The sequence below is a fragment of the Cryobacterium psychrophilum genome (assembly GCF_004365915.1).
Classification (GTDB): Bacteria; Actinomycetota; Actinomycetes; order Actinomycetales; family Microbacteriaceae; genus Cryobacterium; species Cryobacterium psychrophilum.
In genome coordinates this window covers 1-57329 of record NZ_SODI01000002.1, presented here as the reverse complement: position 1 = coordinate 57329, position 57329 = coordinate 1, and the positions used below count along the sequence as shown (strand labels likewise).

56 protein-coding genes and 1 pseudogene are annotated in these 57329 nt (G+C 61.4%); 25 read left to right on the top strand and 32 right to left on the bottom strand.

Going from position 1 to position 57329, the window contains the following annotated elements; translation table 11 throughout:
* Nucleotides 1–360 precede the first annotated feature (360 nt).
* A complete protein-coding gene (locus EDD25_RS17075) occupies nt 361–1626 on the top strand; it encodes an ATP-binding protein (protein WP_134175745.1) in 1266 nt (421 codons plus the stop codon).
* 52 nt (nt 1627–1678) lie between these two features.
* Here the strand turns inward: EDD25_RS17075 and EDD25_RS17070 are convergent, their stop codons facing one another.
* From EDD25_RS17070 to EDD25_RS17060, 3 genes are read right to left on the bottom strand one after another with little or no spacing between them, the layout of a single operon-like run.
* Complete coding sequence (locus tag EDD25_RS17070; RefSeq protein ID WP_134175743.1) at nt 1679–2524, bottom strand: hypothetical protein; 846 nt, start codon at nt 2522–2524, stop codon at nt 1679–1681.
* A 12-nt stretch (nt 2525–2536) separates the two neighbouring features.
* Nucleotides 2537–4180 carry a relaxase/mobilization nuclease domain-containing protein gene (locus EDD25_RS17065; protein ID WP_134175741.1) on the bottom strand — a complete coding sequence of 548 codons (1644 nt, stop codon included), beginning with the start codon at nt 4178–4180 and terminating at the stop codon, nt 2537–2539.
* Nucleotides 4177–4572 (bottom strand): plasmid mobilization protein, encoded by a 396-nt coding sequence (locus tag EDD25_RS17060; protein ID WP_422386810.1) that lies wholly within the window; start codon nt 4570–4572, stop codon nt 4177–4179. The genes EDD25_RS17065 and EDD25_RS17060 overlap by 4 nt, the downstream gene beginning before the upstream one ends.
* A gap of 231 nt (nt 4573–4803) precedes the next feature.
* On the opposite strand from EDD25_RS17060, the gene EDD25_RS17055 reads away from it, so the two are divergent.
* The 3 genes from EDD25_RS17055 (at nt 4804) to EDD25_RS17045 (ending at nt 5825) form a co-directional block, all read left to right on the top strand.
* Nucleotides 4804–5112 (top strand): hypothetical protein, encoded by a 309-nt coding sequence (locus EDD25_RS17055; protein WP_134175737.1) that lies wholly within the window; start codon nt 4804–4806, stop codon nt 5110–5112.
* A 244-nt stretch (nt 5113–5356) separates the two neighbouring features.
* Entirely contained in the window at nt 5357–5617 is a 261-nt protein-coding gene (locus EDD25_RS17050) for a glutaredoxin domain-containing protein (protein WP_134175735.1), read from the top strand.
* Between the two features lie 10 nt (nt 5618–5627).
* Complete coding sequence (locus EDD25_RS17045; RefSeq protein WP_134175733.1) at nt 5628–5825, top strand: hypothetical protein; 198 nt, start codon at nt 5628–5630, stop codon at nt 5823–5825.
* A 342-nt stretch (nt 5826–6167) separates the two neighbouring features.
* Here the strand turns inward: EDD25_RS17045 and EDD25_RS17040 are convergent, their stop codons facing one another.
* Nucleotides 6168–7001 carry a zeta toxin family protein gene (locus tag EDD25_RS17040; protein WP_277871707.1) on the bottom strand — a complete coding sequence of 278 codons (834 nt, stop codon included), beginning with the start codon at nt 6999–7001 and terminating at the stop codon, nt 6168–6170.
* A 191-nt stretch (nt 7002–7192) separates the two neighbouring features.
* Nucleotides 7193–7648: a hypothetical protein gene (locus EDD25_RS17035; protein ID WP_134175729.1), complete on the bottom strand. Its 456-nt coding sequence runs from the start codon at nt 7646–7648 to the stop codon at nt 7193–7195.
* A 230-nt stretch (nt 7649–7878) separates the two neighbouring features.
* Here EDD25_RS17035 and EDD25_RS17030 point away from each other — a divergent pair, with 230 nt between their 5' ends.
* The 3 genes from EDD25_RS17030 (at nt 7879) to EDD25_RS17020 (ending at nt 10089) form a co-directional block, all read left to right on the top strand.
* Nucleotides 7879–8517 (top strand): hypothetical protein, encoded by a 639-nt coding sequence (locus EDD25_RS17030; protein ID WP_134175727.1) that lies wholly within the window; start codon nt 7879–7881, stop codon nt 8515–8517.
* Nucleotides 8518–8773: 256 nt separating this feature from the next.
* Nucleotides 8774–9322, top strand: a complete 549-nt coding sequence (locus EDD25_RS17025) for an RNA polymerase sigma factor (RefSeq protein ID WP_241986614.1) — start codon at nt 8774–8776, stop codon at nt 9320–9322.
* On the top strand, nt 9319–10089 hold the full coding sequence (locus EDD25_RS17020) for a hypothetical protein (protein ID WP_134175723.1): 771 nt from the start codon (nt 9319–9321) through the stop codon (nt 10087–10089). Before EDD25_RS17025 ends, EDD25_RS17020 begins: the two co-directional genes overlap by 4 nt.
* Nucleotides 10090–10171: 82 nt before the next feature.
* Here the strand turns inward: EDD25_RS17020 and EDD25_RS18090 are convergent, their stop codons facing one another.
* A complete protein-coding gene (locus tag EDD25_RS18090) occupies nt 10172–10405 on the bottom strand; it encodes a S26 family signal peptidase (RefSeq protein WP_422386809.1) in 234 nt (77 codons plus the stop codon).
* Between the two features lie 167 nt (nt 10406–10572).
* On the opposite strand from EDD25_RS18090, the gene EDD25_RS17010 reads away from it, so the two are divergent.
* Nucleotides 10573–11514 (top strand): abortive infection family protein, encoded by a 942-nt coding sequence (locus tag EDD25_RS17010; protein WP_134175721.1) that lies wholly within the window; start codon nt 10573–10575, stop codon nt 11512–11514.
* Nucleotides 11515–11572: 58 nt separating this feature from the next.
* Nucleotides 11573–12709, top strand: coding sequence for an AbiH family protein (locus EDD25_RS17005; protein WP_134175719.1), 1137 nt, complete (start codon nt 11573–11575; stop codon nt 12707–12709).
* Between the two features lie 1532 nt (nt 12710–14241).
* Here EDD25_RS17005 and EDD25_RS17000 read toward each other — a convergent pair.
* Complete coding sequence (locus tag EDD25_RS17000; protein ID WP_134175717.1) at nt 14242–14769, bottom strand: NAD(P)H-dependent oxidoreductase; 528 nt, start codon at nt 14767–14769, stop codon at nt 14242–14244.
* A complete protein-coding gene (locus EDD25_RS16995) occupies nt 14766–15962 on the bottom strand; it encodes an MFS transporter (RefSeq protein WP_198418911.1) in 1197 nt (398 codons plus the stop codon). Before EDD25_RS16995 ends, EDD25_RS17000 begins: the two co-directional genes overlap by 4 nt.
* A 144-nt stretch (nt 15963–16106) precedes the next feature.
* On the opposite strand from EDD25_RS16995, the gene EDD25_RS16990 reads away from it, so the two are divergent.
* Complete coding sequence (locus EDD25_RS16990; protein ID WP_241986612.1) at nt 16107–16484, top strand: ArsR/SmtB family transcription factor; 378 nt, start codon at nt 16107–16109, stop codon at nt 16482–16484.
* A 277-nt stretch (nt 16485–16761) separates the two neighbouring features.
* Here the strand turns inward: EDD25_RS16990 and EDD25_RS16985 are convergent, their stop codons facing one another.
* A complete protein-coding gene (locus EDD25_RS16985) occupies nt 16762–17658 on the bottom strand; it encodes a LysR family transcriptional regulator (protein ID WP_134175713.1) in 897 nt (298 codons plus the stop codon).
* Between the two features lie 72 nt (nt 17659–17730).
* Between EDD25_RS16985 and EDD25_RS16980 the strand changes: the two genes are divergently transcribed.
* The 3 genes from EDD25_RS16980 to EDD25_RS16970 all read left to right on the top strand — a co-directional run bounded on the left by EDD25_RS16980 (nt 17731) and on the right by EDD25_RS16970 (nt 20612).
* Complete coding sequence (locus EDD25_RS16980) at nt 17731–18699, top strand: DMT family transporter (protein ID WP_198418910.1); 969 nt, start codon at nt 17731–17733, stop codon at nt 18697–18699.
* Nucleotides 18700–18926: 227 nt separating this feature from the next.
* Entirely contained in the window at nt 18927–19697 is a 771-nt protein-coding gene (locus EDD25_RS16975; RefSeq protein ID WP_241986610.1) for a recombinase family protein, read from the top strand.
* A 471-nt stretch (nt 19698–20168) separates the two neighbouring features.
* Complete coding sequence (locus EDD25_RS16970) at nt 20169–20612, top strand: alkaline phosphatase D family protein (RefSeq protein ID WP_175183028.1); 444 nt, start codon at nt 20169–20171, stop codon at nt 20610–20612.
* On the opposite strand, the gene EDD25_RS16965 is transcribed toward EDD25_RS16970, so the two are convergent.
* From EDD25_RS16965 to EDD25_RS16925, 9 genes are all read right to left on the bottom strand, one after another.
* Nucleotides 20579–20782 (bottom strand): IS3 family transposase, encoded by a 204-nt coding sequence (locus EDD25_RS16965; protein ID WP_134175711.1) that lies wholly within the window; start codon nt 20780–20782, stop codon nt 20579–20581. The genes EDD25_RS16970 and EDD25_RS16965 overlap by 34 nt on opposite strands.
* A 4-nt stretch (nt 20783–20786) precedes the next feature.
* Nucleotides 20787–21467 carry an IS3 family transposase gene (locus tag EDD25_RS16960; RefSeq protein ID WP_134175709.1) on the bottom strand — a complete coding sequence of 227 codons (681 nt, stop codon included), beginning with the start codon at nt 21465–21467 and terminating at the stop codon, nt 20787–20789.
* A 217-nt stretch (nt 21468–21684) separates the two neighbouring features.
* Nucleotides 21685–22233, bottom strand: a complete 549-nt coding sequence (locus EDD25_RS16955; RefSeq protein WP_166786275.1) for a formaldehyde-activating enzyme — start codon at nt 22231–22233, stop codon at nt 21685–21687.
* A 67-nt stretch (nt 22234–22300) separates the two neighbouring features.
* The gene (locus EDD25_RS16950; protein ID WP_134175705.1) at nt 22301–23797 is read right to left on the bottom strand and encodes an NAD-dependent succinate-semialdehyde dehydrogenase; all 1497 of its coding nucleotides are present in this window, start codon (nt 23795–23797) and stop codon (nt 22301–22303) included.
* A gap of 127 nt (nt 23798–23924) precedes the next feature.
* Nucleotides 23925–24851 (bottom strand): NAD(P)-dependent oxidoreductase, encoded by a 927-nt coding sequence (locus EDD25_RS16945; RefSeq protein ID WP_134175703.1) that lies wholly within the window; start codon nt 24849–24851, stop codon nt 23925–23927.
* A 291-nt stretch (nt 24852–25142) separates the two neighbouring features.
* Complete coding sequence (locus tag EDD25_RS16940) at nt 25143–26078, bottom strand: glycine betaine ABC transporter substrate-binding protein (RefSeq protein WP_134175701.1); 936 nt, start codon at nt 26076–26078, stop codon at nt 25143–25145.
* Nucleotides 26079–26164: 86 nt separating this feature from the next.
* Nucleotides 26165–26950: an ABC transporter permease gene (locus EDD25_RS16935; RefSeq protein WP_134175699.1), complete on the bottom strand. Its 786-nt coding sequence runs from the start codon at nt 26948–26950 to the stop codon at nt 26165–26167.
* The gene (locus tag EDD25_RS16930; protein WP_422386808.1) at nt 26947–28014 is read right to left on the bottom strand and encodes an ABC transporter ATP-binding protein; all 1068 of its coding nucleotides are present in this window, start codon (nt 28012–28014) and stop codon (nt 26947–26949) included. Before EDD25_RS16930 ends, EDD25_RS16935 begins: the two co-directional genes overlap by 4 nt.
* A complete protein-coding gene (locus EDD25_RS16925) occupies nt 28007–28672 on the bottom strand; it encodes an ABC transporter permease (RefSeq protein WP_198418909.1) in 666 nt (221 codons plus the stop codon). The genes EDD25_RS16930 and EDD25_RS16925 overlap by 8 nt, the downstream gene beginning before the upstream one ends.
* 150 nt (nt 28673–28822) lie before the next feature.
* Here EDD25_RS16925 and EDD25_RS16920 point away from each other — a divergent pair, with 150 nt between their 5' ends.
* From EDD25_RS16920 to EDD25_RS16885, 8 genes and pseudogenes are all read left to right on the top strand, one after another.
* Nucleotides 28823–29683 carry an IclR family transcriptional regulator gene (locus EDD25_RS16920; RefSeq protein ID WP_134175697.1) on the top strand — a complete coding sequence of 287 codons (861 nt, stop codon included), beginning with the start codon at nt 28823–28825 and terminating at the stop codon, nt 29681–29683.
* A 227-nt stretch (nt 29684–29910) separates the two neighbouring features.
* Nucleotides 29911–30216, top strand: a complete 306-nt coding sequence (locus tag EDD25_RS16915; RefSeq protein WP_134175696.1) for a hypothetical protein — start codon at nt 29911–29913, stop codon at nt 30214–30216.
* 184 nt (nt 30217–30400) lie between these two features.
* Nucleotides 30401–30790, top strand: a complete 390-nt coding sequence (locus EDD25_RS16910) for a hypothetical protein (protein WP_134175694.1) — start codon at nt 30401–30403, stop codon at nt 30788–30790.
* 233 nt (nt 30791–31023) lie between these two features.
* On the top strand, nt 31024–31512 hold the full coding sequence (locus EDD25_RS16905; protein ID WP_134175692.1) for a hypothetical protein: 489 nt from the start codon (nt 31024–31026) through the stop codon (nt 31510–31512).
* A 449-nt stretch (nt 31513–31961) separates the two neighbouring features.
* Nucleotides 31962–32348, top strand: a pseudogene (locus tag EDD25_RS16900) (IS110 family transposase); the annotation flags it as partial.
* 268 nt (nt 32349–32616) lie between these two features.
* The gene (locus EDD25_RS16895; protein WP_166671354.1) at nt 32617–33204 is read left to right on the top strand and encodes a DUF6431 domain-containing protein; all 588 of its coding nucleotides are present in this window, start codon (nt 32617–32619) and stop codon (nt 33202–33204) included.
* Between the two features lie 46 nt (nt 33205–33250).
* Nucleotides 33251–34234: an IS110 family RNA-guided transposase gene (locus EDD25_RS16890; protein WP_166671353.1), complete on the top strand. Its 984-nt coding sequence runs from the start codon at nt 33251–33253 to the stop codon at nt 34232–34234.
* Between the two features lie 143 nt (nt 34235–34377).
* Nucleotides 34378–35769, top strand: coding sequence for an IS1380 family transposase (locus tag EDD25_RS16885; RefSeq protein WP_134175684.1), 1392 nt, complete (start codon nt 34378–34380; stop codon nt 35767–35769).
* Between the two features lie 165 nt (nt 35770–35934).
* On the opposite strand, the gene EDD25_RS16880 is transcribed toward EDD25_RS16885, so the two are convergent.
* The 3 genes from EDD25_RS16880 to EDD25_RS16870 all read right to left on the bottom strand — a co-directional run bounded on the left by EDD25_RS16880 (nt 35935) and on the right by EDD25_RS16870 (nt 38758).
* Complete coding sequence (locus tag EDD25_RS16880; RefSeq protein WP_134175682.1) at nt 35935–36150, bottom strand: hypothetical protein; 216 nt, start codon at nt 36148–36150, stop codon at nt 35935–35937.
* Nucleotides 36151–36705: 555 nt separating this feature from the next.
* Nucleotides 36706–37947: a hypothetical protein gene (locus EDD25_RS17805; protein ID WP_175183027.1), complete on the bottom strand. Its 1242-nt coding sequence runs from the start codon at nt 37945–37947 to the stop codon at nt 36706–36708.
* A 295-nt stretch (nt 37948–38242) separates the two neighbouring features.
* On the bottom strand, nt 38243–38758 hold the full coding sequence (locus tag EDD25_RS16870) for a DUF1643 domain-containing protein (protein ID WP_134175680.1): 516 nt from the start codon (nt 38756–38758) through the stop codon (nt 38243–38245).
* Nucleotides 38759–38862: 104 nt separating this feature from the next.
* Here EDD25_RS16870 and EDD25_RS16865 point away from each other — a divergent pair, with 104 nt between their 5' ends.
* The gene (locus EDD25_RS16865; RefSeq protein ID WP_134175679.1) at nt 38863–39525 is read left to right on the top strand and encodes a DUF7255 family protein; all 663 of its coding nucleotides are present in this window, start codon (nt 38863–38865) and stop codon (nt 39523–39525) included.
* A gap of 354 nt (nt 39526–39879) precedes the next feature.
* Entirely contained in the window at nt 39880–40215 is a 336-nt protein-coding gene (locus tag EDD25_RS16860) for a hypothetical protein (protein ID WP_134175677.1), read from the top strand.
* 57 nt (nt 40216–40272) lie between these two features.
* Here the strand turns inward: EDD25_RS16860 and EDD25_RS16855 are convergent, their stop codons facing one another.
* The 10 genes from EDD25_RS16855 to EDD25_RS16820 form a co-directional block, all read right to left on the bottom strand.
* Nucleotides 40273–41286 carry a hypothetical protein gene (locus EDD25_RS16855; RefSeq protein WP_134175675.1) on the bottom strand — a complete coding sequence of 338 codons (1014 nt, stop codon included), beginning with the start codon at nt 41284–41286 and terminating at the stop codon, nt 40273–40275.
* A complete protein-coding gene (locus EDD25_RS16850; protein WP_134175673.1) occupies nt 41279–42943 on the bottom strand; it encodes an Eco57I restriction-modification methylase domain-containing protein in 1665 nt (554 codons plus the stop codon). Before EDD25_RS16850 ends, EDD25_RS16855 begins: the two co-directional genes overlap by 8 nt.
* A gap of 153 nt (nt 42944–43096) precedes the next feature.
* Nucleotides 43097–43243 carry a hypothetical protein gene (locus EDD25_RS17660; RefSeq protein ID WP_166671352.1) on the bottom strand — a complete coding sequence of 49 codons (147 nt, stop codon included), beginning with the start codon at nt 43241–43243 and terminating at the stop codon, nt 43097–43099.
* A gap of 227 nt (nt 43244–43470) precedes the next feature.
* Nucleotides 43471–44517 carry a coiled-coil domain-containing protein gene (locus tag EDD25_RS16845; RefSeq protein WP_134175671.1) on the bottom strand — a complete coding sequence of 349 codons (1047 nt, stop codon included), beginning with the start codon at nt 44515–44517 and terminating at the stop codon, nt 43471–43473.
* A 1475-nt stretch (nt 44518–45992) separates the two neighbouring features.
* Nucleotides 45993–46874 carry a ParA family protein gene (locus tag EDD25_RS16840; RefSeq protein ID WP_134175669.1) on the bottom strand — a complete coding sequence of 294 codons (882 nt, stop codon included), beginning with the start codon at nt 46872–46874 and terminating at the stop codon, nt 45993–45995.
* A 344-nt stretch (nt 46875–47218) separates the two neighbouring features.
* On the bottom strand, nt 47219–47638 hold the full coding sequence (locus EDD25_RS16835) for a DUF3846 domain-containing protein (RefSeq protein ID WP_134175667.1): 420 nt from the start codon (nt 47636–47638) through the stop codon (nt 47219–47221).
* Between the two features lie 368 nt (nt 47639–48006).
* Nucleotides 48007–48942: a DUF3560 domain-containing protein gene (locus EDD25_RS16830; protein ID WP_134175665.1), complete on the bottom strand. Its 936-nt coding sequence runs from the start codon at nt 48940–48942 to the stop codon at nt 48007–48009.
* Between the two features lie 16 nt (nt 48943–48958).
* On the bottom strand, nt 48959–49111 hold the full coding sequence (locus EDD25_RS17655) for a hypothetical protein (protein WP_166671351.1): 153 nt from the start codon (nt 49109–49111) through the stop codon (nt 48959–48961).
* A 336-nt stretch (nt 49112–49447) separates the two neighbouring features.
* Nucleotides 49448–50395, bottom strand: coding sequence for a DNA-processing protein DprA (gene dprA, locus EDD25_RS16825; protein ID WP_134175663.1), 948 nt, complete (start codon nt 50393–50395; stop codon nt 49448–49450).
* A 361-nt stretch (nt 50396–50756) separates the two neighbouring features.
* A complete protein-coding gene (locus EDD25_RS16820) occupies nt 50757–51044 on the bottom strand; it encodes a hypothetical protein (protein ID WP_134175661.1) in 288 nt (95 codons plus the stop codon).
* Between the two features lie 1010 nt (nt 51045–52054).
* Between EDD25_RS16820 and EDD25_RS16815 the strand changes: the two genes are divergently transcribed.
* Together EDD25_RS16815 and EDD25_RS16810 are read left to right on the top strand one after the other, a co-directional pair.
* Entirely contained in the window at nt 52055–52573 is a 519-nt protein-coding gene (locus EDD25_RS16815; RefSeq protein WP_134175659.1) for a hypothetical protein, read from the top strand.
* Between the two features lie 140 nt (nt 52574–52713).
* Complete coding sequence (locus EDD25_RS16810; RefSeq protein WP_134175651.1) at nt 52714–53724, top strand: COG1361 family protein; 1011 nt, start codon at nt 52714–52716, stop codon at nt 53722–53724.
* Between the two features lie 605 nt (nt 53725–54329).
* On the opposite strand, the gene EDD25_RS16805 is transcribed toward EDD25_RS16810, so the two are convergent.
* The gene (locus tag EDD25_RS16805; protein ID WP_241986608.1) at nt 54330–57134 is read right to left on the bottom strand and encodes a cation-translocating P-type ATPase; all 2805 of its coding nucleotides are present in this window, start codon (nt 57132–57134) and stop codon (nt 54330–54332) included.
* Nucleotides 57135–57329: the final 195 nt, after the last annotated feature.

Below are 57329 nucleotides of genomic sequence, written 5' to 3'. Positions count from 1 at the left end.
GCTGCCAAGACTGACACAAAGGGCCTAGTCACCAGTCCTTTCTCGCGGATCATTCGCACGGGCCTCGCGTCGACATTGACGTTCAGGATCAGCTGAAACGGCAATGCATCGGAAATTGCTCGCTATCAAACCAAACGGCAGGAAACAGGCTGGTCTTTTACTTGAGTGAACCGACTCGAAGTGCGCTTCCTCCACGACAAATAACGTCGTGTCACCGCCTCATGTGCCAGTCGTTACTGGCTCCAAAGCCACGGACTCAGCGAGTGCCGCAACTCCTCACCCTCGAAATCCGCAGTCCAACCAGTGCGGAATCCGCAGCTCAAGTGCCTCGAAATCCGTAGAACGCACTAAGATTGCGGGATGACATCAGCTTCGCCACATCACGTAGAACGCCGGGCCATCAGCGTAATTCGCGACCGGATGACCGAAGAGCCCGTGGTTCTGTTGGAAGGCCCACGCTCCGTAGGCAAGTCCACCCTGCTGAAATCCTTGGCTGATGCCCACAACGCAGAGGTCATCGACCTGGATGATTTAGCAACCCGAGATGCCGTCCTGGCGGACCCGAGGCTATTCATGGCGGGCACGCCCCCGGTGTGTGTGGACGAATACCAGAAAGCACCCTTAGTTTTGGATGCGATCAAAGCCCAGCTCAACAAGAACACACGTCCGGGCCGTTTCCTTCTGGCCGGGTCAACCCGACATGACGCGTTGCCCAAAGCGGCGCAATCGCTGACCGGACGGCTGAACCGGATGACCATCTATCCCCTGACACAGGCAGAGATCGGAGGACACGCAAGCCACCTTGTCGACACGCTCTTCTCGTCCCCTGCCACTGCAATACAAGCATCCGCCTCGAAGACGACCCGCGATGACTACATCCAACGCATTACCCGGGGCGGGTTCCCGATCGCGATCGAACGAACAACCGCGGCATCAAGAAATCGTTGGTTCGACGACTACATCCGGTTGACCCTCGAACGCGACGCCCGGGAACTCTCCAACATCAGACAATCCGCCATGCTGCCCCGCCTATTAGGAAGGCTCGCCAGCCAAACAGCCCAAGTACTCAACATTGCCCGCGCGGCAACTGACATCACACTCGACGACCGAACAGCCGACAGCTACACGAAACTCCTAGAAGCCGTCTTCCTCGTGCAGCGGCTTCCCGCATGGCACTCGACCTTGACCGCACGAACCGCTGCCACCCCCAAACTCCACATCATCGACTCCGGCGTCGCAGCGCGACTGCTACGTCTCACCCCCGAGAAACTGGCACGCCGCGACGCAACATCGCTGACTGAATTCGGGCATCTCCTCGAAACCTTCGTCGTCGGAGAAATACAGCGAGAGGCGTCCTGGATTGACGGAATAGCCGGGATCGGCCATTGGCGAACCCACGACCACGATGAGGTCGACCTTGTTATCGAACGCGACGACGGCGCAATCATCGCGTTCGAAATCAAAGCAGGAAGCAGAGTCCCCGGTGAAAGCTTTGCCCCCATGCGCAAATTACGCGACACGGTAGGAGACGCGTTCATCGCCGGAGTCGCCCTCTACCTGGGAGAACGGTCATACACATTTGACGACCGTTTACACGTCATGCCCGTAGACCGCCTCTGGTCTTAATGACGCAGTTCAGCCTTATTCCCACCCGCCGTGTTCATCACACGGTGCTTTCTCAGCGGGACAGCCCGCCTCGGTCACGCTGCTGAACGGTACTCCGGCTGTTTCGGCGCGACTTGGCGCCTGTACCCGTCTGTGCCATGACGGCCTCACGGGGGTGCTTGGCGTTCTCGCCATCTGCGAGAATTCGGGCGTTAATCGTTTTCTGATCGGCGGTGCCTTCGAGGCTGGCCGCAAAGCGTTTGCGCCGCTCGGAACTGTCATAAGCCAGCTCGCCCGAATCGGCCTCGGTACGTGCCTGATCGGTCCCCGTCGCGCCGTCCCCGTCGCGGCTGCTGAACTCGTCCAGGTCAGCGATATTCCATTCCCGTTCTGCGCCGTCCTGAGCGTCCCGGTCGAGGCGGTCGGCGTTGGCAAACACGAGTTGGCTAATCGTGAGGTCCTCGCCCGCGCGCTGCCGCTCGGCCGCAGCGTCAGCACGGTCGCGCTCGGCGTCACGGAGTGCCGCAGCAACCGCAGCGGGATCCGCTCCGGGTGCGTCAACGTCGATCCCATACCGGTCCTGGACCTCGCGCTTGATCGTGTCGCCGGCGCCCTGGGCAACGTCGTCGAAGTCGCGCCACGCCGTCGCCGTTTCGTGCATGCCAGCTATGTCGTCGGGACTGGCCTGATCCCACCACTCCGCCTGCTGGATAGGCGCGAGGCTGGCGCGGGCTGCTCCGCGTTCGGCGTCGAAGCGTGCTTGGAGCTCGCGCGTTTCCTGAACGGCGCCGGCTTCACGCTGGCGGGCCAGTTGTTCGCGCAATCGGGCAATGCGTTCGCCGAACTGCGCTGCGATGGTCAGTGCGATGCGTAGCGAATCGTCGAACGTCTCGCCGACACCGTCGGTGTCTTCAGCCATGATCTGTCGCCCCTATTCTCTTCCGTGTCCGTCACGCTCGTGCGGCGTGGCTGGTGTCTTACGTCTGGTGGGATTCAACGTGGTCGGAACCGGTGAACCGGTCCCGGGCGTGGCAAGACCCTCGGTCGCACGTCGCATCACGTCGGGTACCACGACCGACTGTGTGCGGGAGTCCGATTGTGTACTCTTGCTGGGTATGGCCGGGAGGCGATCGGTGACCGCTGCGAATTGGGTGCGCAGCGTTGCCGTGATCTGTTCGGCGCGGCGGGCGTCTCCGACCGCGCTGTGCATGTCGAGGATGGCGACGGATACACGGCCCAACTGGCGGAGCATGATCGCTTCCGCCATGGTCCCTGTACCTCCGCTGGCGGCTTGCATGAGGATCATGGCGGCGTTCGACGCCGACCCCAGTTGAACAGGCTTCGGCTTGGACTCGTGCGCCCGCAGGTGTGCCGACCGTGCCAAGTCGCGAGACGTCTGAGCCAACGGCCCCGGCGTCGCCTCCACCCGCTGCGACCATGCCGCGAACGCGCCAGCTGTCTCGCGGGCGACATGCGCCCAGGTGGCACGGTCGGTCACGGGCACCTCGCGCAGCTGCTTGCGGAGCTGGCCGATTTCGTCGCTGTACTGCTTCCACATTTCCGGTGCCGGCGTGCTCTCTTCTCGGCCCGGCGCAACGGGTCGGTACTGCCACGGGTTCTTCGCCGTCGCACGCCACTCCTCCACGGCGCCCTGCGCCGCCTGCGGGCTATCCGGCCAGCCCTCACGAAGCCTCGGCAACGTAAGGTCCCGGGCCAGACGACCACCCCCGAACCAGATCGGTTGAGTCCCGCCTGCGGGGCGAAGGGCTACCGAGTAGCCTGCGACGACGTCGTCCCGGCCGGCCGCGTATCGGGGGCGGATCAGTGCTCCGCCACGGCGCAGCCTGCGCACGAATTCCCCCTCGTCGACGGATGCCGTTGCTGCAGCTCGAACAGTGCGCTCGAGCTTGTGTGAGTCGATCTCCGACGCTCCCATACGTGCGGCACGCTCCCGCTCAGCAGGCTTCACACCACGCTCCCCCAAACCGAGGCCGCGGCTCTCCAGCTGCTCCAGACCATGATCGCGTTCCAGATCACGGCATGCTTCCTGGGCCCGTGTGAAGTCGTTATGCGTGCTGGCTTTCGTACCGTCCTCGCGGACCAACGACACGGCGAGGTGTACGTGATCATTCCCATTCAACGACACACCGTGCCGCACAGCAACCCACCGGCACGCCGCCTTCCCAGACGCCTCAGTGAAACCCATCCGATCAACGAAATCCTGCGCGATGACGCCCCACTTCTCATCCGACAGTGCGCCCTCTTCGGCCCTCAACGACAACGAGCAATGCCACACGTCAGCCCCGACACGTTTCGTCGTCACCGTCCCCGTGGCCGGGTCCGTCTCCCGTGCCATCCGAGTGATCTCCGTGCCGAACGCCCGGCGCGGCCCATCCAAGCTCTTCGCGATCGCTAACGCCGTATTGCGGTCCAACACGCTGTAGCCGTGCTGCGCCATGATCGCCGCGTCCCCCGCGACCAGGTGCTGCTCCTCATGCTCGTTCGACCGGCCTCCACCAGCTAGGTAGACCATCAGTCCGCCCATCTGATCGCCCCGCCGAATGTTGGGCATCATGACTGCGCCAACCGCTCAATAACATCCTCAACCTGACCGGCCAACACCTGGTACTCCGCCACAACCCCCGCCGCCTCGGCCGGGAACTGCCCCTCACTATTGGCGTACTTCGCCAACTGGTTGACATTGTTCGACACGTTCGCCATCAACCGTGTCACCCGAAACAACTCAGCAATCACTTCCTGACGCTCCGTACTCGTCTCAATATGCGCATTCATCGCCGACTCAAACAGGAACCGGGGCACGGTCACCTTCCGCACCACCGCACGAGCCTGCAACTTCGCATCCTCATCCGGGCTCACGTACACGCTGTAAAACTTCTTCCGCGCCACCACGGAATTTGCCCGCCGCGCACGACCAAACAACCGGCGTTCACTAGGTTCTGCCCTCATCCCGCCCCTCCCGGCCCAGCGCAGCGACCCCGACAACCCGGGGACCATACGCCCAGTATGCCAAATCGGGCGCACCGCGACCAAATTTGAAAGCCATTTACCCTTGGTAAATGTATAGCTTGCTCCAAATCGGCACTGCCGGTATGGCACGTTTCCGCTCTCGGTGCTTCGGTGAAAGGAGGCTGACACACACTCGGCTGAGACGTGTGCCTTGCCTGTAGCCTGATGATCATGAGCGATGCGAATGTGAAACCAGAGGATGCAGCCGCCCGCGCGCGGGCAATCATTGAAGCGAATGTGGACGCGCGTGTGGAAGCGGTACGAGTGCTCGCCGATGCCGGCAACGAGTACGACGCCGCAGACCAGCAACTGAAGTTGGCGACCCACGCTCACGAACACGCGTGGACTGCCGCCCTGGCCTCCGGATGGAGCGAAAAAGACCTCCGTGCTACAGGCGTCAAAGCACCCGGCCAGTCCGCGCCGAAGGCACGCAAGCGACGCACCGCTGCCCCGGTCACGACCCCAAACACTGAGGCGTAGCCGCCGGCTCTTACCTGTAACGAACAAGCCCCGTCGAGCTGTGCTCGACGGGGCTTCTTCGTGCAACTCCGTTGCCTTTTCGGCTGTTTATCGTACGCATCATTCCTCTCTTGGCAAGGGCTTTCGCGGCATATCCTCACTCGCTGCGCTCCCTCCGGTATTCCACGGTCCCTGGCCAATTCACCCCTGACGCTGTAAATCGGCGTGCGCCAAAAGGCAATGGGGTTATAGAGAGGACCACACCATGAATGAACCGCTCACCGTGTACGCGCTGCCGAACTGCATGCAATGCACGATGACCACACGCGCACTCGACGCCGCCGACCTGCCGTACACCGTCATCGACCTCACAACCGATGCGCAGGCCACCGACCTGATGAAACAGTTCGGCTACACCACGGCACCCGTCGTCATCGCCCGCCTGGTGTCCTGGTCAGGCTTCCGACCCGACTGGATCGCGAAGATAGCCGCCCTGCGCGACCACCCCTCCCTCACCGGCGAGTAGGCGCCCTGCAATGGAATTCAGCACCCTGCAGACGACCCTGCCCGTCAGCGACCTGGAACACGCGGCGCGCGCACGAAAAGTTGCCGAACGCCTCGACGACCTTCGCGCCTACGGCCGCCACGGCTACACCCTCGCAAACACGCTCACCATCACCGGAACCAACGACGTGACCATCATCGACACGCTCACAAAGGACCAAGCCAAATGACCACAACAACCTGCACCTCACCGGCGTCGCCCCTGATGACACCGGACCAAGCCAGCGATGCGCTGGGCATATCCCTTACGGAGCTCCGGAAAATGAGACTTGGCATCGCCGGACCGAACTACCACGGCATCGGCCTTGGCCTCATCCGCTACAACACAGCAGACGTCATACGCTGGCGAACATCACGGGATGCAGCATAGGCGCGTCCGGCGCGGCTCCGTGGCATCGATCGCGACCTACTTCAACGCGCTTCGAAACGTCACCGAGCCGCCGCCGAGCTGCGCGTGAACGCGGCAACGACTGAGACAGCGTCAATCCGACCGCCAGGCGATGCTGATGACGCTACTCACGTCCGCGATCATCCCGACCACGGCCGTCCCGTGCCCTCGGCGCGGGACGCCGCGGGGAAGCAAGACCATCGGTCGCACGCGAGCGAACCGCCGCAACACTTGCGTCAACAAGCTTGCTCTGCGGCGTTAGTCGCACCTTGTCAACTTCCAGCACACGGTCGGCACCTTCAGCTGCAGTTCGGAACCGCCGGTAGTGATCGACCGCACCGCACTCCGCCGCCAAACGCTCGGCAACAAACTCCGGGAACGAACGACCCTCCGGGCCATCAAAAACAGCCCGTGCATATTCGCTCGGGACCCACCTGCCCCCGAGACCCTCGCCACTCTCAAGAGCAACTTCGTATGACTGTTGCCACCGCTTCGCAATGCGGGACTCAGAAAGCTCATACGGCACTTCCACATCCACCACGTCCACGCCGTAACCTGCCGCCTCGAGTTGCTTTCCCAGCCCCAAAGCCGAGACCTCGGACGACAGAACCGTGTCGATAACGATGTTCGCCCCGGCGCGTATCGCTTCTCCTCGGAGCCGCTTCGCGAGCTCAGACGATTCTTCATGAACGAGCGACGCCAACTCCAGCGGGAAGAACCTCTCCCCAGCCGCCTCATGATCCCTTACGACGGCAGGCTTCAGAAACGCTTCATAACTGCCATCATCGATCGCCACCTGAAGCAACGCATGCTTGAAATCATCTGCATCAATGGTCAGCCACCCGTTAGCTGTATCCCCCAGGATCTCGTCACGCAATACCGTGCTCTTGCCGGCACCAGGCGGCCCAGCAAGAACGATCGCACGACTCTCGAACCGAACCCCAGGACGACTCTCCACAACGTCTCGAATGAGCCGATCATGAAGCTCCGCCCGACCACTCCTCACAACGGCGCGACCGCCAACATAACGGAACCATTCAGGATTGCGCACCGTGGCATGAGGGCCATCCGGCGCGAGCGCCTGACCCGGCTTGGCCAGCGCACGCACACTCGCGCGATGGGCGTCAATCGCGCCCCGAGCGACAGCCACTACTGAGAGGAATCCGCAGCACGATCCAAGATCGCATCGTAAATCGCACCGTCAATGAGTCCCTCACTCAGTGCGCGCCCCACCTCATCGAATGACCCAGAAGCAGACACCAAGAGCGAATCAAAACCATCCGTCGGCGCCTCCGACGGGTAAACCCACCGGCCCAACTCATCAACGAGCTGAGCCCGGGTCAACTCCCCCGTGGCATACCGCTGCGCAATCTCATACGCAGACGCACCAGAAAACCCCGGCACCGGCTCCGCCACCTTTGCCGCCGTCCGCAACGCAGAATGAATCGTCGGCTGCTTCACCCCCAACTGCGACGCAAGCTCCGTCTGACTCATGATCGCAGCCAAACGCCGCAACTCCCGAAGGTAATCGAGACGGTCAAGATCAAGCCGCTGGCGCAACGTCCGCGCCCTCTGAACCTCAGGACGGTAACTAATCGTGGTCATACAAACCACCTCCTATAGACCATTCTATAACACGTGTATAGAACTATCTATAGGTACTTTCGAGCGGAGCCGCACTCCACAGCCACCCCCCGACTGACGCTGGCCGTATTAAACCGGCTGAGGCGGCAGATTCGCGTGCCTCGCCTATTTTCTGGTCTTGACCGAAGGCATGATCTACACGTTCGATACGGAGGACTGGCCTGTTTCGCACCAACGCATAGAGTCGGTTCATGACCTTCATCGAAATGACAGCGGCGGCCGGAGAATCGGGAACTTGGGCGGGTGTAGCCGTAGCGTTCATCGTCGGGGTGGGCGGACTCATCGTCGGCATTGTCGGCTTGGTTAAGGCGCATCAGGCCAAGCAGGAGGCCATGGAGGCCAATCGGATCGCGACGGCCGCCAATGCGATTTCCGTGGCCGCGAACTCGCTATCCGAAGAGGCGAATCAGATTTCCCGCCAGAGTGCAATGCGATCCACTGAGGAGCACGATGTCGATTGGGACTGTAACTGGCTAGAACCCGGTACTTACGTCGTGAGTAATTCTGGTCGGGATACCGCGACCCAGGTCCGGGTCCTGGTGACAGTCGACGACGAGACGGTAACGGCGGAGGCCGCAGAAGTTGGCCATCTCGGCGAAATCGTGCTGATGTTCCCGCGGGCGCTGACGGCATGGCGTGAGGAAGAGGCGGAACGCCTAGCGTCTGCCCAGCGCGGGAGAAGCGGACCTAGGATGACTGCACCATTGATGAACCTGTCTCCTCTCTTCGGGAATGACCACCAGATTCGTGATCGGATTCTATGGACGACGGAGCTTGGAACACCGCGATTACATGATGAGCACGCGAATCTTCAATCACTCGAACCGTAGAGTCCGAGTGGTGGGAAAGTATCACTCTTCAGAAGTAAATGGCGGCATAGTTACACAAGTTGCCGGCCGCGATGGTGTCAGATGAGGAACCCCTTACGGGAATCGAAAGATTGAGTTCGATTGAATGGTTGTGGGCCGCGTGGATGCGCGATTTTCGGATTGCAGCCATGCCGCTCCGATGCAAAGAGCTATCGGCCGCAGCCAACTGTAACGTTTTGAAGATGGGCGGACATTACAGGATATGGATACTGGTGTGGTGAGCGAAGTCGAAGTCTGGACGCGTGCGTGCGCCAATGATGGCCGCGCGTTCACGTCACTGTTCGACACTCATCGTGACCGGGTGTTTCGCCACGTTCTACGTCTGGTCGACAACGCCCATGATGCTGAAGAAGTCACGTCGGCGTCATTCTTGGAGTTGTGGCGCCGCCGCGCCAGCGTCATCCTCGTCAGCGATTCGGTCCTTCCCTGGCTGCTGGTAACGGCCGGCCACATCGCTCGCAACGTCAGCCGCGGAACTCGACGGTACCGCATACTTTTTGATTCGCTGCCGCGAGCGGATGCCACAGCTGACGCCGAGCAGATTGCTGTCGCCCACATCGAGGAAGGCGAGTCAGTCGGCTACATGAAAGCCGCCATGAAGATGCTCAAGCCTGCGGATGCTTCCCTCGTCGTCTTGGTTGTCCTGGAGAACTATGCGGTCACCGAGGCTGCGACTCTGCTGGGACTCTCCGACGGGGCAGCCCGCACTCGTCTGCATCGGGCCAAAGGAAAAATTCGAGAGCAACTGACGGAGGCGCGCGCATGACGCAGATCGATTTTGACCCGGTATTTTCGGCTGCAGTTCGCAACGAGCTGGACGCGCGCGTTTCCGCGCCATCGTCGACCGTCCCCTTCTGGCGCAGACACCTCCGTCTCGGAGCGGGCATCCTTGCCGGAGCGAGCATCCTGATCGGTGGTGCTGCTGCTGCCACAGGCCTGTTGACCATGCCCGGCACCCAAGACGTCACCGAACTTGGTGCATCCGTGGTGAAAACGGCGACGGGAACAGACACTGTCCAGCTGGGCGCTGTGCCTGACGGGGCAACAGGTGTTTTCGTTTCCCTGACCTGTCTGACTCCGGGAACGTTCACCTTTGAGGACGGCGCAAGCATCGGCTGCACCATGGACGACGTCGGTCAAGCCACCGGCGGTGGCCGCTACACGCTGACTCTCTCGCCGGGACAGCAGTCCATCACCATCACGACCCCACCAGAATCCAGCTGGACTATTGCCGCGACGTACGTCAGCGAGCGGACCACAGAGTGGGCCGTTAACGACAACGGCGAGACGTATGGCGCGCTGAACGAAGGCGGTGAGCCGGACTTGATTGCAGTCATCGCGACTAATGGAAATGACGGCTTTATTCATGCTGGGGAACTTGCCCAGGCAGACGGCAGCGAACAAGCAGCAACCTTCACGTCCCCGGAGCAAGCACTCGCGTGGCAAGACTCCATGGCGGGGAAAACCGTTTCGGTCCCCGTCTATCAAAACGATGGCGAAACTCGCGTTGGAGGGTTCACAATCCAATACTGAAATGAGGAAAGGGTCGACTAGCCATCGATGGCTGCTTTAATCACAGAACTGGGCCCGCAAACCGAACCTCTTGCGGGACACCTCAAGGTGTCGGCGAGGGCTCATCTCGCACGCCACTGAAAACGACTGGGTAGTCGTCGAGGAATGTCCATCGACTCGCCGGCCAATTGATGACAAAGGCCCGCCCGGTTACATCCGGTAACGGGACAAGCCCGTTACCGGGGTCATCCTGGTGGTAGCGAGAATCTTGAGAGTTGCCGCGGTTATCACCCATGACCCAGAGAGAGTCGGGCGGGACAACAACGTCGAAGTCCATCTCCGAGGCCGCAATCGAGCCCTTACACCGAGCAATAATATGATTACGCCCTTTCGAGAGACCGTCGATTCGGCGAACAGGTCAGCTCGCGGCTGGGACGATCACTCGGCCTCGAGTGATCGCATCGGCGCGAGGTTAGTCCGCGCAACGCACATAAGATCTGTCGTATGGCCACACCCCAGCATCGGATCTCACAGGTAACGCGTCGCAAGATCGCTGATTCGATCGCCCTGGCCCCGTTTTCTTGGTCCGGCACGCTCGACGAGCCGAATTTCCTCGCTCGAATATACGACCTTAGAACCATGCGGAGCACTGACACCCGGTACACCCACGCGTATGACGACATTTACCAGCACCAGGTTCGGAACGACGATTGGGGCGCGGGGTGGGTCTTCACTGATGCGCGCTTCAATCTGCTCCATGTAAACGACGCTGAATTTCTCAGGTTGCTCGCCGAGATGATTCATCCGATCGTGCGGCCCGACGAAGCGGAAGTTGCAGAGGTTCTCACCAGCCTAAACGGGATGTTGCGGGCCGATGGTTACGAGCTGCACCCGATCGATTGGATCAGTGGGCACGCCGTGTACGGCTGGCAGAGGGTCGATTCTTTTCACGGATCGTCACCGGAACTCAGGCTTCACGAGCGACCTCTGACAGATCCCGTTGTGCTTCAGGAGCATCTCACGCGCATAAGGAACGGATTGGTCGCAGACCCGGCTGCATCGATTTCTGCGTGCAAGAGTCTGCTGGAGAGCCTGCTCAGGATCGTCCTTAATCAGAGTTCTGTTGCTTATCCAAAGAGCGACGACGTACCGCAGCTCTACCGGAAGGTTGCGGACTTGCTCGCCCTAAATGCTGAATCGGTTCCCGCCTCAGCTCGCGGAAGCGAGTCATCGCAGAAAATCCTCCGAACCCTCGTGACGACTGTGGGAACGCTCGCTGAACTGCGCAATGAGCTAGGCATCGATCATGGCAAAAGCGAACGGAGCGCCGCGCTAGCGCGGCATGCCAGGCTGGCGCTTAACGCGACTGTGACCGTGGCCGAGTTCATCCTCGATACCTGGCAGACGAGGCTCGAGTCGGGTCAGTTGCCTGGCGCTACGCACTAGACCTTGCTGAAACGGGCCGGTACCTCCGCGCGCGTTGACACAGAGAGAAGAACTATCCTTGGCCTACGAAGACTTCACGAGTCGCTTTCAGGCGGTTCCGTCGCAGCACAACATCATGGCACTGGTGGGTAACGGGTTCGATATACAGGCATTGTCAGGACTTGGGTCATCCACTGACACGCGATACGAGTCTTTCTATCACTACCTCAAATACCGGAAGTTCGACGCAACGAACCTCATCCTCGAGCGCATGGAAGCGCTGCGGAATACTGGTGCCGAGAACTGGAGCGACGTAGAGAACGTGATTGAGTCGCTCCGCACGATCGATCGAGTTCGGCCCGACCGGATCTCCACAGACGTGAGGAAGATTCAGCGGGAGTTCGCAAACTTTCTTGACCAAGTTGCTACCCCTGACGTTCTTTCTCGTCTCGGTGAAAACGCCGCATTTCAGAACCAGACGATGGTCAGCTTCACGGAGTTCCTCGGTGATATCGAGGATCCTGATGAGTATCAGAAGCTGCGTCTGATTCAGAGGTTGGCGATTGGCGACGTCTTCAACTTCAAGTTCGTCAACTTCAACTACACGACGTTGCTCGATGACTTCGTCTACCTCGACCAGGAACAGTTCGATCCGCATCCGCACAAATGGTCAGATCGAAACATCGAGTTCCACCCGAACCCTCTCGGCCACGTAGGCGGACGCGAGCGTTCTAATTTCTACATGGTCGCGAACTTGGTGTCCGACGTGGTCCATCCTCACGGTATCCAATACACGCCGAGGTCGTTATTGTTCGGCATCGATGAGGCGGATGGTGAATCACGGAAGCTGTCGAAGCCCTACTGGGCGCAGAATCGCGTTAAGTACGCGGACCTGTTCTCCGCAACTGACTTGTTCATCGTCTTCGGATGCTCGCTGGGAGATACTGACCGGTGGTGGTGGCGTGCCATCATCGATGGGCTTCGGCACAATGATGATGCCGATTTGATCCTGTACTGGCGTCGTGGCGCTAACGAGCTGGATCTGACAGCGAAAGAGATGCGACAGCGGTTCGCCAGCGCTGCTGGGTACCCGGAAGATTCGAACGTCCTGGCACTCCTGAAGCAGAGGGCGCGCGTCGTTCTCTACGATGATGCGTCTGAGCGGGCGTGGTTGAACACGAACGCGACCGCTCCGCCAAACTGGGTGCGGCCGTGAGTAACTCGGCCGGTGAGCAACCCCGGAATTCCGTCACTGAGCATCGCGCCGCTCTTCGCGCACTACGGCCTAGGCCAGTCACGGCGGAATTCACCGCCCTCTCGCCGTCCATCCGCGTCTTGCGGAGTGGCCACCGCTCCCGTTCGTATGCGACCAGGTGTGCCATAACCTGCCCTGCTGTCCGCAAACCCTGTCAGAAACTCGCTACCTTGTAGCGTGGATGTATTTTGGAACGGCATGGGCAGGCTGCTCAGTACATTGCAGCTGGGGAACGTAGCTGAATGGGTCGGGGCCATTGCCACAGTAGGGGCCCTGTTCTGGGCGTTCCAAGTCTTCCGGGCAGATCGGATTCTATCTAAACGCGCTGAAGCGGAACGTTTCACTTCCTACATCGTGAGTACGACGCACATGGGTAGCTACTCGACCGCCAAATACGAATTCTTCAACGCAGGTGACACACCCGTCCCTCTTGCCTACTTGATCGTCCGTCAACCAACTGGTGGTGATCGCATCCCCCTAAAGTTCAACGGGAGCTATGTGCTACTCCCAGGTGCGCACGTGGGCTTCCGACTCCGCATGGAACGACCCTCTTCAGAGACGTACTCCTACGTCTATTTCCGAGACTCACACAACCGGGAATGGCTGCGGGACATCATTACTGGAAAATACGCGTCGGTTGGACGCGGGATGAAAGGACCGTGGCTTCGATACCACGGGAGTCCTATGGCTCGATGGAGACAATTTCTTCAGAACCGGAATAGCCCTCCACCTTCACTAAGGCACCAATAGCGGCGTCTCCACAGCGCAGCGATTCTTTACTCTCGCTCTTCGAGGCAGACCCGAACGTGGGCGGATCTAGCTAGGACTGCTATCGATTTGGTTGACTCGTTTGACCGGTATTCGGCCGATGCTCCTAATATCGGTGCCCGCAAGCCGGACGATCTGCGGGCATTCCCCCGCCGTTACAGCGATCGAGCTCGCTGCTGGTCGGCGGAACGCCGTTTAGGTGTCCCGAGAAACTGCCCGATGACGGGGCGTGATACGGACGAGCTCGAGGGTGTCGTTTCGCTATCCGGGTGTCTCCTATCTCATGGGTGGCGAGTGAGTTGCGAGACACCCGAAGCCACTGGCTGGTGACGCTCAATGAGCTCATCGACCAGATGTCCGAAGAAGCTCGTAGTGAACGCGGAAAGCATCTCAGTAAAGGTTCCTTAAGCGGGACAGGCAACCAGTTCGTCGTCATGCCCCTCGCCGTTGATACTTCCGCTCTTTGGCGGCTCTCCGTGATCGCCTCCGGCTGGACGGCAGCAGACCTCTATGTCTTGCATCTCATGGGTTACGAGATGTCTCACAAAGAGTGTCAGGAGTGGCGTCGAGTGCGCGTTTCTTGCGGCGAAATCACGATTATTGCGTCGCGCGGAGCGCACTACCTCGCCAGTTTCCGGTTCGCAGAAGGATTGGAGGTATCTCGCAGAGCCGCAGCAGCAGCGGTTGCAGAGAGCGGCCTGACTTCGGCAGGCGGGCGGAGAGGCTCAGGTTGCCTGGACGGTCCAGGCGACGTACTCGTGCGTGTCGACCGTGAGCTGTTCGTCGGTGACGTGACCGACCCCAGTGAGGAAGTGGCCGCCGAGATAGGTCATGCCGACACGGATTGCGGTGACCTCGAAGGCTGCGGTGAGTTCGTCGAGAGTTCGGCGGTAGCGGCCGAGCGTGGAGTAGTCCTCTGCGCTGGACGAAGTGGAAACGGCGATGCCGAGTTCCTTGCCTTCCAATGCGCGTCCACCGGGCCCGTACGCCCAACCGCGCTCGAGAACTGCGTCGAGCCACGCGTGGAGCAGCGCCGGAGCGCTGTACCAGTGAATGGGAAACTGCAGGATGATCCGGTCGTGCGCGGACAACCTCTCTTGCTCAGTGGTTACGCACATCGGTGAATTCGAGATGGTGTCGCCAAGGATGTGGACGTCGGTATCGTTGCTGCTCCTCAGCGCTGTGAGCCACGCTTGGTTGACGCGAGAGTTCCGAAGGTCAGGATGGGCGACGATAACGAGCGGGCGGGTCATGCTGATTCTTCTTCGGTGACGGACTCGGCAGTGTGTCGCTTTACGCTGACGCCGGTTGCGATGAGCGCGACTATCGCCGCGGCTGTCAGGGTTGAGGCAAAAAGGGTGACTGAGATGGAGAGACCGAACGCGTCGGCTGCGTATCCCACCAGGACTGAAGCGATGCTTGCGGGGATGTAGCCCCAGATGTTCAGGGCAGCATTGGACTCTGCACGTTTTCCTGGGGTGATGTGCGTGGCAATCAGCGACAGGCCTGCGAGCTGGCCGAGACCTTGTGCGGCGCCAGCGAGGAGTGCCGCGATGACCGCGGCGGCAGCAAACGGTACGACTGTGACGGCCAGGACCATGAAGACCATCGCGGCTATTGCGGTGGTCGAGCTCAATGCGAGGTGAGCGCGAGTGGTCAGGCGGGCGAGCGCGAACTGAATACCGGTAGCCACCAGGAACATGGCACAGGCGACCACTCCGGTCACGAAGGCACCTGGCGCACCAACGTGGCCGAGCACGGTCGGGCCGAGGGAGAGCACGAAGGATGTGGCGGTGATGCCCGGCGCAAACGCGCCGATGCCCCATCGGAGTTCGCGGCGGTTTTCCCGCGGAGCCGATGGCCAGGCCAGCAGACGAACTTTGTTCTGTGTGACGGGTCGTTTCAGCGGAAGCGCGATCGCCACCAGCAGCGCTGCGACTTCGACGCACACTACGACTGTGAACACGAGCCGTTGGGTAGACGGTGATCCTCCCGCGGCCAGGCCGCCGGCCAAGAGCGGTCCAAGACCCGCGCCGAAAACCATCGAGACAGAAGCGATGAGCGAACTCGTGCGTTTGCGGTGTTCGGGTGCGAGGTCGACCACCGCGGCCATACCCGCGGTTACAGCCGTGCCGACGGCAACGCCGGCGAGTAGCCGGGCGGCCAGAAGCCACATCACATCTTGTGCAGCAAAAAACAACATTGACGCGATCACCGCCGCCGCCAAGCCCGGAACAAGAACCACCTTGCGACCGAACCGGTCTGCCAGACGTCCGGAGATAATCAATGCTGCCACCAGGCCGACGATGTACGTCGCGAAGATGACTGTCAGCAGGCCTGACTCGAACCCCCATTCGGCCTGCCAGTACCCGTACAAGGGGGTTGCTGAGTTAGAAAGCAGGAATACCGCCGTCACCGTTGCGGCTGCGGCGATGGACCAGCCCAAACCGCTATTGGGTCTGCCGAGCGGTCTCGGCTCGGTGCTGGTGCGTTGGCCATCCAAGGCTTGTCCGACTAAACTCGTACTAGTTCGCATGAAAACGAACTTACCGCCAAGTACGAGAAAAGTCGAACAACAATGTCTCCTCATGTGCTGAACCTTCTTACCCCGACGTACGTCACCCCGCCCACCGAACGGGAACGACCGCCGCGTCTTCCTGAGCCGACCTCCGATGAGATCCGGCTCGACAAGGTCTTCGCAGTCCTGTCCGAGCCATTGCGGCTCACGATCGTCCAGCGGTTGTTGACCTCATCCGATGAGTTCGACCACACCTGTGGCTGGTTCGGGTTTGATCGTCCTAAATCGACACTGACGCATCACTTCAAAGCACTGCGCGAGGCGGGGGTCCTCACTCAGCGGCAATACGGGTTGGAGCGGCGCAGCCGGGTTCGACTGGCTGACCTCAATGAGCGATTCCCCGGACTCGTTGACCTGGTCTTGGCTTGGGAGCTCGCACCGACGGAGTAGGGCCCGCCGAGAAGCCTTGGGCGAGAGCGTGGATTCTGCTCGAGGGTCCCTGACGAGCACGGTCATACCGAGAGTCGCGCCGACCACAAGGTGTTTGACGTTTCGGTGCCGATTGTTGCAAAACCATATAGATCCGGGCTGTCGCATCGGGGCCGCACTGCTCCCAGCGCCGGTTGACCCGTCCCGGCTGCGGACTTCGGGCGCCTCTCATCGGTGAAACGGATGGGAAGCGAGACGGAGGTTTCGAGACGCGCAACCTGCCGGTTTGATGCAAAGGCTAAAAATGCATTTGGGCGCCAGCGGCGATATCGCGCATTCGTTCAACACTCGGGTTCCACGGTCGATCTCGTGGACCAGAGAAGACGAGGGTACGTTCCAGACGTGGTTCGAGTTCAACCATGACGAGGTCCTTGGTCAGCATCGAGTCGGCGAGAGAGGGAAGGATCGCGACACCGAGATCCGCCTCCACCATACCTATCAATGTCGTGCACTCATGCACCCGCTGCGCAGGCTGGTAGGGCACGCCTGCCAGCTTGTGGAGTGCCGCGATTTTCGGCTCGCTACCGCTGGACGAAGACAGGAGCGGATCGTCTTGGAGGCTCGCCAACATGACGCGCTTAAGGCCAGCGAGGGGATGGTCGGACCGCATTACGACGCGGAAATCGTCCCGCGCGAGGACGACGGACCCTTCAGGGGACGGGTCAGGATCGATAAGGACGGCGGCGTCGACGATGCCGCTTTCTAGCCACAATTCGAGTTCGTCATCGTCGCCCTCGAACAGCCGAATGTCCAGCCCGGGCAGTTCGGCGCGCCACCGCCGCAAGAGTGCCGGCACCAGGCGACGTGAGGCCGTGGGAGCCGCGGCGAGGCGAACCGTGCCGGTCGCAGCGCCAGTGAGATGGAGGTCAACAGTAGCCTCCAACGCCCGGAGGCTGGCAAGCACACTGCGGGCATGTAGGAGCACAGCCTCACCCAGCGGAGTCGCTGCGATCTGCGGACCACGAATGATGAGGGGCAAACCCACGGATCGTTCCAAAGCGGCGAGGGCGTGTGAGACCGCGGATTGGCTCATGTGCAGGTGATCGGCTGCCGCGCCGAAACCGGATTGATCGATGACGGCTACGAAAACAGTGAGTTGGCGCAGGGTTATCGACAAACCATCGATTTTCGACATGACCGCATGTGATGAATGCATTTGATTCATGACATGAGTCTACTCAAGACTTGTGTGACGAAAGGAGTCATCATGTCGAACACAATGGCACCAGCGCCGCACGGCGCCTCCGGTGTGGCCCTAACCGCTCAGTACGTGGGTGCGGCTGCAGTCTGGGGAGCCAGCTTTCTCTTCATTAAGGTCGCCGTCGGCGGGCTGTCGCCAGCCCAGGTCGTGCTGGGCCGCCTGCTCTGCGGCGCCCTCGTCTTAGCGCTCATCATGGTGGTGACACGCAGACGGTGGCCGCGCGGACTACGCGTATGGGGTCACCTCGCCGCCATCGGGGCCGTCATGTGCGTCATTCCATTCCTCCTCTTCTCCTGGGCCGCGCAATATCTTCCCGCCGGACTTTCCAGCATCTACAACGCCACAACTCCGATCGCAACGATGTTGGTTGCCCTGGCAATCCTGCCGAGCGAAAGGCTAACGCGGGTCAAGATGCTCGGTCTCTTCATTGCGGCCGCTGGAGTGGTCCTCGTCGCCGCGCCGTGGAGCGCACGCGTCACTGATACCGGCAGCGAAACATTCCTCTGGGCTCAGCTGGCCTGCCTGGGCGGGACCACCTGCTACGGCATCGGATTCGTCTACACCCGAAGATTCGCCCGGGACCACGACTACGACGCAATCACAATCTCCGCATCACAAATTGGTGCCGGCGCCATTCTCATCCTGCTGCTCACCCCGTCAATCGGCACCGGCACGGTCACGCTGAGCCCAGAAATAGTTGCCAGTGTCGTCGTCCTGGGCGGTGTGGGAACAGGCCTTGCCTACATCTGGTACACCAACGTCATCAACGCCTGGGGTGCAACCGTCGCCTCTACAGTGACGTACCTCACCCCAATTGGCGGCGTCATCCTCGGCGTCCTGATCCTGGGAGAAACGATCCATTGGAACGAAATTGTCGGCGGAACCATCGTGATCATCGCCATCCTCATCGGTCAAGGTCACCCCCAGACAAGACGGCGAACGAAGACGCCGGTCCTGACGAAACAGACCGCCTAGAACTCGGACCATCCGCGGCGCAACCCGCGTCAGGACCTGACTCGGGTCCGCCTCATTAGAACTGATCACAGAGACCAGTGTCATCCACACGGAAGCGGACCGCACCCGCGGTTTCCGTGGCGGCGGCTCCGCCGGTAGTAAGACCTGTCGAACCTTCGGCCGCCCGTCGGGCCAAGTCGGGCAAACTCCCAGATGGAGAGGGCCCCACCCGTGTGCAACGATTCCCAGTGGGTATCTCGACAATGGTTCCTTTGATAGGACGGCTGACCGACGTGATGTCGCCCCTCCCGGAGAATCTCAGATCCCTGTCGTCCGCAGCATCTCCGCACCCCCGGATTCTCAACAACCTGTCTCACTCTGGTATTCTCAAGATCGCTTGTAGACCGCCTTTGCCGAGACAGTGGGAGCTGAAACTTATGACGAGTCTTGGGTATGCCCGGGTAAGCACGACGGATCAGAACACAGAACTGCAAATCCTGGAGCTTGAAGCGGCCGGCTGCGAACGTATCTACCGCGATCAGGGCATCAGCGGGACTAAAACCAGTCGTCCCGAACTGGACAAAATGCTCGACCGCCTCAGCCGAGGCGACGAAGTTGTCGTGTGGAAACTGGACAGGTTGGGACGCAACACCCGCCACCTGTTGGAGCTGCTCGATAACTTCACCGATCGCGGCATTAAGTTCCGCTCCCTGCGCGACGGCATCGTCACCGACCCGGACAGCGAACTGGGCGGCGCCATCGCCCGGGCCATGGTCACCATCATCTCCGCCTTCGCTCAACTCGAACGCGACCAACTCTCCGAGCGGACCCGCGCCGGCATGGCCGTTGCGGCCTCACACGGACGCAAAGCAGGACGACGCGAAATCACCGCCGACCATGGCAACGTCAAGCGCGCTCACGACCTGAAGGCCCAAGGGCTCAAACCCGCCGATATTGGAGAAATCATCGGATCCAGCCGCGCTACCGTCTACCGATACCTCAGCATGGGTGCTGACTAACGAAGGCACGGGTGGGTCTTATCGAACCGGCTGGGGTTTTGTGAGTCTCGATGGGTGAATGAGGATCCAGCGTCAGGTGTGGCCTTCATAAGTAACGTATGAGCTACACGGAGTGCGCTGGTCATCCCGCGTAGCTCGGATCTCAGAATCGCGTTCTCGTGCTCGAGCTGGCTAATGCGGCTCTTATCCACGGACGATTGTGTACACATGGGATACCCCCTAGAGTATATGTGTACCACACGTTCTACGGGAACTCCCATGAGACCGTAAACGATTTAGCGAAAGCCCTCTGTATCGGCCTCATATAAGACACCGGGAACCCTAGACGGCCGCGCAGCTGAATGTGACGAGCAAATACACGCTATTGGACGCAACCCGGGGCCGTGGTCCTCGCGCCGAGACCACCCTGCCTTGCCTCAAAGTTCATGCCGGAGTCTCTGTGCGTTTACGCGGTGCGGCAATGGTCGTAACATGCCTGATTTCACTCGCCGATCCGTGTTTACCGTCGCTATCGCCGCTGCCGGACTCGCCTTCGCTGCACCCGGTCCCGCCCAGGCCGCGCGTCCCGTGGCCATCCCTCTGGTCCGGAACCGATTGACCTTGCCCAGCGGCATATCCACGGGCGACGTCACGACCAACTCCGGCGTGCTCTGGTCCCGCGCGTCCGGACAGGGTCGACTGGTCGCCACTCTGCGCGCGGTCGACAACGGCGGGTCCCGGCTGTCGGGTGGCCGCGTCTTCGAGCGCGTCTTGCGAGGCAGTCTGGCCACTGAAGCCACCGACTTCACTTCCAAGATCCAACCTCGGAACCTCCCGTCCGGAACGCGCTTTGCTCACAATGCGCTCGTCAAGTTTTTGAGACAGTTCGATGTGTTTTTCTTCTATGCCGCAGCCAGGTGGCGGCGGTCTTGGTAAGCGGCGAGAGCGGCGGCCGGTTGTAGTCCTCCGTTGTGGGAGTGGGGCCGTCGCCGGTTGTACCAGGATTCGATGTATTCCATCACCGCGGTGCGCGCGGCGAGGTGGTTGTCGAAGTGCTGCTGGTAATACATTTCCGTCTTCATATGGGAGAAAAATGACTCCGCCACGGCGTTATCCCAACACGCCCACGGCTCCCATCGACTGCGTCACCCCGTTCGCGAAGCACCACTTCTGGAAATCTCCAGAGGTGTATTGCGAGCCACGGTCGGAGTTGAAAATGGCCCCGTTCACGTCCAGGTGGCCGTGGTCGCGGGCCATCGCCAGGGCGTCGATGATCAGGCTGGTGCGCATGTGAGCGGCCATCGACCAGCCCACGACCATCCGGGTCGACAAGTCGATGACGGTCGCCAAATACAGCCACCCCGACCCGGTCCGCAGGTAAGTGATGTCGCCGCAGAGCCGGGTTCCTGGGACCTCGGAGGTGAAGTCTCGCTTCCCCTCGTTGTCGAGCATGTGGTTCTGGATGTGCTCGGTCCGGGCGTCGGGGTCAACGGTCGTGGTCTTCTTCCACGACCGCATCCTGATCGCCCGCAGGCCCCGCCCGCGCAGGATCGACCCGACTGTGCCCGTGGCGATGCTGACGCCTTCCTGGGCCAGGAGGATCGCGATCTGGTCCCTCCCGGCCTTACCTTTCTCGCGCTTGTAGACGCGGACAACGTGCGCGTCCAGTTCGTCATGGCGGACCTGCGTTTTAGTGGGTTCGGCGGGGCGCAGCCAACGGTAGAACGAGGCCCGGGAGACCTTCAGCTTGTGGCACATCCAGTCGATCGGGAAGATGGCCTCTGGACTCATTCGTGCAGACGGCTTGTGACCAAAAGTACGGATAGTGCAGCCGGCTCATGAGCAGAGTGCAGGTTGATGCAGTCGACTTCTGATAGCGGCCGCCAAGGTCACCGTGCGCGCACGAGAAAAACCCGCTCATTTTTCGGAGTGAGCGAGTCTTTCGTCGTTAACAACACTCTGCGCGCACGTCCCGCGCGCTTGGGTATGGTCGGCAAGAAGGGGTGACTTACTCCACGTCGGAGGGGCCGGATATTCCGTTGTAGAACGGGTGCGTGATGGTCTCCCGTTCATCGACCAGTGACTGTCGTTCTTGCTCAGTGCGGCCGGTCACTGCCTCGCCAATGGCCGAGATGGTGGCGGCACGAGCAGAACATTTCACCTCTGTCTCATTCTCCGCCGCTGGATCCACCCACAACGACACGAGAACGACGCTCTCCTGGTTAGCTTCCAATAGACCTCTCGCAACAGCGTCCAGAACACCTTGGGATATTCCCACCGATGCCGCTCCTGAGACTAGGGTCTGCTGGAAGTCGGTGACCGCCGCCGTCTTATTCAGGATCACAGTCGGTGGATTGAGGGTTACGTATGATGCTTGGCTTGGGCCGACGGAGGCAAGTATCGGGGTAAATCCTTCGGATGGTGAGGTAAATGCGGTCATGATTGTGGCCGCGGTCGGGCTGCCGCGTCGGGCCAACAGTACGTTGACATGCACTCCATTTGGGGCGTCCCCTCCCCAGCCTTGTGCAAGTCGTCCATCGATGTCTCGTGTTGTCATAATTTCCATGCCTTTTCGTGATTGTCGTGCATTTCACATCCTGTTTTTCTGGTTGAAGGCTTCTGATCTATACGGAGTCCTGCCCGTCGGCGAACGGGTCAGCGATCCCTACGTAGCGAATTTCGAGGTATTCTTCGATACCTTCGTGGCCACCCTCGCGACCTATGCCCGACTGTTTCACGCCACCGAATGGTGCGGCTGGATTCGACACGATTCCGGTGTTGAGGCCGAACATGCCGACCTCGAGTTCTTCGGCAAGGCGAAACCCTCGGTTGAGATCCCGAGTGTAAGCGTAGGCAACTAGCCCAAATTCAGTGTCGTTCGACAGCCGAATGGCTTCCGCTTCGGTTGCAAAGGTGATGATGGGCGCCACTGGTCCGAAAACTTCCTCTTGCAGGATGCGGGCATGTGCTGGCACGTTGGTAAGCACCGTTGGCTCGTAGAAGTAGCCGGGGCCATCGATGCGCTCCCCGCCGAGTGCGAGGGTTGCTCCCGCGCTCACTGCATCGCTGACGAGGTCGTGCACTTTCGTTCGGGTGCCCTCGTCGACCAGGGGGCCGATTTTCGACCCGGGTTCCGTGCCGCGGGCGACCGTGTGTGTGCGCATCCTCTCGATCAGTTTCGCGGTGAATTCTTCAGCCACCGTTTCCTGCACGAGGATGCGATTCGCGGCAGTGCAAGCTTCGCCTCCATTACGCATCTTGGCCTGCATCGCTCCGTCGACCGCTTTATCGAGGTCGGCGTCCTCGAACACGACGAAGGGAGCGTTACCCCCAAGCTCCATGGACACACGCAAGACCTGATCCGCAGCGGTCTTGATCAGACGGCGACCCACCTCGGTCGAACCGGTGAATGAGAGCTTTCGCAGGCGAGAGTCTGCGATAAGTGGTCCGGTGACTGCTCCAGCACTTGTGGTCTGCACTACGTTCAGAACCCCGGCGGGGAGACCTGCTTCCTGCATTACCTGGGCAAACATGAGTGCGGTGAGCGGGGTGAGTGCGGCTGGCTTGAGCACCATGGTGCAACCAGCTGCAATAGCCGGGGCGATTTTGCGTGTAGCCATGGCGAGGGGGAAGTTCCATGGAGTGATGAACAGGCACGGTCCCACAGGTCGTTTAGTCACCAACAAGCGACTGTTACCATCGGGGGACGTTGCAAAACGACCGGAAATTCGGGCGGTTTCCTCGGAGAACCAACGGAGGAACTCGGCGCCGTACGACACCTCGCCCTTGGCCTCGGCGAGGGGCTTCCCCATCTCCAGGGTCATTATTAGCGCGAAGTCGTCTGCACGCGCAGTGACCGCTTCAAACGCTGAACGCAGAATCTCAGCTCGCACGCGTGGTGGCGTCTTCGCCCAGCTCTTCTGTGCTGCTGCCGCGGCCGACAGGGCCGCTTCCCCGTCGGCTGGCGTCGCATCGGCGATGCTGAGCAATACCTGTCCTGTCGATGGGTCGTGCACGTCAAACGTGCCGCCGTCGCTAGCGTCCCGCCATTCGCCTCCGATCAGCAGTCCTGTAGGAACGCGGGCGAGGAGTGCCTGTTCGTCGGTGGCGGTAATGGTCAAAGCGACTCCTTTGAAAAGACACAAAGCGGTTTGCGTTGTGGGTGGCTGGACGTGCTAGAACTTGTAGCCGATTTCGCGACGTGAAATGCGGGCCTCGTGCGCAAGTGACGGGTCATGTCGACAGTGTTCACGTGAGAACTTTCTCCAATCGGAGGTCAACGCCGATCAGGTCTTCGTAGAGTTTGACCGGGGTCATTTCGCCAGCATGATCTCCGTATTGTGCGCGCGCCCTGCGGTAGATCTGTTCGACGAGGCTGCTGAGTTCTGCGGGCACGCCCACCGAACGGGCCAAGTCGATAGAGAGACCGAGATCCTTGCAAGCTAGCGCGATGGCAAAGCCCTCGTCGTAGTCTCCTTCGGTGAGGATCGACAAGACGTCGTGCTGCACGAAGTTGCTGTTCGCCGGGCTGGCAATCAGGGAGTTGCGCAGCACCCCAAGATCGACTCCCGCCTTCACCCCGATGCTGAGTACCTCCGCGGTGGCCACCAGGTGCGAGAACCAGAGCTGATTGATCATGAGTTTGACCGCGTAGCCGGAGCCGGCGGGACCAACATGCAGAATACGATCGGGATCCCCCATGGCCTCGAAAACAGGGCGCAGGCGCTCAACGTCGTCAGTCTCTCCCCCCACGAAAATCTGCAGCATCCCGTTGGCCGCACCGACTGCCATCCCGCTCACCGGTGCATCCAATATGTGCAGTCCCCGCGCGGCCTGTTCGACGCGAACGCGCTGCGCTACCTCGGGTACCGAGGTAGACATGTCTACCCAGGTACCGCCATCCGCGATGCCTGCCAGGATGCCGGTCTTTGAGTTCACCACTGTGTCGACGTGGCGTGGAGTTGGCAGCATGGTAATGACCACGTCGCTCTGTGCGGCTGTCTCGGCCGGGGTTTCCGCCCACACGGCGCCGCCGGCGATCAGTTCGGCGGCTGACTCCCGGCGAATGTCATGGACGACAAGGGCGAATCCGGCCTTCTGCAGGTTGCGGGACATGCCGGCACCCATATTGCCCAGGCCGATGAAGCCGACTCGTGTCGGTGATGTTGCGGTCATTGGTTACGCCTTCTCAATAGTTTCGATTGCTTGGATTTAGTCGTTTTTCACGCCCGTGCTGTCGGCAAATGCGCCGGCGATGTTCGCCGCGATGCCCGTCTGAGCCGGGAGATACATCAGGAGAACAAGTCGTCGCCCGCGGCCTTGGTCACAACAAGAATGAGCGGTCTAACGAAGCGACCGTCGGTATAGTCAGGACCTGCCTTCGAGGTGACCGAAGACGGTGTTGACCCGGGCTTCGTTGACGCAGTCGCCCACCACGTTCTCGCTGATGCGAAGGGTCTCGGACGATTAGATCAGCCCCTCTTCGGTCAGCCAATCGTCGGCGATGGCCTTGGGGTCCTCACCGTCGACGTCGGCCTTTGCGTTGAGTATCTGCATGACCTCGGTTGTGAGTTTCGGCGAGAGGAGTGCCATTACGTCGGCGATTCCCGGGTACTCGTCAAGCGTCGTCTGCTGGAGCGTGAATGCACCCTGGTAAACGGGGAAGAATGACTTATCGTCTTTCATTACCGTGAGGTCAAGGGCTTTGATACGCCCATCGGTTTGGAAGACCTCGCCAAAATTGCAGTCGTCGCCTTTTTGAGCAGCAGCATAGGTGAGCCCCAGCTGGAGGAGTGCGACGTTCGACTCGGGCACATCCATGCCGTAGGTTTTCTTCAGTCCGGGCCAGCCGTCATCACGTGTAGAAAATTCGCTATCGATGCAGAACGTCTGCTCAGCGATCGGCAGTTTGGCGACGTCACTGAGCGAGCTGACGCCAAGTTCCTTCGCCTTGTCGGAGCGGATGGCGAAGGCGTAGGTGTTATTGAGCGGTGCCGGGTCGAGCCAAGCGATCCCGGACTTCGCATCGGCCTCCTTGGTGGCGGTGAACTGGGCTTCTGCACCCTTCACCGGGACGGTGTTCTTGTTGTACGTGATCCAGGACGTGCCGGTGTACTCCCAGTAACCGAGGAAATCGCCGCTTTCCAGAGCCGTGCGAACGTTGCTTGATCCGGCGACCTGCGTGTTGGTATCAGTATTGGCGCCGTGCGCGTTCAGTAGCTGACTTGTCAGATTCGCGAGAATGTACTGCTCGGCGAACTCTTTCGCTCCGATCGTTCCAGTGAGCCCGGTTAACTCGTCGCCCTTCGCTCCGGTGTTGGAGTTGCTGCTGGAACAGCCGCTCAGAGCGAGGGCGCCGATAGCCGCAATGGCCAACAGCGATAGAGAGGTACGTTTCTTCATGGTGACTCCTTTTATAGACATGCGTGAGGCTTAATGCAGGACGGATGCGAAGTGTGGCGCCTGATGATCGAATCAGACCCTGACGGTTAGATTCCCTGTGGCCGCAACAAGTCTTCGGCCACCCCGGCGATCCAGTCGATCAGGACAGCGATACAGGCCACGAGGACAGCACCAGTGATCAGGACGGGGAATCGCTGTAACGTCAGGCCGTTGACGATCAGGTCGCCCAGGCCGCCCGCGTTGATGAATGTGGCCACAGTGGCGGCCCCAACAGCGAACACAATTGACGTGCGCAGGCCCGCCAGGATGACTGGCGTAGCAAGGGGTAGCTCGATGCGGCGTAGCACTTGGTTGGGAGTCATCCCCATACCAATCGCCGATTCGCGCACGCTCTCATCGACCTGCTGCAGCCCGATGAGGGTGTTACTTAATACCGGCAGGAACGTATAGATCACCAGAGCGACCAACGCTGTCGCATACCCCGTCTGCCAAAGGATCGCCAGCAGAATGATGACCCCGATGACCGGCGTAGCCTGGCCGATATTCGCGAGTCCAAGCGCAACGGACTGCACCGCGCGAGACTTGATGCGGCTGAGCGCGATTCCCGCCGGGATCGCGAGCACTGCAACCAAGGCAGATGTCGCAACAGTGAGTCCGAGGTGCTCACGGATGCGGGTCACAACGAAGTGCCAGTTGAGCGTGCGTTGCTCGATCGAGTCGAGACTCAGGCTCGAAACCCACAGGAGCAGTGCCGCGAGCACGAGCACGAGCACGAGCGGCGTAACGAAGCGTCTGGCAGTAAAAAACCGCCGCCGTGAGTTGGGCATTTGGCTAGAGACCGTCAGGATGGCTTCAGTTGCCTGGATCGTCATAGTCTGCGACCTTCGCCGGACGTGGCTTCAACTCTCGGGGTGCGGAGGGCGGGGATCTCGGAACCGAGTGCTGCAGAGATGCGTTCGACACTGATGGACCCGACAGCTTTGTTGCGGGCGTCGACGACTGTCAGTGCGGTGAGACCTGTGAGCACGAGCGAATCGAGAGCGTCTCGCAGAGTATCGGCGGTGCTGACCGATATTGGGCCGCCCGCTGAAGCGCTGACCGGACCGAGTCTCGCCTCCGTAACAGGGATCAGACCAAGTCGCTTAATCGCGGCGCCATGACCGATGAAAGAGGCAACGTAGTCGTTGGCCGGTGCGGCGAGAATATTCGCCGGGGTGTCAAACTGCTCGATCTGACTACGTTCGCTCAGGACTGCGATGCGGTCACCAAGACGCACGGCCTCGTCGAAGTCATGAGTAACGAAGATGATGGTCTTACCGAGCGTATTTTGCAGGCGCAGAAACTCGGCTTGCAGCTTTTCTCGCGTGATTGGGTCGGTCGCGCCGAACGGCTCGTCCATCAGCATCACTGGAGGATCCGCCGCCAGAGCGCGAGCAACGCCAACACGCTGTTGTTGGCCACCCGAAAGTTGCTTTGGGTATCGATGAGCGAACTCAGCCGGGTCGAGTTGCACAGTGGTGAGCAACTCCTCAACTCGCTCGACGGTTTTTGCTTTCGTCCAGCCGAGCAGTTTAGGGACGACCGCGATATTCTCCGCGATGGTCATGTGTGGGAACAAGCCGATCTGCTGAATCACGTAACCGATGTGACGGCGCAGCTCGTTGGGGTTGAGCGAGAGCACGTCGCGCCCGTTGATGGAGATAGATCCACCCGTGGGTTCAATGATGCGGTTGATCATTTTCATGGTCGTTGTCTTGCCGCAACCGCTAGGACCGACGAACATGATGAGCTCGCCCGGCTCCGCGACCATGGAAAAGTTCTCTACCGCAGATACCGGCTGGCCCGGGTAATTTTTAGTGACCCGATCAAGTACGATTCGGGCGCCGCTGGCGTTGCCGGCGATCTGCGTCATGGCGGTATCGGTTGTCTTAAGCACGGAGTCCCCTTGATGTAGTGGATCGACTGATAGAAACTAAAACGGCGTCAACAACGAGCGCCAGGACGATAACGCCGAGGGTTCCCGTGAGCGCAAGATTCAGTGCGTTCTTGGAACCCAGCGACGATAATCCCTTGAAGATGAGCTGACCGAGTCCGGGACCAGCCACGTAAGCAGCGATGGCCGCAGTACCGATCACAAACTGGGCTGAAACACGGATCCCAGTTACGATGATCGGCCAGGCCATCGGGAGTTGAACACTGATGAGCACCCTGGTGGGGCTCATCCCCATACCCTTGGCCGATTCCTTGATCGCCGGAGGCACCGCGCGAAGTCCGACGGCTGTGTTACGGACGATAGGTAGAAGCGAGTAGAGCACGAGAGCGATAAGTGTCGGTGCCCACCCGAGGCCGAAGACCGGGACTAGGACTGCCAGCAAGGCCAGCGAGGGGATGGTCAAGGCGATCCCGGCTGCCCCGATCACCAACGAATAGGGAACGGGTCGGTTCCATACCAGCATGCCGATACCCACGCCAATGACTACGGCAATCAGCAGGGACACGACAACGACGGCAAGGTGCCCGAGGGCAAGGCCGAGGATCTGATCCCATCGCTGCACCCAGAACGTCAGCAACCCGCTGAGATCAAACTGGTTCACGGAAGCTTCCTTTTCACTCTGCGTTGAGTTGACGCCGACACGAAAGTCGACGCCTGGTTCGAATGACACAACACTAAAGTGTGATTGTTATTTGCGCAATAGTAATTGTCCATATAACAATTTATGATCTATTCCAGTACTGTAAGTAGTATGACGAGCATCGAAGACAGTCCCCAAACGGTTGATCCACGTCGCAACTCGGCCGGCCTCCGGAGAGATCTTGAGCTGCTGGAGGTGCTCGCATCGGCGACAGCCGATGGGCTCGGCGTGCTCCAGGTCGCGGATTTGGTGGGCCGCGATAAAGGGATGGTGTCCCGTGCCCTCGCCACCCTCGCCGAGTCGGCACTGGTATCAAGGGATCCGATCACACGGAATTACCGACTCGGATACCGGCTCTATTCACTAGCGGCGCGTACTTTCGAATCACATCTAGTACATGTGGCGACGCCGTACTTGCGTCAATTAGAAATGGCCACACGTGAAACCACGCACTTGTGCGTACTGCGCGGCGGAAACGTCCTGACTCTCGCTAGCGAGGAGAGCGACCATGACATCCGCGGGCGGAGCTGGAAGGGCCTGACAACAGCAGCCTGGCAAACTCCGTCCGGACGCGTCTTGCTCAGCGATTGGGCCGAAGACGAACTACACCAATGGTACGAAATCCATGGTCATGATCCTGCCATCATCACACCCACGTCACCGAATATGGTGATGGCCGAATCTGCGCTCATGGATGAGAAGAACCGTGTGGTCACGGACTTCGACAGCCTGAAAACGGAGATAGATCGTATCCGGAAACAGGGCTACGCAACGATTGATGAAGAGTTCGAGTCGGGGGTGGTTGCTGTGTCCGCTCCGATCTATGATTCTCAACACAGAATCATCGCTGCGATCAACGTAAGTGCGCCGAAGCCGCGATTCGGCGCACGTCTCAACGGAGCTGGCACAATAACGGCCCGCATCGCGGCAGAGATCTCCGCCGCGATCGGCACCAATGCGCGAGATAGCTGAAAACAAAGCATCTCAACGGAGTTAGCAGTCCAGATCTCAAGTTATGGATTCCGGTGCTGCGCGGCGCCGTCCTGTCGTAGCTCGTTGTTGCTAGTGCCATGCCTTGAGATTGCCTCACATCACAAGGAAATGAAACGGCAGGCTCGCATAGTAATCGTGCCACCCCGAGCCCATCGAGACCATATCCAGACCACCGAATGTCAGAGGGCGGTGTCATTCTAAAGAGTATGACCAATATTCCTGAAGCTGGCCGTCAGGCCTCGTACATTCTCCTCGACGCTGTATCCGCGTGGGACGCAAGTTCAACAGACGACACCAACAGCGCGGCTATGAATCTGGCGCTCACCCGAATGAACGAGGTTGACGCCGTCACGGCAACCTTGGGCGACGATGACAGCCTCTCACTTGATGCCAGCAACCTGCTCGGCGGAACGATCGTCACTATGAACTGGCTCGTCGAACAACTCGCTCAAGAGCGCCATCAACCCAAGCACAACGTCATTACAGATCTGCGCGAATTTCTCGACGAGTAATGACGGTCTCATCTCCGCCCAGTCGGTCGCGCGGTCCAAGGCGAAGTCGACCTCATGCTCTCGGTCGACTTCGATGATCGGGTGTTTTTTGGGCAAGAATCACACCCTTAATCACAAGTGATTTGCCTGTGCAATTACAGGGGTTTTGTTTGCTATTCGTTAATAAATGGTGTGCAATGGATGCATGAGCCCTACGACTGCAAAGCCGGGTCTGCGGGGGTATGCGGACTCACTCCGACTGACACCGGCGGAAATCGTGGAGGGTCTGCGCGATACGCTCGGTGCGAAGCTGGTCGCTTACCTTGGGGACGTTCGCGAAACACGCGCAGTGCGAGAGTGGGCTGATAATGTTCGGACCCCGTCGGACGAGACCTTACAACGCCTGCGTGCCGCGTTCTATGTGATGGCATTGCTCCGTGACCGCGAGTCGGCGGCGACTGTAGCGAGCTGGTTTCAAGGCATGAACCCCGAGCTTGAGGATATGGCACCGGCACGGGTGCTGCGCGAGCAGGATCTCGCAACCGCAGGCCCTGCCGTTCTGGCCGCTGCGCGCTCATTCGTGGCCTTCGGCTAATCATCGGCGTGCCGGAGACAAGCCTCGTCCTCAGACTCGACCCAGGAACGGTCTGGCGGGTGGGCTTCTATCCCGAACCTTGGACATGGAGTGACTGGAAGCATGCAACAGACGCGGGTCGTTTTAACGGGCGATGGGATGACATCGACGGTCAGTTCAGGACCGTATACGCCGGCCAATCACTCTTCGCCTGCCTAATCGAGCTACTCGCCAAGTACCGTCGTGACACGCAATTGGTCGACAGCCTCGAGGACATCGTCGAGGAGCCGGCGGACGCCATCGAATTCCCCGCTCGAGCACCGGCCGCCGTGAGCTACCGCTGGTTGGAGGATCGGTCTGCGTCGAGCGCGACGCTGCAGGGCACCTTCTGCGTGGCTACTGCCGCAGACACTATCGCAGCGCTCTGGCCACGATTCGTCAACACCGCGCACCGATTTGGAGCCTCCGACTTCGATGCAGCGGCGCTGAAAGACTCCGGACCACGAGACCTCACACGCACAATCGCTTCCTGGCTCTACCAGCAGAACGAGCCCGTGGTCGACGGTATCGAATTCGCCTCCAGGCACGGCGACGACCTCAAACTCTGGGCCATCTTCGAACGCCCGCCAGACGACTCAGACATCTCGCCCCTGCTCACGCGGGTCACTCCGATGGACCTGTCCCCCGAGACTCCGGAACTCCTTGATGCGTTTAAGACCCTCGGCCTGACATGGACGGGCTGACATACGAAGCCACGAATACCAGGTGATCATCCTCAGAAGTCGGAGTGCCCCATGCCCTGCGCCGGTCGATGTGCCAGCTACCCACGCGACAACCAAAGACGGGCTGGACATGGTGATGATTCCTGATTCTCGCCCTACGTCAAACGGCGAACTTGCTGTTAGCAGGCCAGCGACGCTGTCGCTCCGTGGGATGGAAAATATTCGCACGGTCACCTTCTGAAGGCCTCTGGTGCGGCGCCTTCTGGCGGCGGATGATGGTGGGGTCTGTTTCGGTTGACGCCGGCCGTAACTTGGCGCGCATTTGAGCCTGCCAGTTAGCGTGGCGCGGAGGACCCCACGGGAACCGTGGAGTGTTGCCTTGAGCACGAGTGTTAGATTCCAGATTCATCCTGTCCTCCCCGCAGCAGACCCACCAAATATTGGGAACGGAACACGAGGAGGAGCAGGTTATGGATGTGGTGCACGACCGTGCGGTCGGTATCGATATCTCCAAACGGGACGCGAAAGTCTGCGTCCGACTACCCGGCCAACGCGCCGGAACTTTCACCACCACTGTCACGACGTGGGGGTCGACGACGAACCAGATTCTCGCTCTACGGGAATTCTTGGAGGCGCAGAAGGTGAGCGTGGTCGTGATGGAATCCACCAGCGACTATTGGAAACCGTTCTATTATCTTTTCGAAGAATCCTTGCCGGTGATGCTGGTGAATGCGAAGAACGCCCGGAACATCCCGGGACGTAAAACCGACGTGTCCGACGCGCAGTGGCTGGCGCAACTGGCCGCCCACGGGCTGCTGCGGGCCACCTTCGTACCGCCGGAGCCGATCCGGGTGTTGTACGTCTCCGTGGATGACGATGAGGCCGGGGTTGTGCGTCGCGGTGGGTGACGATGGGGTTGTCGATATCGGCGGCGTCATCGTGACGAGCAGCGATGGTCGCGGACGAACGCCTGGGCCGTGATCGTCATGAGGATCCTGGCCGGCCTGGTCGGCAGGGTGACGGCGACCGCCACACCCTCAACACGAGGTGGCCCCTTCCCCGGCCGGGTGTGGTAGTCAAGAGTTACTGGCATGACCTTGTGGCAGCAGAATGGAGCCGGACGCGATGATCGTCGTTGCCTCGCTGGAGCAGGCCGAGGCCCTGTTCGACGCGGGGCAGCTGGGCTGTCCCGGCTGTCCCGGCTGTCCCGGGGCGTTACGCCCGCACGGGTATGGCCGCATCCGCAGGGTGCGCAGCCTCGGCGAAGCACCGGTCACGGTGCGACCCCGCCGTGCCCGCTGCCCGGAGTGCGCAGCCACGCACATGCTGCTGCCCGCAGCGCTGGTTCTGCGGCGGGCGGACACGGCCCAGGTGATTGGCACGGCCCTGGCTTCGAAGGCCCGCGGCGATGGGCCCCGCACGATCGCGACCCAGCTGGGCCGCCCGGTCTCCACGGTGCGCCGCTGGCTGCGTCGGGCACGGGAACCACAGGCCGACTGGTTGCAGGAACAGGGCGTGCAGCACGCGTACCGTGCCGATCCTGACATCCTGAACCGCGACCTGGTCTGGCCGACTCCGCTCGGGGACGCACTGAACCTCCTCGCCGGCGCGGCGCTGGCCTGCCAGCAGCGTTGGGACTCCCCGCTGCCAGTGTGGACACTGATCGGCATGTTCACCCGCGGCCAGCTCCTGCCCCCACCCTTGCGCACCTGAGATCCCGCGCCGGGGCGCTCCCGCGTGCCCGAAAACCGCCGTCATCGTGACGACCACGACAATTCCCGCCGTCACCGCTGACGACCACCACGTCACCGTGCCGACCACACCCCCAAAACTCATCGTCAAACAGCATGACGCCTCATCGTCATTCAACGTGACGGACAACACCCGGGTGCTGCGGGATTTGACCCGAGCGCGAGCGTTGACGGTGCGGGACCGCACCCGCCAGATCCAGCGCCTGGAGAAGTTCCTGGAGTCCTCCGGCATCAAACTCTCCTCCGTGGTCTCGAATCTTCTCGGGGTGTCCTCCCGCATGATGCTCGATGCCCTTGTCGCCGGAGAGCGCGACCCGCAGGTGTTGTCCGCCCTGGCGCAGGGCAGGCTCAAAGCAAAGATCCCGGAACTGATCGAAGCCCTCAACGGGCGTTTCAGTGATCACCACGCGATGATGGTCCGCGCGCACCTGAAACAGATCGATACCTTCACCGAATGCATCGACGCCTTCACCCTCGAAATCGAGGCGGCGATGGAACCTTTTCAAGCAGCCCGGGACGCGCTGGAGACGATCCCGGGAATCTCCACCCGTATCGCTGAAGTCATCATCGCCGAAACCGGCGGCGATATGAGCGTGTTCCCCACCGCCGGCCATCTAGCGTCGTGGGCCGGCGTCTGCCCGGGGTCGAACGAGTCGGCCGGGCGGGTGAAATCCAGCCACATCCTGCCCGGCAACAAACACCTCAAGGCCGCCCTCGGGACCGCCGCGATGGCAGCAGCGCACAGCAAAACCAGCTATCTGGCCGTGAAATACCGCCGCATCGCGGCCCGTCGCGGCCCGATGAAAGCCGTCGTCGCCCTGGAGCACACCATCCTCACCGCGGTCTGGAACATGCTCACCACCGGCGAGATCTACCAAGATTTAGGACTCGACCACTACACATCCCTAAACCCAGACCGCCTCAAGAACAGAGCACTCAAGCAACTCCACAACCTCGGATACGAGGTAACGATCACCCACGCAGCAGCGTAAGTCACCCTGAAGTGTGAATTAGCCTCAATCCACCGGTTGGCTTTGATTCCGTGACGGCGAGTTAAACCGAGAATGCCTCTCTGATCAGGTAAAATAGTTGTTACTTAGACAAACTATTCACCAACCAGGGAGGCATCTCGTAGATGCAACTTTCTCACACTCACCGGTCCTTGTCCGCTTCCTTCGATGACCCGAATCTCGTGTCCTCTGCCGGGCTTGTTCCCGTGATGGCGTTGGCGGCGAAAACTGGCCTCAGTACCCTCGTCGATGAGTGGGTGAAACTACCCGGATACTTCGGCGCGAACGCGGGCATTAAAGTGATGGCGTTGGTCGCCGGAATGCTCACCGGGGGCGATTCCATCGACGACATGGCGGTCCTCAGACACGGGGCGCTGCGGAAACTGTTCACCGGAACCTACGCCCCTTCAACGCTGGGATCGTTCCTGCGGGCATTCCTGTTCGGCCATGTCCGCCAACTCGACGCCGCCGCGTCCCGGTGGCTGGGCAACCTCGCCGCCGTAACCCCGATCGTGGCCGGTATCGACGAGTACGCCCTGGTCGATATCGACGACACCATCAAAGAAGTGCACGGGCACCAGAAGCAGGGCGCCGGGTTTGGCTACTCCGGCGTCCGCGGCCTCAACGCCCTGTTCGCCATCATCAGCACCGGACTGTCCGCACCGATCATCGTCGCCTGCCGGCTGCGGAAAGGCCCCACCAACTCCGCCCGCGGAGCGGCGAAGTTCGTCTCCGACACCCTCGCCACCGTGAAACGCCTCCGCAACCCGACCGCGACAGGACTGCTGCTCCTGCGCGCCGACAGCGCCTACTACGTCAGCGCCGTCATCATGGCGGCCATCCGCGCCGGTGCGATGGTGTCGATCACAGCCCGACTGAATTCTTTGGTGAAAGCGGCCATCAGCGCGATCCCCGACACCGCGTGGATCCCGATCAAGTACACCAACGCGATCTTCGACGACACGACCGGGCAGTGGATCTCCGACGCGGAAGTCGCCGAGATTGCCTTCACCGCCTTCGGCTCAAAGAAGAAAAGCGAACAGGTCACCGGGCGCCTGGTCGTGCGGCGCATCCCGGAGCTGAACAAAACCGTTGCCGCCGGCCAAGGCACTCTCTTTGACCTGTTCCGCTTCCACGCGTTCTTCACCACCAGCACCCTGAACACCGTCGACGCCGACAAAACCCACCGCCAACATGCCGTCATAGAAAACCTCAACGCAGATATGAAAGCGTCGGCGCTGGCGCACCTCCCGTCCGTTTTCACGGCCAACGCGGCCTGGTTGGTGTTGGCCTGCATCGCGTTCAACCTCACCCGCGCTGCCGGAACCCTCGCCAGCCCCACCCTCGGCAAAGCCGTCACCGCGACCGTCCGACGCAAACTCATCAACGTCGCCGCGCGAGTCTCCACATCCGCACGCCGCATCACGCTGCACTTGCCCGAACACTGGCCCTGGGAAGCAGGCTGGACCACGCTTTTCACCAGCGCCTGCAGCCCGCCCGGCCGCGCCGCCACCTAACCACCCAGCCCCAAGCGGCGCAACCAGGAACCCCAGTGGAACACCAAGGCATCGAGGCCCAGCCCTCAACCGCGCCCGAAACCCAGAAACCCAATCAAACCCAATCAAACCCAAATCACGATTCCACCAGCGGTCGACCGGTGGATTCAGGATTAGGCACTGGCCTCACTCGACCTTGACACGTAGGGGGTCGACGACCACGGCCTCGATAACGATTGGCAGTTGAGTGTCGCAGCCAAAAAAATCCGCGTCTGTGAAGGTGACGTTGTAGCGAGAAGACAGGACCAAGCCCATGGCGTCGAGGACGGTCGTTTTCGTACTGTCGCCAGGACCGACGAGAGCGACGAAGGACGAGCTGAAGTCCCAATCTCCTTTCTTCACGCCGCGAAAATTCTGAACTGATAGCTTTCGAAGTCGCACTGGGCCCCTAGTCTTGGCCGCTAAATTGCAGCCCCAAAGCAAAGATATCTATCGGGAACCGAGCGCAGCGGCCCGTCGCGCTGAATAGACGCTATGCGATGACGAAGTCAAGACTTTGTGAGCTGACGCCATGAAGCTTTTTATGGCTCATATATTCCCGTGGCCTCTTGCAACCCCCTTGGGAAGAGTTCAACTTTCGACAGACCGGGAGTGTCGGTGGCATGTCATACGCTCCGAGTAACCAGAGGAGACTGAATATTCGCTTCCAATGGAGCCCACGTGCGGTGTGGGTGAGAGCCATCTCGCCAAGACACGATTCGCGTGGTTCAGAGCCACCGTTGGCGTCGATGAGCGCCACCTCGGATCTTCCGTCGAGCCATAGAGCTGCCCGAGGCGCCAGCAGCCGGGCGCTCGACGGGCCGAGCTTCGACCGCGAGGTGATCACCCGCCGCGCGACGACCCATTGTGGCGAACTCGTCGGAATGCGGGCCTGTAGAACACAAGCCCGCACTACAGCTATCCCTCAGCGGTGCCCTCAGGGATCGGCTCCAGCCGCCAACGGCTCACTGGGCGCCCGGGAACGAACCGCCACTCTGCGACGCACCGGTCGCAGATGATCCGCACATCGTGTTCGCGGAAGCCCGGGATGTTGTCGTGCTCTTCCACGATCCGGCCCTCGCCACACGGGCACTTGTACTCGTAGAGCTCGACGTCACCAGCGCCGGCGCCCCAACCGCGGTGTTCGCGCCTGCCTCCGTCGATCGGCTCGGTACGGATGCCCGTGGATTCGGGCGACGTCCGCGCCCAGTCGAGTACGGCGTCACGCGCCCCGTCGAGGAACGCTGCGTCGGCAGCGAGCTCACCGAGCATCCGCACCAGGTCCTCGGGCTCAACCGCGACGCCGTGGTCGCCATCGTTGATTCCGGCACGGTAGTCGTATGCGAGCAACTCCCGCGAACCGGGCTTGCCTCGCCCTGAGCGGGCGACCTGGGCGACCAACCACTCGTGGAACGGGCTCGTCAGCGGCTCTGCGTCGTCGTCGACGCCGTCCCAGCGAGCGGGAGCCACCCCGGTGTCGCGGAAGCGTTCGAGGGCACGCAGGAGGAACAGATACCCGGGCGGACGATGGTGATGCGCCCGGATCGTGGTTCCCGAGCCTCGCACGTTGCGGCGCATGCGGCGTGCGTACTCGACCTGCAACGACTCCAGGCCGAGGTAGGCGTTCCGGTTGTGCTCGCCGGGGGCGCTCTCCGCCATGGGGAGGTCGAGCGCCGCCGCCGCCCAGATCGCGGTGCCGTTGGCGACGTAGGAGAACTCTCCGAGATACTCGCCGAGGAACTCCTCGACGGTGTGCTTGAGGTTGTAGCTGTGCGCGTCCTCATGAGGCTGCGACGTCGGCGCGAACATCCGCAGTACCTCCGCGGTGAGCACCACGACCAGATAATCGTCTTCGCTCGTGCATTGCAGAGGACGCTCGTCTGCATCCCAGAGACCGGTTTCGCCGAGGTGGGTGACGCGCTCTTCGGTTTGGAAGTCGTCGCCGGAAGTGTCCGTGTCCCACACGGGCTCTGACAGCACCGGGTGCTCAGTGAGCACCGAGATCACAGCCCTGGAACTGATCCGCTCCCCGAGGATGCCCTGCGCCAGAGGATGCTGCATCAGTCGCAGAGCCGCGGTGTACTTCATGCCGGAGAACGTGCTCCATGCGCGCACATCGCGCTGAAACTCTCGATCCTGATCGTGATTCAGGTTGAACATTGTCATCTCTTTCCGGGCGCGAAGTCGGTCTACTGACCGACTCCCTTGCTCGACACCCCACGCCTGCCTCGCGCACGCCCTGAAAAGGAGAGAGAACGGAACAGGTACTATTGCTTCTGGATCGGCCACCGTTGTCCTTGGCATCGCAATCACGTGGGAATCACGACTTGGAGACGGGCAGTCCAGACCGCCCGAGAACACAGTACCGCAGGTCTCCAATTTGTCCAGCGAGGGAACGGAAAGTCTTCTGTTCTGCCGGGGGCAGAGAGAGCTGCTGCCAGATGACAGCAGTCGGCTACAGCCTGCGCAGATAGGCGTCGATGTTGAACGGCTGCAGATCCAGGTACGCGCCGCGTGACGGATGCCTCGGATGATCGCCCGTCAGGAGCCCTCCGATCGACTGCCAGTCGCACGACGACGCATCCGTGATCTCCACGATGCTCTCGAGCATCCCCCGCAGATACGGTCTCGTCGTGATCAGCCCACCCCAGGCTGCCAGCAGCGTGAGCTTGCGACCGCCGATGAACTCGGCGATGAATTGTTCATTCGCTGCTTTCAGCTCCGGAAGGTGCACGACGTGCATCCCCGTGGGGTCGGTCGACCGCTGCGGGTAGAGGTTTAGCATCGCCCAGCTGTCGTGGTCATTGAGCTCCGCGTATCGAGCGACCCGGGTAACCGTGCGGTCCAGCTTTTCCGGTGTCGCGGTGCTCGGGTTCACTCCCACGCACACCAGAGGATTCGTGCCAACGGTGCCCAGCAGGAACCGCGCGGAGTCGTCTGCGGTACTTTCGTAGAGCATCGTTACCGTCACTGCTGCACCCAGCGTCGCGTCTCGCGTGGTGACGTGCCTACTTCGACGATCATGCTCATATCGTCGCACGCGGCCGGAGTGCCTGCGCGCCGTAGGATGCCGGCATGGCTCGAGGAGAACAAGAAGCGGCACTGGGGACGATGCTCGCCCAACTGGGTTATGCCCGGTCACCGGAGTCGCGCACTGAGCACCTACCGCCCGTACCGCGGACGCCGCGGGTGCCAGGACTTCCGCAGCCGGCCGAGCGCTGGGTGCGGGACCTCTATGCGCAGCTCGGCGGCATCCAGAGCGAGCCACGGCTCGCTCCGCGCGGATGGGATCACCCGCTCGACGGGTTCATCGTCGAGCTCGATGAAGAGCAGCATTTCACCCGGTACCGAGCGCTGACGCTGACCCCGGACTGGACGACAGCCCTTCCGTGGAGGGAAAGCTACCTGCTGTACTGCGCGCAGTACGAGCGGATCGCACTGGACACGCGCAGCAGCCTCGGCTTCTGGACGAATCCGGGTGCCGAATCGCAGTTCGGTCCTTCCGCACCGCGGCGTGACCTGAGCGGCGGTGGCTCTGCGCGCTGGAAGCAGCGCGCCCTGTACGACGCGATGCGCGACGCGCTGGCCGCGATAGGCGGCGCGAACCTCGTCCGCGTCGCGGTCTGGGACCGGATGGGATCGCGGACGCTCAATGATGCGCTGCGAAGCCCAGCCACGGGTGACCTCGAGTTGCTCGAAGAGCTCATCGCGCAGCGCAAGCTCGCCCCGGGAGGCTGAGCGCTCGAAGAGCTTCATCGGCGCTTGCCCGTAATTCTCGACTTATGCCTCCGGCATCATGGCCAGTCCTGGCCGGAGAAGCACTTCGTGGACGCCCGCCGCCACTCCGAATTTCGTCTGGACATCAGCTCGATACCGAGCGGAGTCGAGGTCACCCAGGTGCGTGACGCCCTGAACTCTCTGCAAAGAGTGCCCCGTGAGGAGAGCACTTGCCCGCCTGCCAGAGCCATACGATGAGGCAGACAGCGCAAACGGCTCTGAGCCATACCGTCGCTGGCTCTCTCTCGCACAATCGGTGGCTCTGAACCGCACGATCGGGTGGCTCTCAAAGCATCGAATACTCAAGGAGACAGCATGATTGCTACAGACGGTGGTCGAGCGGAACGGCTGGCCAAGTGGATTCGGGAGATGTCGTTAGCAGATCAGGTTCTTATTACGGGATCGACGGTCGTTCTCGAAGAAATCAGCGAGCGTCGCCCCGACCTGCCCTACGCATTTGACGGGGCAGAGCTTCGGGAGGCCGCAACACCGGCAGAGGCAGTTACTAAAGCTCGACAGCTGGCACGCCTGTATGCGGATCAGCCGGAGCATATTGGTCCGGATGGAGTTGACGAGCACTGGCGTATCTCCAATTTGTCGCGCGTCATGGCGGACAGGATTGAAGCGCACTACCCCGTTCAAGAGGACTGACCGGAGGCCCCCTCCCGGACAGCTTGGTCGGCTTCACCGGTTGCCCGTTCCTAACGGTCAGCCGGTGGCGTTCTTTCGCATTGCGCGTGCCGCTTTGTGCAGGTTGATTGGCGTGCCATCGAGGGCGCGGTTGACGATGTTTGCGATAAATGTTGCTGCGCGGAGATGTGGCTCTACGAGCTCCTCCTGGATGACAACGCGAGGTAGCTCCGTTAGCGCTTTCTCGATCTCGTCAGGTGGCACTTCTTCTACGTCTTCGTCGGCCTCCGGATCAGGGCCAGCGGCCACAAGCGGGTTCTCTGGCTCCTCTTCGTCATCCTCGTCATCAATTACCAGGTCGTCCCCGTAGTCCATGAGTAGCAAGGATGTCGCGTGATAGGCGTCGTCTTCCTGACCCAGCTTGCCGACGAGGTCCGTGAGCCATTCGAAGATCAGTGGTTCTTTGACCAGGATGTCCGAGCGCAGAGCGATCAAAAATCCAAGAGCGGCCATGGGGTGGCGCAGCCTGAGGTTCTTTGCGTCTCCGTAGGATTCTTCGATGCGATTCGCCGCATTCTTGCCGTAGGACGAGTCCATGCGTTTGGTTGAGATCAGGATTTCCGGGCCCGTTGCCCAGTCGGTCATGATGACGTCTACCTGCTTGAGATAGTTCTTGCCCAGAATCGATGCACTCGACGATGTGACCCCGCTGATTGCACCCTTCTTGGTCAATCGCTGGAGGAGCTTCGTTCTTTCGGCCTTCGGTAAAGCGTCTAAGAGATTGGTGATCGGCACCGGCAGGATGCGGGGATGACTGGCTCGTGGCCAGACAGCATCCGGTTCGAATCCGGCTCTGCGCAGTTCATAGGCGAGCCACACGTCGAGGGCGAGTGCGCGCGCACCTGATCGCACGGTCGCTTTGAGGTATAGGGGAACGCCGAGAAGGCGCTCGAGTGTGCCGATATCCGGCATGTATTGTCGCTTGTCGTCCACGATGCGCCACGGGTTGGTGTGGACACCGTTAGGTGAAGCGTCAGCGATGATGCGGTCGAAAATGATCCATGCTTTGTCCTTGGCGGTTGGCTCAGCCACGCTTACCCCTAGTTGTGCGTCGGCGAGTGAGTTCGGTGTGGGCAACCCGAACGTGGTTAATCTCCTCGGTGGTCAGATGGCCTGCGTCGAGCAGAAGGGCGTGATCGACCAACTCGACGGCGTCAAGAAGCTGCCCACCCTGAAGTTTCCTGGCGACTTTGTCGCGGATTGCGCGGAGCGCGTCTGCGCGCGAACTAACCAACTCGGGTGAGGGCATCATCCACCGATCGGCTTCCTTGGGTTCCAGTTTGAGAATTCCGCCGCCGTAGGCCCGGCCAACCATTTCTGCGTTAAGCAACGTGATCGAGTTCAACGAGGCTAACGGAAGAAGCTCCCAGCCAAGCTCACGGACGTCATCGTTGAGGTAGACCCCATGGATTGAATTCAGATGGCGGACACCGGCAAGGTTCGTTGTGAGGCGCGGTGTATCCGCATTCATGCACGTCAAGAGTAGGTCGGCCGGAGCAACGAGAGGAACCCGGTACCAGGTCTTGCGGACCTGGCATTTGTAGGCCTGATCGACGCCGGCCGCGTGCCCGGCGTCAATGTACGCCTGTGCCTCCGCCGATGGCTGTGCGGCAGGGTAGAAAAGTCGCGTTGCTTTCCCCTCGCGTGCGAGCCGAGTGAGCATGTCATCAGAGAGAACGAGGCCGCGCAGGTGCGAACTGCCCGGCGGTGAGAGCCGAAGTAGCTCGTTACGGTGTATGCCCAGTTCCTTAATCCTCGCGGCAGAAAGAGCGAAGTATCGGTTATTGCCGGTGACCATGCCAAGCGTCGTATCGCCCCAAGATTCCAAATCAGTGAAAAAATTCTCTGCAGTGAGTCGTGCCAGGGGCATCGTCGCAGCGGGCGAGACGAGTCCAGCGCCGGTCCACTTACCGGCGGGGTCGACCGGCGCCCACTGCATACCAAGTTCGAGCTCGGCAAGCCCCGCTGCGTTCTTGGCCTGCCGGATCGTCGCATGGTCAGTGGGGCCTTGGTTGTAACCGTCAGCGAGCAGCAACACGACATCCGCCTCCGCCTCCGGAAAGATCTGCTCCTCGAAGAGCACGATCTCAAGGCTGCGGAAGTGATCAAAAAGAAACTGCCGAACCGGTGCCGCGTAATTGACCGATAAGAGTTCTGCAGGCAAGACGAGGCCCAGCCGTCCGCCATCGCGGAGGATCGACGAGCCCTGAATAACAAAGGCCGCCCAACTCGACGCGAGACCGGTGAGGGACACTCCAGATCGAAGTGCCGCTTCACGCGAGCGAAGTCGCGCGACCCCTGACCAATCCTGGTAGCGCACATAGGGCGGGTTGCCGATCACAGCCGCATACTTCCGAGCTGAATCGATCATGAAGAAGTCGTTTACGTGAATCCGGGGACGGCCGCCGGCTTCGCGGACTCGGCCGCGCCCCACCTGCGCACTATGTTTGTGGATCTCCACACCATGCACTGTGGGTTCGAATGCCGGGTCGTCGCTGAGGTTACGGAGTCGCCGGACGGATTCGACAAGAAACTCGGCGTCACCTGCGGACGGTTCAAAGACTGAATCCGTCGCGTCCCGAATCGCCCAATCAGCAAGGAACGCGACTATAGGTTGAGGCGTAAAGAACGCCCCCCGCGCCTTGCGCAGCTCAGGCGTGTCAGAAGGGTGAAAGGGGGCCAGAGTCACTTGACCATTGTCTCCTACGTCAGAGGTGTCCTCCCCCAGCCACGCTCATGACCGTCGAAGCGAACCAGCCCGAAAGCGAAAGCCCTGCGTGCATTTTCATGGGTGGCCCGCATTCTGTGACGAACCCGAGGATCAGTTTTCTTCTGGTCCTTCTTATTCCTCACTGAGCATGGACTCCAGAGGAGAGGCCCACAGGCAATCCAACTCGTCGCAGCCGAGGTACACCATGCCGTCTTCCACCGTGTGCACGTTGACCAATTCCCCGCATTTGGGGCATCGGCCCAGCCGGGACTTGTCCATGGTAAAAGGGTATCGGGGACCGCTCCCCGGATAGAAGGCCCCTGACGAAGTCTGTGCCGATTCGCATCTGACGCATGCAGCCCGGCGTCGGTTGCCGGGTCACAGGTTACAGAAACACTCTCGGCTGCGAGAGAGAATCAGCAGCCGAGGGCGTTGGCCTGTAGGACGCGGGTCCTGTTAGGAGTTCGCCTGGTCGTCATTCTGTGAGTCACCCGTTGCTTTTTACTTCACCGCGGGACCGCCGAGCCGTCGGCGCGCGGGTCGCTGCTCTCGGGGCCCTGCTCGTCGCGTTCGTAGGCGCGAAGGTCAGCGATGCGTTGATCCGCGTATTCACGTTCGCGTATGACTGCGGCCAGGGCATTGTCGCGTTCGATGGTCAGCACGGCGACCTGCGAGCTCGCAGCGCCGGCACGGTCACGCTCTGCAGATAGGTCCGTGCGGAGGACATCGACCTGGTCGCGCCCGGCCTGAACATGGGCCTCTGCCCGCTCGGCGCGTTCGGTGGCGGCGGCAGCCGTCGCCACGGCCGTCGTGGCCCGGCTCTCGGCTGTGGCCGCGGTAGCGGTCATGGTAACCAACCGCGCAGCGGTGGCAGCGTGGTCGCGCTGCTCCTCGGCCAGGCTCCCCCGCACCGTGGTGAGTTCTGTTTCAAGGCCCTCCACGGTGGTGCGGTTGCTCTCGCGGTCAGCTGCCGCACCGGCAACGGTGTCGGCGAGTTCTTCGACGAGCTGCAGGCACGCCGTCTCGGTGGCCGCAGCAGTCGCGTGTGCTTCGGCAAGTGTGCGCTCGAGGAGTTCGCTGCCCGCAATCGCTTCTGCGGTGAGCGCGTCAGCGTCCGTGCGTTCGGCTTCCGCACGGCGTTGTGCCTGTTCGGCTCTCGTGGCGCGTGCTGTCGCCGAGGCGACCGCTTCGGCCGCGTCGCTGGCGACGGACTCGGCTTGTGCTTCGGCGGCGTCGAGGTCCCCCACTGTGCCGAGCTCCTCGACCAAGACGCGCAGCTGTCCCTCGAGGTGTTCGATCATCCCGGAGACCTGCGAGCGGATCTCGCTCGCGCGCTGCCGGGCAGAGTCCACGGGCCGGCCGTCAACCTTGGACGGCACTGTGACGGTGCCGCGCTGCGCCTGGCGCGCACGCCACGCAGCAGCCCGGTTGTGGGCGGCGTCGTCGCAGTACTCGGGCGGCCGGCCCGAGCCGGACTCACCCGCCGCCGCGGGGCGGTCGCAGCCGGGGAAACGGCACGTGCGAACGTCGCTGGGAGTCTCGATGATATCCATAACGTTATTCTAACACGAAACGTAATAACGTAACGAAAACGAAATACGTTTTACGTTATTGACAACTGGGCAGCCGACTGGACGGCCGTGTCATTTTCCGTTCACGATTGCACAAATGTCCCTACACGCCTGCACAACTGGTTCGAAGATCGATTGCCGAGGTTTTTTCTGCTCAGTTGGCCTTCTGTAGCGGGCATGGCATTCAACTTGACCGGGCCGCCGCGACCACAGCACGGACGCATCGACGGCGGCCCTGCCTACGATCGCTTGTGCCGACAACGGCGCCACCACCGCCGACACTCTCTTCGTGCGATCCCATAGGGCATCCGGCATCGTCAACGTTGCCGAACTCGGCAATGTGCACCGATTCTGCGTCCAACCCGCCACCTACTTTGTGCAGAGGAGTAGTGAGCAAAAACCCTTTTAGTGCAGGGGTGAACGGAAAGAGCAGTGCTCAACACTCGCCTGCGCAACCCCGAAAACACGCGGGTCCTTGTGCAGACGTGAACGGAAAATGACATCCGGGCAGCCAGCTGGGCTTGAGAATGCTCATCTCGGCGTCAGTAATCCGCGGAACATACTCATTCTGATGTCGCTAATCTGCTTATCTCCATGTCAGTGGACCACCGGCTCGTCCGAGGTCAACGAGCATGCCCCCACGACCGTTGGAACGGTCGACGGCCCTTGCCCGAGGACACCGTCGCTAGTCCCTTCCACCTGATCCCCCGTCACATGGGGCGCCATCGCGCCCCATGACCGACATGGACACCTCGGGGCGTAGCGGGCTGCCCAGCTGCAGCCAGCTCACCTGCTACCTCGTGACCCGCCCTGGCGCCTCGCCTCGATGTCCTCAACAAAGCGGCACGCGACCATTTCATGGTCACGGATCTGCTGCGTGAACAGTTCGCATTTTGGCGTAGCAACATCTCTGCTGTAGACCGCGAGCTCGTCGAGGAGACCAAGAGCGCGGGGACGGCGCTGCGGTAAGCCGGCAGACCCTGCAGTGGGCCTCTGCCCAGTTGAGTTCGGCCCCTGTGACCGGGCCCTCTCACTGCACTGTAGTGCGCGACCGCACTTCTCCCCGTTCTGCTGTTAGCTTCCGAGGGGTCTACCTTGACGGAATCCACCTACATTTCGTGGGAAGGGCTCACCGTTGTTGAACTCAATAGCGAGCCGTGCAAGTTCACGCTCGAGCGCACCATCAACGAGGGCAGCCATTGAGTTGTAGCCGCCTTCGTAGCCTGCAGTTCGGAGCACTGCCGTTTCGGCGCGTTTCTTGAGGGAGGTGCGGAGCCCAAAAGTGACTGCTTTCTTCTCGTCACTCTCCACGGACTCAACCGTTGATGCTTTGGAGTCGGGGTTCGTTGATGGACCGTCCGGCCGACGTTCCATGGCGGGCGGCGTGCGGACTTCTTCGACCTCGGGCACCAGCCTGATTGGGCTTGCGCTTCCTGGCCGTCGACGAGTAGGAGCGGTCATGCTGCCATCCCCTTGGCGCCCAGGAAGCGGGCTAGGTAGGTTCGAGCGACGGCGTCGTACAGGGCGACAGTCTTGCGTCCGTTTCGGTCGCTCCAGTCGGACAGGGAAACGGCCGCTGCGTCGGCCTCTGCGAAGCGTGACCATTCGGGGATGTACGACGGGTTTAGTAGTTCTGAGCCATCTGACATCTTGACGACACCACCAAGGTTCCACACGAGATCTCCGAACTGACCGCGCAGCCCCTCGATTTGGTAGTCGTGTTCAATGGTGGCCTTTCGTCGCGTTACGACGATGCCACCGACGGTGAGGGTCGGGTTGGCGATGTCAATCGCGTGACGAGTGACAAAGTCGCTCACCCGGATCGCTGCCTCGACGGAATCGTAGTTGGGGTCGGTTGGAATGATGATGGTGTCTGCGGCCGCCATGGACATTTGGACTAGGTGGCCGAGGTCTGGCCGAGTGTCGATGAGGATGATGTCGTAGTCGTCTGTCCATCCTTCAAGAGCTTTCTGGAGTCTCCTCACGGCTCCGATGACCCCGGCTTCGGTTTCACGGTTGATGAGGTCAAACCGTGCCGGGAGGACGTCTATGTTTTCTGCTTCAGGTGTTGGCAAACCGTCGGGGCTGGTCCAGCCGCACGCGACCACAGCCCCCTCCCCCGCCCCTGGCTGGTCGGCCTTGATGACCTCAGACATGGTGGGGATGGGTTCGTTTGCGTCCCATTCGATACCGAGGCGACGTGTGGCGTTCGCTTGTGGGTCCATGTCCACGACGAGAATCCGTTGACCCGCTCGAGCGAGCGCAGCTGCGAGCTGTACGGTCAGCTCCGTCTTGGACACGCCGCCCTTGTTGTTCGATATGACTGCTGTGTGGGCCACGATTCTTGCCCTTCTGAGGTAAAGTTAATAAATACAATACTTGTTTGTATTTACAGGGTTGATTGTCTTCTAAGTATTGCTTTAATAGCGACCATTGCAAAGATCGACACGCCACGAAAGCAATAATTGTTTGCTATACAATAAATACAATACTTGTTTGTATTACAAGTATTGTTTTCGACAACGTAGTCGAACCAAAACGTCCTCAACGACAGAGCTTCAGAGGAGCTGCTCGAGATAGTGATCTCTCACATTCGCTGTTCCGGCCTCCGTGCCGGATCCCGGGGGAGTGTGAGGGGTCACCCCTCACCGGCTGGCCCGTGTGGGCCAGCCGGTTGTCGCGGTTAGATGTTGCGGAGCATGCCGACGACGGTGGGGAACGGGGACAGGCTGTCTACGAGTACGTCAATGGTGCCCTCGTCGGGTTTTTGCGCGAGTGCTTTCTGGATCCTCGCGAGCTGGTGGTCGGTGAGGCCGACTGTTTCGCCGTCGGCGGTGACGCTGACGCTGACGGCGGTTCCGAAGATGACGGTCGGGCTGCCGAGGAGGTGGCTGAGCACGGTTGCGGGCAGGTTCAGGGGTGAACCGTTGATGAGGCCTTCATCGTCGACGAAGAGGTCGATATCGTCGGCCAAACCGACGACGTCGAACGTTCTGCACCCGATCAAGGCACACATGTTGGTCCCGATGTTTCCCTCGTCCAGGGTGACGGTGGTGATGGTGTCGGTCGGGTTGATCTTGACGCTGCGGATAGTGGTGGTCATGGGCTTTCCCTCTCAAAGTGGTGAGGTGCACGGAGGTCCCGTGGTCTCGTGGGCAGTGGTTGTGTGCTCGTCCACCGTTTTTCTGCCCTGGGTGGCAAGAGAAATCGATTGAGAGCGGGAGGGCCGTAGTGCGCGCAGTCTCGGACGAAATAAGGGAGCCTGCGACCGCGTGCGAGGGTGTGGGTGACGAAGGCACGAAGCGAACTACGATGACCGGCCACCAAGGGAAGAAAAGTCTTGAATAAGGACAGCCCTGCGCAGCAGGCGCCATAGGGGCCGGCCTCCGTGCCGGGTTCACCTGGTGGGGGAGTGTGAGGGGGCGCCGCCACCTCACGGCCGGCCCCGTCGGGCCGGCCGCTGCAGCGGGGTTACTCGGGCCGCACGAGCTGCTGAATCTCCGCGTAGGGGGCGGTGTCAGTCCAGCTGTAGCCGGTGGTGACGCTGACCGTTTTCGCGTTGGCGCGGACGACCTCGCGCCACTGGCCGCGGATCTTGACCCGGTCGCCCTTTCGGACGGTGGCCCGGTCGTAGCCGGTGGCGGTGCCGCTGTGGATCTGAGCGGCCCGCACCGCCTCCCAGTAGGCGATCTGGTCGCGTTTCTCCTCGAGGTGCGGCGCAAGACGGGACGCGCGGGACTGCTTCTGCGCGTCGGTGGCGTCAACGTAGCCGCGGGCGTCGTCATACACCTGCGCGGTGATGCGCCGTTCCAGCTTCCGCAGCTCAGCCCCCAACGTTTCGATGCGATTTGCCACGGTCACTGGGGCGTAGCGGGCATCACTGGTGTGGGTAGCAGCGTCCGCGCGTGCCTGGGCGTGGGCGGCGTCTGCGCTGGCTTCTACTGATTTACGCATGGCGGTGTCGGCCTTGGTGATCGCGCCTCGGTGGCGGCTTTCGGAGTGGTGACCCACTTTGATCGGCTCGCCTCCTTCGGGGAGGCGGTCAAGAGCCGCGCGGGCGCGGGTCCACGCCGCCTCGTCGGCGTCGCTCTTACGCTCCGCTTTCGCGGCCAAGGTGTCGACCCGGTCGGTCTGTCGTTCGATCTTTCCGGCCTCGACCTCGGCTGTCGTGCGGTGGGTACTGTCGATGTCGGTGTCCACGTCGAACCCGGCCGCTTCCAGTGCTGCCTGGGTGCGGGTGATGGTGTGAAGCTTCGGGAGGCGGTCGCGGGACTGGGGCACAAACCACGCGCTGATGCTGCGCCCCCACCGCCAACCATTGGCTCTGAGGACATCGGCGGTGCCGTCGCCCCGGCTGGTGCCCTCGATCATGGTTCCGGCTTCGTGAGTGTGAGTGATGATGAGCATGATTTTTTCCTCTGGTTTAGGCGAAGCTGTCGGCGTAGCGGGTCGCGGTGCACGTTTCACCCGGCGGGGTATCTACCGCGCCTTCGGAACGGCATCCGCTGCAGGCGCACCCGCTGGCGTAGCGCTCCCGGGGGTAGGTGTTCTCGTACGGGTAATCCGACTCATCCATGCGTTCTCTCTCCCTTGTGAACAACTGTTTTTTTGCCCTGTCTGGCGAGAGAAATCGATAGCGACCGGCAGTGGCGTAGTGCACGGATTCTCGGGCGAAATAAGCCCGCAGGGCGCGTCTGAGAATCCGGGTGACGTAAGCACGGAGGGAGCTACGATGAGTGGCCAGATAGGACAAAAATGCTCCTCAGACAGGCCGCGGAGCGGCTCCGATCAGGGTGATTGTGCGGCGGCCGCGCCGCTGCTCCACGGTTGTGCTGGGGCTGTGCTTGCTTGGTGGGGGAGTGTGAGGGGGTCACCCCTCGCCGGCCAGCCCGACGGCTGACCGGCTCGCGCCCTACAGTGCGGCGGCGTCGGTCGCGGTGGTGACCAGGTGTGCTCCGGCACTGATCAGGCGGTGGCAGCCGGCACTGGTCGGTGAGGTGATGGGTCCGGGGACAGCGCCCACGGGTCGTCCGAGGGACGCGGCGTGTCCGGCGACGTTCAGCGACCCGGACCGATACCCGGCCTCAATCACGAGGGTGGCGTTACTTCCGGCGGCGATCAACCGGTTCCGCTGCAAGAAACGCCACGCGGTCGGGCTGCTCCCACAGGCCAGTTCCGATGCGACGACTCCGGCCTCGACAATGCGGGTGAGGAGGCCGTCGTGCCCGGACGGGTAGAACCGGTCGATACCTCCGGCGAGGTAAGCGACGGTGTGCCCGTAACTGGCCAGGGCAGCCCGGTGCGCCATCCCATCAATCCCATACGCGGCACCCGACACGATGGTGTGGCCCCGGTCGACGAGCCCGGCGACCATGTCCATGCACACGTGTTCCCCGTACCCGGTCGCCGCTCGAGCACCCACCACGGCGATGCTCGGCTGCGCGGCCAGCAACGCCGTGTTCCCTCGCGCCCAGAGGGCATGCGGGGCACCCACCCCGAGGTCCGTGAACCCGGCGGGCCAGTGCGGGTGCTCCGGGGTGATGATCACTGCGTTGACGGCAGCGGCAGCAGCGAAAGCACCCCGGACGGTACTCTCCGTGGCGCGGGGGAGAACCCGCTCGCGGATCCCGGCGACGTCGATTCCTCCGGCCTTGGTATCGCCGCCAACGCCAGCGGCAAGGACCGCATTGAGGGCGTCTTCCGCGCCGAGGGCGGTGACGAGCGCACCGACGTTGTGATTTCCAGGTTCCCCGATGATGCTCCACACCGCGCGCGCCAGAGTGTCGAGGGTCAGGTCCTGCGTGGGGCATCCGTCACGGGTGGCGGTGAGGTGGGCGGTGATGCTACCAAGTGTGGTCATGATGTTCTCTCTTCTCTCGGGACAACTTGTTTTTTTGCCTTCCGGCGAGAGAAATCGATGAGAGCGAAAGTGGCGTAGTGCAGGGTCGTGGAATACCGCAAGAGAGCGCAGCGAATGAGGATATGCCGCGAAAGCCCGGAATGTAGGCGCGAAAGCGATCTATGATGACCGACCGGAATGGTCAAAAAGCATCAGAAAAGCAGGCCGCAACGCGGCTCCGATGTCAGAGGACTGAGCGGCGCCCACGGCGACGCTTCCGCGTTGCACCTGGTCGTAGCTGGTGCCACCCATCGCTTCGGTGTCGGGGAGCGGACCACCCGGCGCGGCAGTGGGTACTGCCGCGCCGGGTAGTGAGCGGGGATTAGTCCTGGTTGGCTTTCATCGCAGCATTTTCGGCAATCGTGTCAATCACGATGCGCTCAACGTCGCTGAGGCCGTAGCCCCACGCGGCCAACTGCTCAAAATACCGGGCGCTGAGGGCGTCCGGGCGTCGCCACGTCTCTTTGCTGGTGCTCTCCTCGATGCCTGCCAAAACGATGGCCAGCGTGACGTGCTGCGCCTTGCTGGGGGAGTGCCCCACCAGCGCGGTGAGCTTGTCCGCTGCCCAGTAGTTCTCCCGCGTGAAGCCCAGCAGGGTGTGAGCAAGCACATTGCCGTTCTGGATCGCTTTGCCAACGATTCCATGGTGAGCCGTGAGGCCATAGGCGATAGGCGATAGGCGATAGGCGATAGGCGATAGTAGGGGTGGCTTGTGAAAAAGTGAAATATCCGACGTTAGCGCGACTTTTTCACCAGAAGCCAGCCGAAGGCCGCGGTGATCGGGTCCGTTCGTAGGCAAGAAGCGTTGCCCTCCGGGGGACGTCTCAGGTTCGTGTATCGCGAAGGCAGTAGGCATGAGTTGCGTTGGTGCGTACACGGCAACCGTTACACGGTGGGCCCTTGTATTCAGTGACCTTGATGAGATCTCAAACAGAGTCTTGCAAACGATCGTTACCGAACGCCACACGTCACAAAACCTTAGCGTCGGATATTCGACGAATTCACAAGCCACCCCCACCTAGTCTCGCTTGGCGTGTATCCGAACCAGACTGACGGCTTCGCGGCCCTCGCCCGATTCATGCCCCTGCTGATCAGTGGCGGATGGGACGAGGACATCCCATTCGCGCAGCTCCTTGGCAGAGGCACCGCCCGTCGCCGCTCCACTGATCGCACAGCGCTGCCAAACTAGCCGAACGAGGCCGCCGAGGACACGGACGACCAGATCGTCGACTAAACTCGAAAGCTGTTCCGGAGTAGTGGCCCCCCTCCAATCCGGACCAGCTCGACGGCTGACGTTGAGAGCGGTCCTGGAGTGGCGGTTCCCCCCCCCCCCCAATTTTCACTCCGGGACCTCATGCTGCACCGGCGGGCCGCAAACACACCGCAAACCGACATAAGCGCTGTTGCGAGATGCACAAGGCCACCACCATGCGCAACTACGCGGAAGCTGCGGTGCGGCCGATACACACGCATCTGAAAAATGAGCCGCTTCGATGCCTGCGTTCTGATGTTGTGCCCCGTTGTGGGGCTGGTGGTTTAGAAAAATGTCCTGATGGTAGGTTTAATTTCGGTAGATATTTTACCGACGATCTCATCTGTTCCCGTTCGAAAGGCTTTCCAATGCGCAAAATTGCTCTCTCAGCTGTAGCTCTTGTCGGTGCCGTCGCCATGGTCGGTGTCTCGGCTCTTCCGGCTTCCGCAGCCAGCACGACGACCACGACCACTGAAGTAACAGCTGGCGCTCTTACTATCAGCACACCCGCATCCCTGGCTCTTACAAACGTCGCACCGGGAGCCACGGCTACGGGAACGCTGACCGGAGTCGAAGTCTCTGACCTCACCGCTGACGCTATCGGCTGGACGGCTAGCATCAGCATTAGCGACTTCACCTCGACTTTGCAGCCCAGTTCTTCGATCCCGTCCACGGGCGTGAACTACGTACCAACCACCGCAGCCGTAACCGGTACGGTCACTGTTGCGAACACCACGGCCGATACTGGTGCCGGAGCTGTTCAGACCGCCAGTGCTGTAACCGGAAACAACACCGCCACCTGGGACGCGACCGTCAACGTTGCGATCCCGTCCGACGCTCTGGCCGCTACCGACTACACCGCAACGCTGACGCACTCGTTCAGCTAAACCGCTTATCGTGCGCGGGGGGACGACCGCAACAGCGGCTCGTCCCCCCGCACTTACCACCTGGAACAGCGCCGTTAGGCGGCATCGAAAATTACGAGGAGTCCCCCGTATTGCGCTCACTGACAATAGCGTTGGGTGTGATGATGTTCGTGGTCCTGTTGATCGCTCCGACGCCAGCACTGGCCCTGTCTGCAGTCGACATGAATACGCAGGAGTCGGCACCACCGCAGGCATCGGGCATAGGAATCCGCCTCGTTGACATCCCAACCGCTACTCAAAACGATCCCCGCGCGCGCTCATACATCATTGACCGCCTGTCGCCGGGGATGACGATCGAACGTCGTGTGGAAGTGCAAAACAACACGGACTCATCTCAATTAGTTCGCGTCTACGTTGGCGCCGCCGGCATCCAGGGGGGCTCGTTCGTCGGAGAAGATGGTGCGGCCGAGAACGAGTTGACATCATGGTCGTCCGTTGCCCAGCCCCAACTGCAGATGGCTGCGGGTGAGAGCACAGATGTGCGGATAACTATTGACGTTCCTCCGGATGCCGCCGAGAACGAACTGTACGCTGCGGTATGGGCAGAAGTTCGCTCTCCCGTTAACGCGGAAACGAACATTGTCAGTGCGAGCAGAGTCGGCATTCGCATCTATCTTTCCGTCGGACCCGGAAACGGGGCGCCGGCGAATTTTGAGATCATGTCCTTAACTGCGAAGCGAAACCAGTCAGGAAACCCCGCAGTCGTCGCCTCCGTGTCCAATACAGGAGGCCGGGCGCTGGACATCTCCGGCACCCTTTCCCTCACGAAGGGCCCCAGCGGGTTGTCTGCCGGGCCGTTCAGTTCAGATGCCGTCGTGACGGTCGCCCCCGGCGGCTCCGTCGAGCTCGGAGTGACTTTGGACCCCGGACTCCCTGACGGCCCGTGGCAAGCCGAACTCGATCTCAAGAGCGGACTCGTCAGTCACACCGCAACCGCGGAAATTACCTTCCCTGATACCGGCGAAAGCGAGCCTGTGAGAACCGAAGAAGGCCCGGACCCACTACTGATCGCAGGCGGAGCCGGCGCAATTGTAGTCATAGCGGTTGCACTGGGTATATGGCTGCGCCGTCGACGAATGTCGCTCGTCGCCCAGAACACGTCGCACCAATAAAGCAATTCTGACCAGAACGGGTGCACACGCAAACCGGATGGACCGGAAAATGTTCTGGACCTAGTTGTACTGAGCCGACAGGTTGGTGACAGTTCGGGGTTGAAAAGGGAGAACCTCCGGTTTCAGTGGTGATGTCAAAGTCGCCACGAAAACGGAGGTTCTCATGCCCCACATTAATACCTGTTTGACCCTTCATGGGAGGGCATTATTGATCGACAGAGTGATCACCGACGGCCGCCCGGCATACGGGGTCTGACCAGTAGCGGAACGGCCATTGGCGCTAAGCCCCAGATCACCCGCAACGGCGGCCTGTCCGGTGTCCAAAATCGGTGAATTCTGCGACGAACGCGGGGACGAACGACACGCCGAACCCAGCGTGTCCACAATTCGGCCGACATCCCTAGCGAGCTGGCCAACGTTTTGAGACGAGTTCTGAACGCGCGCTTGCTCGCTGCCTCGTATCCTCGCAGTCCGACCTCGCCGACCGACCGACCGCTCCAGCCGTTACCGCCATTCACCGTTCCAGTACTGCTCAGACCCCTTAACCAGGAGACGCGAACGCCGCAGCCGACTGAAGATCACCGTGATGTGCCGCACCGTAAGCCTCAGCGAAGAGCTGCCCGGCGCCCCGCGACGCGCACGACAGACTTCCGAATCTCTTCGACCCAGAGCACCGACGACCCGATCAGCACTGCGAGACCCCATTGGGTCGCCGAGAGTGAGGTGGTGTCGAAGAGTCCCTGCAAGACATCGATCTGCACCACGAAGATCTGAAGGATGATCACGGCGACGAGGGCCACCCAGATGCTGCGGTTTGTGAAAGTCTGGAGCGAGAAGACGGAGTGCGTGTCCGAGCGCACATTGAGCAGATTGAACACCTGGTAGAAGACGAAGGTGGTGAAGGCGAGGGTGGTGGCGAAGAGCGGGTTCCCCGCACTGTCCGGGAAGAGCGACGGTGCCTGGGTCAGCACGGTCAGTGTTCCCGCGGCCATCACGAGGCCGGACCCCAGTATCCGGAACAGCCGTTCCCGGGTGAGCAGCCGCTCGTCCGACGGGCGCGGGGGCCGGCTCATCGTTCCGGGTTCGGCCGGGTCCACGCCGAGCGCAAGCGCGGGCGGCCCGTCCATGATGATGTTGACCCAGAGAATCTGCAGGGCCGTGAACGGTGCACCGGCGGCCCACCCGGTGACGCCCGCGATCAGGAAGATGATCACGAAACCCCACGCCGTGGTCAGCTGGAACCTGACGAACTTCAGGATGTTGGCATAGATGCCGCGTCCCTCCCTCACCGCAGCGACAATCGTGGAGAAGTTGTCGTCGGTGAGGATCATGTTGGCGGCGCCTTTTGAGACATCCGTACCTGTGATACCCATGGCAATGCCGATGTCGGCCTGTTTCAGCGCCGGCGCGTCGTTGACGCCGTCGCCGGTCATGGCCACGACTTTGCCGCCGGACTGCAGCGCCCTGACTACCCGGATCTTGTGGGCCGGGGTGACCCGGGCAAGTACTCCGTAGTCCGCGGCACGGGCAGCGAGCTCGTGGTCGTCGAGGTCGTCCAGCGTGGGACCGGCAGCGGCCTCGCCCGGCAGACCCAGATTACGCGCGATGGCCGAGGCCGTCACGAGATGGTCTCCTGTGATCATGTGAACGCGGATGCCGGCGCCGAGCGCCACCGCGATGGCCTCGGCCGCCTCGACCCTGGGTGGGTCGACGATTCCGACGATGGCGTAGAGGGTCAGGCCCGTTACCAGCGACCGACCTGAGCCCTCGTCAGGAACCGTTCCGGGGTCAAGGGAACGTCCGGCAATCATGATCGTGCGGAGGCCCTCGCCGGCCAGCTCCTGAATCGAATCGTGGATCCGTTGCCGCAGCGAGTCATCGAGCGGGCGGATGCCGTCGATGCCCAGCACCGAGTCGGTCAGGGGCATCAGAGCGCCCGGTGCACCCTTGGCGAAGCAGCGCAGCCCGGGCAGGCGCTGCCCGGTCGCAGACTCCGCCATTCGGTGGAACGTGGCCATGAATTTGTAGTCGGAATCGAAGGGGACCTCGGCCACCCGCGGGTGGGACCGCCTCGCGCCGGCGACATCGATGCCGCCCTTCTCGGCCAGCACTACCAGTGCTCCTTCGGTGGGGTCACCCACCAGCACGCCGTCGTTCACTCCGGCATCGTTGCACAGAGCCATGGTCAGGAACGCCTCGGTGAGGTCGGGCAGCGGACGGTCGTCGCCGGTGAGGATCCTACCAGTGGTGGAGTAGCCCTCGCCGGTGATGCGAAAATCGCGGCCATGGGTGTGCAACCGGCGGGCCGTCATCTCGTTCATGGTCAGCGTGCCGGTCTTGTCGGTGGCGATGTGGCTGACGCTGCCGAGCGTTTCCACCGCCGAGAGCTGTTTAATGATGGCACCCTGGGCCGCCAGCCTCGAGGCACCCATCGCCAGCGTGAACGCGACGACCGCGGTGAGGCCCTCGGGGATGGTCGCAACGGCCAGCGACACGGCCGTGATCAAAAGCTCGGTCCAGGACTCCCCACGCACGAGGCCCAGCACGAAAACAATCGCAACCACGACCAGCGCCGCGATGGTGAGCACCTGGGCCAGCTGGTCGATCCTCCGCTGCAACGGCGTCTTGTCGTTCTTCACCTCGCTCAGCAACGCCGCGATACCGCCGACCGCCGTGCCCATGCCGATGTCAGTGACCACCATGGTTGCCCGTCCCCGGGTAACGATGGTGTTCATGAAGAGCATGTTGTGGCGGTCAGCGAGCGGCAATCCGGAATCATCCAGCGCCGGGGTCGTCTTGCCGACCGGCTCGGACTCCCCGGTCAGGGTCGCCTCCGCCACCTGCAAGCCGACGTTGTCGATGAGGCGGCCATCGGCAGGAACGGAGTCCCCGGCGTCAAGGAGCACGATGTCGCCCGGCACCAGCTCGGAACGCTGCACCTCGACTTCGGTGCCGTCGCGGCGCACGACGGTCCTGCCTTCCGACAGCTTCTGCAGCGCCTGCAGGCTGCTTTCAGCCCGCCGCTCCTGCACATAGTTCAGGACGGTGTTCAGGATGATCACGGCCAGGATCACGATCGGCGTCTCCAGCTCCCGGGAGACGACAGCGCTCACGATTGCGGCCACCAGCAGCACGATAGTCATCTTCTCGGTCAGAAGGTGCACGATCTTGCGCCAGGTCGGCACCCGGTTCGGCTCAGCCAGCAGATTCAATCCGTGGAGTCGCCTGCGGTCGGCGACGGCGGCTGCCGAAAGCCCGGTGCGGGAGTCGACGCCCTGCGCCGCCGTGGTTTCCGCGACCGAGAGTGTGTGCCAGGCGGCGTGCTCGGTGGCTGCCGTTGCCTGCGGGTCGGTAGACATCCGTACGGCCTCAGCCCGGAACTCGGCACTGAACTTTCGACGATTCGTCATGAAACAAATCCTCCTAACGCCTGTCTCAATTCACTGTACGGGCGCAGTGGGAAGTGGGGGGATCACCCCACCCCGAGACTGCTTCAACGCTAACGGCCCGGATGGTCGTCCGTGTCCTCCTCAGCGACCATTAGCGTACGATTCATTCCGTTTTCTGAAGCGACCCCATAAGAACCTAAAAGTGGCGAGCTCGGC

Coding starts and splice junctions, on each gene's coding strand:
- EDD25_RS17075 (WP_134175745.1), top strand. CDS start 361: ATGACATCAGCTTCGCCACATCACGTAGAACGCCGGGCCATCAGCGTA.
- EDD25_RS17070 (WP_134175743.1), bottom strand. CDS start 2,524: ATGGCTGAAGACACCGACGGTGTCGGCGAGACGTTCGACGATTCGCTA.
- EDD25_RS17065 (WP_134175741.1), bottom strand. CDS start 4,180: ATGATGCCCAACATTCGGCGGGGCGATCAGATGGGCGGACTGATGGTC.
- EDD25_RS17060 (WP_422386810.1), bottom strand. CDS start 4,572: ATGAGGGCAGAACCTAGTGAACGCCGGTTGTTTGGTCGTGCGCGGCGG.
- EDD25_RS17055 (WP_134175737.1), top strand. CDS start 4,804: ATGAGCGATGCGAATGTGAAACCAGAGGATGCAGCCGCCCGCGCGCGG.
- EDD25_RS17050 (WP_134175735.1), top strand. CDS start 5,357: ATGAATGAACCGCTCACCGTGTACGCGCTGCCGAACTGCATGCAATGC.
- EDD25_RS17045 (WP_134175733.1), top strand. CDS start 5,628: ATGGAATTCAGCACCCTGCAGACGACCCTGCCCGTCAGCGACCTGGAA.
- EDD25_RS17035 (WP_134175729.1), bottom strand. CDS start 7,648: ATGACCACGATTAGTTACCGTCCTGAGGTTCAGAGGGCGCGGACGTTG.
- EDD25_RS17030 (WP_134175727.1), top strand. CDS start 7,879: ATGACCTTCATCGAAATGACAGCGGCGGCCGGAGAATCGGGAACTTGG.
- EDD25_RS17020 (WP_134175723.1), top strand. CDS start 9,319: ATGACGCAGATCGATTTTGACCCGGTATTTTCGGCTGCAGTTCGCAAC.
- EDD25_RS18090 (WP_422386809.1), bottom strand. CDS start 10,405: ATGGACTTCGACGTTGTTGTCCCGCCCGACTCTCTCTGGGTCATGGGT.
- EDD25_RS17010 (WP_134175721.1), top strand. CDS start 10,573: ATGGCCACACCCCAGCATCGGATCTCACAGGTAACGCGTCGCAAGATC.
- EDD25_RS17000 (WP_134175717.1), bottom strand. CDS start 14,769: ATGACCCGCCCGCTCGTTATCGTCGCCCATCCTGACCTTCGGAACTCT.
- EDD25_RS16985 (WP_134175713.1), bottom strand. CDS start 17,658: ATGTCGAAAATCGATGGTTTGTCGATAACCCTGCGCCAACTCACTGTT.
- EDD25_RS16980 (WP_198418910.1), top strand. CDS start 17,731: ATGTCGAACACAATGGCACCAGCGCCGCACGGCGCCTCCGGTGTGGCC.
- EDD25_RS16970 (WP_175183028.1), top strand. CDS start 20,169: ATGCCTGATTTCACTCGCCGATCCGTGTTTACCGTCGCTATCGCCGCT.
- EDD25_RS16960 (WP_134175709.1), bottom strand. CDS start 21,467: ATGAGTCCAGAGGCCATCTTCCCGATCGACTGGATGTGCCACAAGCTG.
- EDD25_RS16955 (WP_166786275.1), bottom strand. CDS start 22,233: ATGACAACACGAGACATCGATGGACGACTTGCACAAGGCTGGGGAGGG.
- EDD25_RS16945 (WP_134175703.1), bottom strand. CDS start 24,851: ATGACCGCAACATCACCGACACGAGTCGGCTTCATCGGCCTGGGCAAT.
- EDD25_RS16940 (WP_134175701.1), bottom strand. CDS start 26,078: ATGAAGAAACGTACCTCTCTATCGCTGTTGGCCATTGCGGCTATCGGC.
- EDD25_RS16935 (WP_134175699.1), bottom strand. CDS start 26,950: ATGACGATCCAGGCAACTGAAGCCATCCTGACGGTCTCTAGCCAAATG.
- EDD25_RS16920 (WP_134175697.1), top strand. CDS start 28,823: ATGACGAGCATCGAAGACAGTCCCCAAACGGTTGATCCACGTCGCAAC.
- EDD25_RS16915 (WP_134175696.1), top strand. CDS start 29,911: ATGACCAATATTCCTGAAGCTGGCCGTCAGGCCTCGTACATTCTCCTC.
- EDD25_RS16910 (WP_134175694.1), top strand. CDS start 30,401: ATGAGCCCTACGACTGCAAAGCCGGGTCTGCGGGGGTATGCGGACTCA.
- EDD25_RS16895 (WP_166671354.1), top strand. CDS start 32,617: ATGATCGTCGTTGCCTCGCTGGAGCAGGCCGAGGCCCTGTTCGACGCG.
- EDD25_RS16885 (WP_134175684.1), top strand. CDS start 34,378: ATGCAACTTTCTCACACTCACCGGTCCTTGTCCGCTTCCTTCGATGAC.
- EDD25_RS17805 (WP_175183027.1), bottom strand. CDS start 37,947: ATGTTCAACCTGAATCACGATCAGGATCGAGAGTTTCAGCGCGATGTG.
- EDD25_RS16865 (WP_134175679.1), top strand. CDS start 38,863: ATGGCTCGAGGAGAACAAGAAGCGGCACTGGGGACGATGCTCGCCCAA.
- EDD25_RS16860 (WP_134175677.1), top strand. CDS start 39,880: ATGATTGCTACAGACGGTGGTCGAGCGGAACGGCTGGCCAAGTGGATT.
- EDD25_RS17660 (WP_166671352.1), bottom strand. CDS start 43,243: ATGGACAAGTCCCGGCTGGGCCGATGCCCCAAATGCGGGGAATTGGTC.
- EDD25_RS16845 (WP_134175671.1), bottom strand. CDS start 44,517: ATGGATATCATCGAGACTCCCAGCGACGTTCGCACGTGCCGTTTCCCC.
- EDD25_RS16835 (WP_134175667.1), bottom strand. CDS start 47,638: ATGACCACCACTATCCGCAGCGTCAAGATCAACCCGACCGACACCATC.
- EDD25_RS16830 (WP_134175665.1), bottom strand. CDS start 48,942: ATGCTCATCATCACTCACACTCACGAAGCCGGAACCATGATCGAGGGC.
- EDD25_RS17655 (WP_166671351.1), bottom strand. CDS start 49,111: ATGGATGAGTCGGATTACCCGTACGAGAACACCTACCCCCGGGAGCGC.
- dprA (WP_134175663.1), bottom strand. CDS start 50,395: ATGACCACACTTGGTAGCATCACCGCCCACCTCACCGCCACCCGTGAC.
- EDD25_RS16815 (WP_134175659.1), top strand. CDS start 52,055: ATGCGCAAAATTGCTCTCTCAGCTGTAGCTCTTGTCGGTGCCGTCGCC.
- EDD25_RS16810 (WP_134175651.1), top strand. CDS start 52,714: ATGATGTTCGTGGTCCTGTTGATCGCTCCGACGCCAGCACTGGCCCTG.
- EDD25_RS16805 (WP_241986608.1), bottom strand. CDS start 57,134: ATGACGAATCGTCGAAAGTTCAGTGCCGAGTTCCGGGCTGAGGCCGTA.